Source organism: Massilia sp. (assembly GCF_031995545.1).
Classification (GTDB): Bacteria; Pseudomonadota; Gammaproteobacteria; order Burkholderiales; family Burkholderiaceae_D; genus Telluria.
The window spans coordinates 1-47,160 of the sequence record NZ_DAMAGA010000039.1 but is presented as its reverse complement, the minus strand read 5'-3'; the positions used below and the strand labels follow the sequence as shown (position 1 = coordinate 47,160).

39 protein-coding genes and 1 tRNA gene are annotated in these 47,160 nt (G+C 65.6%); 22 read left to right on the top strand and 18 right to left on the bottom strand.

Features of this window, described 5'->3' with window-relative positions; translation table 11 throughout:
* A partial coding sequence (locus RTQ83_RS20465) for a contractile injection system protein, VgrG/Pvc8 family (protein WP_312518664.1) occupies positions 1-424 on the bottom strand: 424 nt, incomplete at its 3' end.
* A gap of 148 nt (positions 425-572) precedes the next feature.
* On the opposite strand from RTQ83_RS20465, the gene RTQ83_RS20460 reads away from it, so the two are divergent.
* Positions 573-1,751 (top strand): hypothetical protein, encoded by a 1,179-nt coding sequence (locus RTQ83_RS20460; protein ID WP_312518661.1) that lies wholly within the window; start codon positions 573-575, stop codon positions 1,749-1,751.
* Positions 1,752-1,756: 5 nt separating this feature from the next.
* Here RTQ83_RS20460 and kefC read toward each other — a convergent pair whose 3' ends face one another.
* The 5 genes from kefC to tsaE all read right to left on the bottom strand — a co-directional run bounded on the left by kefC (position 1,757) and on the right by tsaE (position 6,932).
* Positions 1,757-3,556, bottom strand: a complete 1,800-nt coding sequence (gene kefC / locus RTQ83_RS20455) for a glutathione-regulated potassium-efflux system protein KefC (protein ID WP_312518658.1) — start codon at positions 3,554-3,556, stop codon at positions 1,757-1,759.
* Complete coding sequence (locus RTQ83_RS20450; RefSeq protein ID WP_312518656.1) at positions 3,546-4,112, bottom strand: NAD(P)H-dependent oxidoreductase; 567 nt, start codon at positions 4,110-4,112, stop codon at positions 3,546-3,548. The genes kefC and RTQ83_RS20450 overlap by 11 nt, the downstream gene beginning before the upstream one ends.
* A gap of 77 nt (positions 4,113-4,189) precedes the next feature.
* Entirely contained in the window at positions 4,190-4,975 is a 786-nt protein-coding gene (locus RTQ83_RS20445) for a D-hexose-6-phosphate mutarotase (RefSeq protein ID WP_312518654.1), read from the bottom strand.
* A 2-nt stretch (positions 4,976-4,977) separates the two neighbouring features.
* Positions 4,978-6,459, bottom strand: a complete 1,482-nt coding sequence (locus RTQ83_RS20440; RefSeq protein WP_312518650.1) for an N-acetylmuramoyl-L-alanine amidase — start codon at positions 6,457-6,459, stop codon at positions 4,978-4,980.
* Positions 6,426-6,932: a tRNA (adenosine(37)-N6)-threonylcarbamoyltransferase complex ATPase subunit type 1 TsaE gene (gene tsaE, locus RTQ83_RS20435; RefSeq protein WP_312518648.1), complete on the bottom strand. Its 507-nt coding sequence runs from the start codon at positions 6,930-6,932 to the stop codon at positions 6,426-6,428. The genes RTQ83_RS20440 and tsaE overlap by 34 nt, the downstream gene beginning before the upstream one ends.
* 54 nt (positions 6,933-6,986) lie before the next feature.
* Between tsaE and queG the strand changes: the two genes are divergently transcribed.
* Positions 6,987-8,084, top strand: a complete 1,098-nt coding sequence (gene queG, locus RTQ83_RS20430; protein WP_312518645.1) for a tRNA epoxyqueuosine(34) reductase QueG — start codon at positions 6,987-6,989, stop codon at positions 8,082-8,084.
* Positions 8,085-8,111: 27 nt separating this feature from the next.
* Here queG and RTQ83_RS20425 read toward each other — a convergent pair whose 3' ends face one another.
* From RTQ83_RS20425 to RTQ83_RS20415, 3 genes are all read right to left on the bottom strand, one after another.
* Positions 8,112-8,492 (bottom strand): DUF3052 family protein, encoded by a 381-nt coding sequence (locus tag RTQ83_RS20425; protein ID WP_312518643.1) that lies wholly within the window; start codon positions 8,490-8,492, stop codon positions 8,112-8,114.
* Between the two features lie 149 nt (positions 8,493-8,641).
* Positions 8,642-9,223: a response regulator gene (locus RTQ83_RS20420; RefSeq protein WP_312518641.1), complete on the bottom strand. Its 582-nt coding sequence runs from the start codon at positions 9,221-9,223 to the stop codon at positions 8,642-8,644.
* 99 nt (positions 9,224-9,322) lie between these two features.
* Positions 9,323-11,335, bottom strand: a complete 2,013-nt coding sequence (locus RTQ83_RS20415) for a two-component system sensor histidine kinase NtrB (protein ID WP_409456135.1) — start codon at positions 11,333-11,335, stop codon at positions 9,323-9,325.
* A 176-nt stretch (positions 11,336-11,511) separates the two neighbouring features.
* On the opposite strand from RTQ83_RS20415, the gene RTQ83_RS20410 reads away from it, so the two are divergent.
* From RTQ83_RS20410 to RTQ83_RS20390, 5 genes are all read left to right on the top strand, one after another.
* Entirely contained in the window at positions 11,512-12,513 is a 1,002-nt protein-coding gene (locus RTQ83_RS20410; protein WP_312518638.1) for a TRAP transporter substrate-binding protein, read from the top strand.
* Positions 12,514-12,964: 451 nt separating this feature from the next.
* Positions 12,965-13,498: a methylated-DNA--[protein]-cysteine S-methyltransferase gene (locus RTQ83_RS20405; RefSeq protein WP_312518636.1), complete on the top strand. Its 534-nt coding sequence runs from the start codon at positions 12,965-12,967 to the stop codon at positions 13,496-13,498.
* Positions 13,471-14,376, top strand: a complete 906-nt coding sequence (gene xerD / locus RTQ83_RS20400) for a site-specific tyrosine recombinase XerD (protein ID WP_312518633.1) — start codon at positions 13,471-13,473, stop codon at positions 14,374-14,376. Before RTQ83_RS20405 ends, xerD begins: the two co-directional genes overlap by 28 nt.
* 78 nt (positions 14,377-14,454) lie before the next feature.
* Positions 14,455-14,664 (top strand): hypothetical protein, encoded by a 210-nt coding sequence (locus RTQ83_RS20395; RefSeq protein ID WP_312518630.1) that lies wholly within the window; start codon positions 14,455-14,457, stop codon positions 14,662-14,664.
* Between the two features lie 229 nt (positions 14,665-14,893).
* Complete coding sequence (locus RTQ83_RS20390) at positions 14,894-16,987, top strand: EAL domain-containing protein (protein WP_312518628.1); 2,094 nt, start codon at positions 14,894-14,896, stop codon at positions 16,985-16,987.
* On the opposite strand, the gene RTQ83_RS20385 is transcribed toward RTQ83_RS20390, so the two are convergent.
* On the bottom strand, positions 16,980-17,942 hold the full coding sequence (locus RTQ83_RS20385) for an endonuclease/exonuclease/phosphatase family protein (RefSeq protein WP_312518625.1): 963 nt from the start codon (positions 17,940-17,942) through the stop codon (positions 16,980-16,982). The genes RTQ83_RS20390 and RTQ83_RS20385 overlap by 8 nt on opposite strands.
* A gap of 38 nt (positions 17,943-17,980) precedes the next feature.
* Between RTQ83_RS20385 and RTQ83_RS20380 the strand changes: the two genes are divergently transcribed.
* From RTQ83_RS20380 to RTQ83_RS20370, 3 genes are all read left to right on the top strand, one after another.
* Positions 17,981-18,472 carry an aminoacyl-tRNA deacylase gene (locus tag RTQ83_RS20380; RefSeq protein ID WP_312518622.1) on the top strand — a complete coding sequence of 164 codons (492 nt, stop codon included), beginning with the start codon at positions 17,981-17,983 and terminating at the stop codon, positions 18,470-18,472.
* Positions 18,473-18,587: 115 nt separating this feature from the next.
* Positions 18,588-19,223 (top strand): glycerol-3-phosphate 1-O-acyltransferase PlsY, encoded by a 636-nt coding sequence (plsY, locus tag RTQ83_RS20375; protein WP_312518620.1) that lies wholly within the window; start codon positions 18,588-18,590, stop codon positions 19,221-19,223.
* A 121-nt stretch (positions 19,224-19,344) separates the two neighbouring features.
* Entirely contained in the window at positions 19,345-20,007 is a 663-nt protein-coding gene (locus tag RTQ83_RS20370; RefSeq protein WP_312518617.1) for a DsbA family oxidoreductase, read from the top strand.
* A 113-nt stretch (positions 20,008-20,120) separates the two neighbouring features.
* Here RTQ83_RS20370 and RTQ83_RS20365 read toward each other — a convergent pair whose 3' ends face one another.
* The 3 genes from RTQ83_RS20365 to RTQ83_RS20355 all read right to left on the bottom strand — a co-directional run bounded on the left by RTQ83_RS20365 (position 20,121) and on the right by RTQ83_RS20355 (position 23,322).
* Positions 20,121-20,966 carry an endonuclease/exonuclease/phosphatase family protein gene (locus RTQ83_RS20365; RefSeq protein ID WP_312518613.1) on the bottom strand — a complete coding sequence of 282 codons (846 nt, stop codon included), beginning with the start codon at positions 20,964-20,966 and terminating at the stop codon, positions 20,121-20,123.
* Between the two features lie 177 nt (positions 20,967-21,143).
* Entirely contained in the window at positions 21,144-22,184 is a 1,041-nt protein-coding gene (gene tsaD, locus RTQ83_RS20360) for a tRNA (adenosine(37)-N6)-threonylcarbamoyltransferase complex transferase subunit TsaD (RefSeq protein WP_312518611.1), read from the bottom strand.
* A 76-nt stretch (positions 22,185-22,260) separates the two neighbouring features.
* The gene (locus RTQ83_RS20355) at positions 22,261-23,322 is read right to left on the bottom strand and encodes a 3-deoxy-7-phosphoheptulonate synthase (protein ID WP_312518608.1); all 1,062 of its coding nucleotides are present in this window, start codon (positions 23,320-23,322) and stop codon (positions 22,261-22,263) included.
* 159 nt (positions 23,323-23,481) lie between these two features.
* On the opposite strand from RTQ83_RS20355, the gene ybiB reads away from it, so the two are divergent.
* The 9 genes from ybiB (at position 23,482) to RTQ83_RS20310 (ending at position 36,583) form a co-directional block, all read left to right on the top strand.
* Positions 23,482-24,471, top strand: coding sequence for a DNA-binding protein YbiB (gene ybiB, locus RTQ83_RS20350; protein WP_312518605.1), 990 nt, complete (start codon positions 23,482-23,484; stop codon positions 24,469-24,471).
* Positions 24,472-24,558: 87 nt separating this feature from the next.
* A complete protein-coding gene (locus RTQ83_RS20345) occupies positions 24,559-25,791 on the top strand; it encodes an NAD(P)/FAD-dependent oxidoreductase (RefSeq protein ID WP_312518603.1) in 1,233 nt (410 codons plus the stop codon).
* Positions 25,792-25,900: 109 nt separating this feature from the next.
* A complete protein-coding gene (gene rpsU / locus RTQ83_RS20340) occupies positions 25,901-26,113 on the top strand; it encodes a 30S ribosomal protein S21 (protein WP_005665410.1) in 213 nt (70 codons plus the stop codon).
* 157 nt (positions 26,114-26,270) lie between these two features.
* A complete protein-coding gene (locus RTQ83_RS20335; protein ID WP_312518600.1) occupies positions 26,271-26,720 on the top strand; it encodes a GatB/YqeY domain-containing protein in 450 nt (149 codons plus the stop codon).
* 318 nt (positions 26,721-27,038) lie between these two features.
* Positions 27,039-28,835, top strand: a complete 1,797-nt coding sequence (gene dnaG / locus RTQ83_RS20330) for a DNA primase (protein ID WP_312518599.1) — start codon at positions 27,039-27,041, stop codon at positions 28,833-28,835.
* Positions 28,836-29,074: 239 nt separating this feature from the next.
* A complete protein-coding gene (gene rpoD / locus RTQ83_RS20325) occupies positions 29,075-31,333 on the top strand; it encodes an RNA polymerase sigma factor RpoD (protein WP_312518597.1) in 2,259 nt (752 codons plus the stop codon).
* 116 nt (positions 31,334-31,449) lie between these two features.
* Positions 31,450-31,528 (top strand) — tRNA-Ile (locus RTQ83_RS20320).
* A gap of 112 nt (positions 31,529-31,640) precedes the next feature.
* Entirely contained in the window at positions 31,641-32,243 is a 603-nt protein-coding gene (locus tag RTQ83_RS20315; RefSeq protein WP_312518595.1) for a hypothetical protein, read from the top strand.
* Between the two features lie 206 nt (positions 32,244-32,449).
* The gene (locus RTQ83_RS20310) at positions 32,450-36,583 is read left to right on the top strand and encodes a CheR family methyltransferase (RefSeq protein ID WP_312518592.1); all 4,134 of its coding nucleotides are present in this window, start codon (positions 32,450-32,452) and stop codon (positions 36,581-36,583) included.
* A gap of 88 nt (positions 36,584-36,671) precedes the next feature.
* Here RTQ83_RS20310 and RTQ83_RS20305 read toward each other — a convergent pair whose 3' ends face one another.
* The 4 genes from RTQ83_RS20305 to RTQ83_RS20290 form a co-directional block, all read right to left on the bottom strand.
* Positions 36,672-36,872 carry a hypothetical protein gene (locus RTQ83_RS20305; protein WP_312518590.1) on the bottom strand — a complete coding sequence of 67 codons (201 nt, stop codon included), beginning with the start codon at positions 36,870-36,872 and terminating at the stop codon, positions 36,672-36,674.
* On the bottom strand, positions 36,800-38,902 hold the full coding sequence (locus RTQ83_RS20300) for an ATP-binding protein (protein ID WP_312518588.1): 2,103 nt from the start codon (positions 38,900-38,902) through the stop codon (positions 36,800-36,802). The genes RTQ83_RS20305 and RTQ83_RS20300 overlap by 73 nt, the downstream gene beginning before the upstream one ends.
* 61 nt (positions 38,903-38,963) lie before the next feature.
* Positions 38,964-40,061 (bottom strand): ATP-binding protein, encoded by a 1,098-nt coding sequence (locus RTQ83_RS20295; protein ID WP_409456136.1) that lies wholly within the window; start codon positions 40,059-40,061, stop codon positions 38,964-38,966.
* 14 nt (positions 40,062-40,075) lie between these two features.
* On the bottom strand, positions 40,076-40,816 hold the full coding sequence (locus RTQ83_RS20290) for a response regulator (RefSeq protein WP_409456134.1): 741 nt from the start codon (positions 40,814-40,816) through the stop codon (positions 40,076-40,078).
* Between the two features lie 131 nt (positions 40,817-40,947).
* Between RTQ83_RS20290 and RTQ83_RS20285 the strand changes: the two genes are divergently transcribed.
* The 3 genes from RTQ83_RS20285 (at position 40,948) to RTQ83_RS20275 (ending at position 46,033) form a co-directional block, all read left to right on the top strand.
* Complete coding sequence (locus tag RTQ83_RS20285) at positions 40,948-44,112, top strand: efflux RND transporter permease subunit (RefSeq protein WP_312518583.1); 3,165 nt, start codon at positions 40,948-40,950, stop codon at positions 44,110-44,112.
* Between the two features lie 144 nt (positions 44,113-44,256).
* Positions 44,257-45,465, top strand: a complete 1,209-nt coding sequence (locus tag RTQ83_RS20280) for a cation:proton antiporter (RefSeq protein ID WP_312518580.1) — start codon at positions 44,257-44,259, stop codon at positions 45,463-45,465.
* Between the two features lie 16 nt (positions 45,466-45,481).
* On the top strand, positions 45,482-46,033 hold the full coding sequence (locus RTQ83_RS20275) for a DNA-binding protein (RefSeq protein WP_312518577.1): 552 nt from the start codon (positions 45,482-45,484) through the stop codon (positions 46,031-46,033).
* A gap of 2 nt (positions 46,034-46,035) precedes the next feature.
* Here the strand turns inward: RTQ83_RS20275 and RTQ83_RS20270 are convergent, their stop codons facing one another.
* A complete protein-coding gene (locus RTQ83_RS20270) occupies positions 46,036-47,007 on the bottom strand; it encodes a ribonuclease Z (RefSeq protein WP_312518574.1) in 972 nt (323 codons plus the stop codon).
* Positions 47,008-47,160: the final 153 nt, after the last annotated feature.

Genomic DNA, 47,160 nt, shown 5'->3' with positions numbered 1-47,160 from the left:
CTTCGGTAATCTCGAGTACGTTCTTATTGTGGAACGACCTGTTGTCCTTGCGCAGGCGGGCGAAGGCGAGCCAGGGTTCGAGCACCATCCGGTAGAAGGCGAAGCCGCCGTCGCTGCGCAGGAAGCGGAACTCGGTGATGTAGCCGTTGAAGTAGCGCTGGGATCCGTCTTCCCGCACCAGGGAGATCGTCACCATCCGGCCCATCAGTATTTTCAGCGGAATGCGCGGATCATCCGACAGAACCTCGACGTCAAAACGGAAGCTGCGCGACACCTCCTCATGAGCGACCAGCTTGTTAGGAAGAAGAATCGCAGGTGGCCCGTCCTTGAACGGAAAGTCGAGCCGCATGAGACGGTGGTGTTGAGATGCGTCGCTGAACGCTGACAGAGCGGCATCGACCGCGATTTCCAGACCTTCGCCCATTGATTGTCTCCGATGGCCCTTGGCCGTAGCGCACTTGGAAAGACCAGCGGCCAAGTTACCTTTTCGCTGCCAAGAAGAACTTGATTAGTCTCAACACGTTTCCCTGCTCCATCTCTAAAGTTTTCTGATGGTCTTCGCAGGAGGAGCAATGACGAAAAACTCGAAGGGCCTCGGCCAGGCCCGGGCCACAAGCACGACTGGCCGGGAGCAAACGCCGATGGATACGCTCGTCGACATCGGACCGGCTCTGGTTTGTAGCGCCATGGCCCGGTTTATTGGCCGGCCTTATCCGATACAGTTCCGGGCGCAGGGTGCGCTCGACGTCTGGCAGCATGCGCTTGGAAACACCAGGCTCTGGCTCCGCTGGCAGGATCCCGCCATCCTGTGCTGGCAGATCAGGCAGGAAATCCTGTGGCAGCTGGACAACATGCATCCGATGTCCGCGGTATCCGGACAGTTAAACGCAGCGGATCGTCAACGGCTCGCGTTTCAGGCCAGCACAAACCTGAAATACCATTTAAGCGAGGGAACAGTGGTCGAGGCCACGCCGGCGCTGGAAATGCTGCTGGCGAATTCGGACGTAGACTTGGGGCTGCCGATGAGCATGGTTGCGCCGCCTTATCGGGCCCAGTACCTGCGCTTTGGCGAGGTGGCCATGCGGTATCTGAAGGTGCCGGATGCGCAGTCTCCCGATCACTGCTTCGACGGGGCTTTCTGCTTCCTGACCCGGCACCATCCGAGCGGCGATGCGCAGGCCAAATGCTGGACGCTGGAACTCATCTTCATCAGCAAGCGCGAGAATGGCTACGGCGGCCATATCTCACTGCTTGGCCAAACGGACCGGGGAGACATCACGGTCGGCGAATGGCTGGCCGATGTTCTCGGTGGCGCTGCCGCAGCGGACGAAAGCGAGCTGCGTCGACCGCTGCATGCTGCGGTCAGCTACGTCGTACGCGTATTCCTGTACATGGCCTTGAAGCAGGCGCGCGTAATGCCTCATTCCGAGTACGACGAAGCGCTGCGCCGGGCCGCTGGATTAGGGGAACGCAAGCGCGCCAAGCTGTTGCAGAGATCGGCGTCGCTCTACAACGGGATACTTGTCGGTCCCGACGCATTGCCAGCTGGGGTTTCTGAAGGAGGAACGGGAGGGGGCGTGGCACCGCACTGGCGCCGTGGACATTTTCGGATGCAGCCTCACGGGACCGGCAATCATCAGCGCAAACTTATTTTCGTCGCGCCGGCGCTGATTCATGCGGAGCAGTTGAAGGGCGAGGTGCCGGCACCGAAATCATACCGGGCCGGCACTTCTGTCGTCAGTGCGATTTGATCACGCTAGGCCTCGCCATCCTCCGGCCCGCGCTTCATGGCCACGAAGTCGCGTTCGAACATGGCGTGCAATTCCTCCCGTGCACGCCGCGCCATTGACACATACTGGGCCCGGTTCTTGTAGTAGGGATACACCTCGAGCACGCTCTTGAGGTTGTGCTGCCGGAACCGCATCGAGGCCTGGCGCGCGAAGTAGGCGCCAAAGCCCAGTTCTTCCATCGCACGCCGCCCCAGCATCAGCGCCGATTCGAACGTTTCGCGTTCGATCACGGTCACCCCCAGGTCCATCAATTGATAGTAATGCGTCACGTTGCGGGCACGGGCCAGGATCGTCAGGTCCGGGAATTCGGCGCGTACCGCGGCGGCCAGCTTGATGCTGTCTTCGATGCCGTCGATCGCCAGCACCAGCGCCCGCGCGTGCTCGGCGCCGGCGGCATGCAGCAGGTCGAGGCGGGTGGCGTCGCCGTAATACACCTCGAAGCCGAAGTCGCGCAGGGTGTCGACATTGTCCGGATCGTGGTCGAGCATGGTCAGCGGCACCTGGTTGGCGTGCAGCAGGCGCGCCACGATCTGGCCGAAGCGGCCGAAGCCGGCCACGATCACGTGGTCGCGCCGGGCATCGACGGCGTCGTCGGCGCGCCGGTTCTGCCGTTGCCAGCGCGGTTCGAGCACGCGGTCGTACAGGATCAGCAGCAGCGGCGTGGCCATCATCGACAGCGCCACCACCACCACCAGGATCGAGGCGGTCTGCGGATCGAACACCTGCGCCGTGGCCGCCGCCCCGAACACGACGAAGGCGAACTCGCCGCCTTGCGACAGCAGGAAAGCGAACAGCAACTGCTGCCGTCCGCGCATGCCGAAGGCGCGCGCCAGCAGCCACAGCACGGCCAGCTTGAGCGCCAGGAAGGCCAGCGCGACCAGCACGATGCGCCAGGGCTGGGCCAGGAATACGCCGAAGTCGGCCGACATGCCGACCGCGATGAAGAACAGGCCCAGCAGAAGACCCTTGAACGGTTCCAGGTCGGTCTCGAGCGCATGGCGGTATTCGGAATCGGCCAGCAGCACGCCGGCCATGAAGGCGCCCAGCGCCATCGACATGCCGACCCATTGCATCAGCAGCGAGATCGAGATCACCAGCAGCAGGGCGAAGGCGGTGAAGATCTCGCGCATGCCGGTGCGCGCGATGAAGCGCAGCACCGGACGGATCAGGAAGCGGCCCGCCAGCACCAGGCCGCCGATCACGGCCACGGTCTTGAGCACGCCACCCCAGCCGGCGTCCGGATGCGCATCGTGCATGCCGAGCAGCGGCACCAGCGCGATCATCGGGATCGCGGCGATGTCCTGGAACAGCAGGATCGAAAAGCCGGCCTGGCCTGCCGGCGTCGGAATCAGGTTGCGTTCCTGCATGGTGGTCAGTGCGATTGCGGTGGACGACAGCGACAGCCCGAGCGACGCGATCAGCGCGATCTTCCAGTCGATGCCGGCCGCCATCGCCGCCGCCATCAGCAGCGCGGTGACGCCCGCCACCTGCGCCGTGCCCCAGCCGAAGATCGAGCGGCGCAGCGCCCACAGGCGCTTCGGCTCGAGTTCCAGGCCGATCACGAACAGCAGCAGCACGACGCCGAATTCGGCGAAGTGCAGGATGGTCTCGACTTCGCGGATCAGGCCCAGTCCCCAGGGCCCGATGGCGATGCCGGCCAGCAGGTAGCCCAGCACCGCGCCCAGGCCGAGGCGCTTGGCGACCGGCACCACGATGACTGCGGCTGCGAGGTAGACCAGGGCGTTGATCAGGACGTTATGCTCCATGGCCGGCTCCTGCGTCGTTGCCCGTCATGTAGCCGGTCAGCAGCGTGCGCAGCGCGGCGGCATGTTCGTCGGTTGCCTCGGCCGAGGCCGTGCCGGCACCGTAGAACACGTGCGGCGCCAGCCAGCGCATGCCGCAGGCGCCGACGCTCTGTTCGAGCGGCATCAGGTAATCCTCCAGCGGACGGCCGTGCCTGGCGCCTGCTTGATAATCGTCCGGCAGGTCGGCGCAGGCGACGGCGGCCAGCGCCAGCTTGCCGTGCAGGCCGCCGGGCTGCATGCGCGCCCACTCGGGCTTGAACACCGTATCGAACCACTCCTTGAGCAGGGCCGGCATCGCATACCAGCCGAGCTGGAAGACGAACACGACCAGCGGCGCCGCGTCGAGCAGCTCGCGTTCTCGGCGTACGTCGATGTAGAGGTCGGGATACAGCTGGTAGAGGTCCTGCACCTGGACGCCGGGCAAACCGGCGACGGCGTCCAGCACGCGGCGGCTGGTGCGCGAACGGTGTAGCGAGGAATCGGCAAAGATGACCAGGGCGCGCAGGTCGGGCGGCATGGAGAGTCCTTCGGCGGCAGTCAGATCGGAATGGCAATTTTACATTGCACTAACGAAATTGACGCAAGGCCGGAGGATCAGAAGATGCGGTAGCGGCCTTCCCAGGTCGTCCCTGGCGCCAGCAGGTCTTGCGCCAGCCGTGCCGGTTCGATGCAGACGAAGCGCTGGTATTCCATGTCGTCCATGTCCGCCAGCGCTGCCGTGTCGGCGGCGCCCGGATTCCAGACCACCGCGTCGGTGAAGCCTTCCTGCTCCAGTGTCAGGACCCGCGCCGGCGTCGCCAGCGTGATCGCGCCGCCGATCGCGGAATAGATCTTGTCCAGCTTGTCGTCGATCGCCAGCGTGCCCGGCTCGACGCCGTCGATGCGCACGTCGGCCAGGTGCGGCACCAGGTGATAGGTGTGCAGCGCGGCCGCGAACGGGAAGGGCGCATCGCCGCTGTTCTTTACCGTGAACGTCATGCGCAGTTCGTTGGCGCGCACCGTCACGCGCAGCGCCAGCGCGAACTGATACGGCCAGGCGGCGGCATGCGCCGGCGCCAGATCGCCTTCGCTCAATGCGAACTCGGTCCACGCAGCGCCATCCTCGACGCCGTTATCAAGCAGGCGCCAGTTGCTGACGCGCGCAAAACCATGGCGCATGCCGCTGCCCTGTTCGGCGAACTGGGGAAAGATCACCGGCACCCCGCCGCGGATCGCGCGGCTGCCGTCGAGTGCCGAACGCTCGCTCATGAACATGCGCTCGCCACCATCCGCGCCGACCCACGACACCAGGTGCGCGCCATACAGCGTGACGACGGCAACGGCACCGTCCGGCGCCGTGATCCGCACGGCAGGCAATTGTCCGAAGGTGATGTGTTCCATGTTCAAGTCTGGCGGCTCTTGGCCATCGGCGGATTGTCGGAGAAGTAGCGGCGGATGCCCTTGGTGATGGCGTCGGCCAGTTGATCCTGGTAGCCGTCGTCGTTCAGCTTGGCTTCCTCCTGCGGGTTCGAGATGAAGGCGGTCTCGACCAGGATGGACGGGATGTCCGGCGCCTTCAGCACCGCGAAGCCGGCCTGCTCGACCGAGGCCTTGTGCAGGCGGTTGATGCCGCCGATCTCGCCCAGCACGGCCTTGCCGAGCTTGAGGCTGTCGTTGATCTGGGCCGTGGTCGAGAGGTCGAACAGCACGCTGGCCAGGTGCTTGTCGGTGCTGCTGCCGAACTGGGCGCCGCCGATCAGGTCGGCCCGGTTCTGGTCGTTCGCCAGCCAGCGCGCCGCGCTCGAGCTGGCGCCTTTTTCCGACAGCACGAACACCGACGAGCCGCGCGCGTCCGGCTTGATCCAGGCGTCGGCGTGGATCGAGACGAACAGGTCGGCCTGCACCTTGCGCGCCTTCTCCACGCGCTTACCCAGCGGCACGAAATAGTCGCCGTCGCGGGTCAGCATTACGCGGGTGTTCGGCATCTGCTCCAGCTTGGCCTTCAGGCGCTTGGCCACCGACAGCACGATGTCCTTCTCGCGGCTGCCGCGCGCGCCGATCGCGCCCGGGTCTTCGCCGCCATGGCCGGGGTCGAGCGCGATGGTGACCATGCGCGCCACTTTCTGCGTCGGCACGGTCGGCTTGCCGCGCGCCGGCGGCGGCTGGATCGGCTGCGCCGGCGGCGTGCCCTGCAGGCCGGACATGGCCGATTCGAGTTTGGCGATCGCATCCGGCGCGGCGTTCGGCCGGGTCGCCGGCGCCACCGGCGGCGGGGTCGGGATCTGCACCGGCGGCGTGCCGGCCACCGGGTCGCCCAGCGTGGTGGTGCTTTCGGCCACGGCGGTGGTGGAGCCGGGGCTCCAGTCGCCTTTTTCGATCAGGGCCGCAATCGGATCGACTTCCTTGATCGGATACAGGTCGAAGATCAGGCGGTGCTGGTAGCCGGCCACCGGGGCCAGCGTGAACACCTGTGGTTTCACTTCTTCCTTCAGGTCGAACACCAGGCGCACCACGTTCGGGCGGTTCTGGCCGACCCGCACCTGCTTGATGTACGGGTCGTTCGGTTCGACCTTGGCGACCAGGCTCTTCAGCGTATTGCTCAGGCCGAGCCCCTCGATATCGACCACCAGGCGCGGCGGATCGGGAATCAGGAAGTGCTCGGTCTTGAGATCGGTGTCGTTTTCGAGCGTCACCCGTGTGTAGTCGTCGGCAGGCCACACCCGGACCCCGAGGATCTGGTTGGCGAACGCCGGCAGCGGCGCGACGACGGACAGCAGCAGGGTGCCGCCAGCTTTCAGCAGAACGCGGCGGCGCGAGGACCTGGGCTGGCCGGCGGGCTGGTCAGCGGAATTCAGGGGGGAGGAAAGGCGAGACGGTCGAGGCATAGCAGGCCTAATTCGGACAACGCCTGCAATTCTACCTCACGGCCGTGCCCGCTAACGTTGAGCAGGACGCGTACGTCGGGCGATGGCAACACCGGATCGCCTTTTTCCGGCCACTCGACGATACAGACGTTGTTGCCGTCGAAGTCTTCGCGGAATCCTGCGTCCAGGAATTCTTCCGGGCTCGACATGCGGTACAGGTCGTAGTGGATGATGTTCAGCGGCTTGCCGTCCAGCATCACCTTGTACGGCTCGGACAGGGTATAGGTCGGGCTTTTCACGGTGCCGATGTGGCCCGCGGCATGGATCATGGAACGCGTGAGCGCGGTCTTGCCGGCGCCGAGGTCGCCGTGCAGGTAGATCACCAGTCCCGGCTGCAGGGCGCGGGCCAGCGCGGCGCCAAGGGCGGCGGTGGCCGACTCGTCCGCGAGATAGTGCCGACGATGTGGCTGGGATTCGGCTTTGATAGGCTGCATCGAATAAAATAACGGGTTGTGCAGCGTCATGCGCTGCGGTGTTGTCTTCTTTCCATGTCCACTTACCCAGATCTTATTGCCGACCTTCCCGAGCTGGCGCGCGCCATCAAGACGTGGGGCGTCGAGCTCGGCTTTGCCGACGTGCGCATCGCCGACGTCGACCTGGCGCACCTGGAAGCGGGGCTGCAGGCCTGGCTCGATGCGGGGTTCCATGGCGAGATGGATTATATGGCAAGCCACGGCATGAAGCGTGCGCGCCCGGCGGAGCTGGTGCCGGGCACGGTGCGCGCGATCGTGGCGCGCATGGATTATCTGCCGGATAGCCGTGAGGGCGACTGGCGCGCCCAGGAACGCCTGCGCCACGCCGATCCGGACGCCGCCGTGGTCTCGGTGTACGCCCGCGGCCGCGATTACCACAAGGTGTTACGCAACCGCCTGCAGTCATTGGCCGAGCGCATCCAGGGCGCGATCGGACCGTTCGGCTACCGCGCCTTCACCGATTCGGCGCCGGTAATGGAATTGCCGCTGGCCGAAAAAGCCGGCCTCGGCTGGCGCGGCAAGCACACGCTGCTGCTGTCGCGCGCGGCCGGCTCGACCTTCTTTATCGGCGAAATCCTGGTCGATCTGCCCTTGCCGGTCGATCCGCCCACCGGCCGCCACTGTGGCCAATGCAGCGCCTGCATCGATATGTGCCCGACCGGCGCCATCCTCGGCCCCGGCCGGCTGGATGCGCGCCGCTGCATCTCCTACCTGACGATCGAATTGAAGGGCGCGATCCCCGAAGAGTTGCGGCCGTTGATCGGCAACCGCATCTACGGCTGCGACGATTGCCAGGTGGCCTGCCCGTGGAACAAGTTCGCGCAGCGCGCGGCGGTGCCCGATTTCGACGAGCGCAACGGCTTGGGCGAGGGCGACCTGGTGACGCTGTTCGGCTGGGAAGAAGCGGAATTCAACCGCCGCATGGAAGGCAGCCCGATCCGCCGAATCGGTCACGAGCGCTGGCTGCGCAATCTGGCGGTGGGGCTGGGCAATGCTGCTGACGCTAAACGGGGCAACGCGGCCATCGTGGCGGCCTTGCGGGCCAGGAGCGAACACCCGTCGGAGCTGGTGCGCGACCACGTGGCATGGGCGCTGGCGCGCCACGGAGAATAAGCGGGCCCGAGGGGCGCCGCTGCTGCATTACATTTCGATGCGCTTCAGGCGCAGGCCCGACCAGTCGCCGTCGATCGAGATCATCGCCACCGCGGTGATGCCGTTTTCCTTGGCATAGGCATTGATCGAGTCGCGGTTGATGTCAGTCGCCTTGGACGCGGTCTGCTTCAGGTAGGCGATCCACAGCGAACCTTTTTCGCCCAGCTTGTCCTTGGCGATTGGCAGGTATTGCTCGAGATCCTTGCGATGCATGCAGAACATCAGGATCACGTCGAACGGGCCATCGCCTTCCTTCACCAGTTCGGCTGGCATCTGTGCGGCAACGGTGGGATTGGCTTGGCCGTTCAGGATCAGCATCGACTTCGCCGTCCTCAAAAACATCTTGTCTGCAACTGTCTTTTCGTTCATTGGAGTTCCTAAAAGAGAGTGTGCATCGCGGCGCGTGGCCGCGGCGCGTTCAAGTTTATTTTACAAGGCTTCCCTGATTCAGCAGGGCACGTTGGCGCGCGGCATCATGAGCCGAATGAACGTGTGGGGACGCTTGGGAACGAACGGTTTTATTTGAGCAAGCCGGCCAGCTCGACCGCCGTCTTGACCTGCATCTTGTCGAAGATATGTGCCCGGTGTACCTCGACCGTGCGCATGCTAATACCGAGTTTATCCGCCACGACCTTGTTCATCATCCCGGCCAGGATCAGATCCAGCACTTCGCGCTCGCGCGCCGACAGCGTGGCCAGGCGCGCCTGCACGCCGGCCGAGGCGGCCGCCTTGCGCGACGCCGCCAGCGCTTCTTCGACCCGGTCCATCAGCACATTGTCATTGAACGGTTTCTCGAAGAAATCAAAAGCGCCGCGCTTGAGTGAATCGACCGCCATCGGCACGTCGCCGTGGCCGGTCAGGAAGATCACAGGCAGGCTCGGCAGCAGACCGCGGCCGATCAGCTGGTCGAACACGGCGATGCCGTTCATGCCCGGCATGCGCACGTCGAGCAGCACGCAGTCGCCGCTGTCGTCGAGGGTGCCGACCGCATCCAGGAATTCCTGACCGCCGGCATAGCCGCGCGCCGTCAGGCCGCGCGATTGCGCCAGCCAGGCGAGCGAATCCCGAATGACGTCTTCGTCGTCGACGATGTGCAGCATGCGTGTCTCCGTAGGGGCGGGATGGGCAGGGCGCGCTCCCGGTTCTGTTGTGTCGATTCAATTGGCGCGTCCCAATCCGGAGCGCGCCGCAGACGAATTTTAGCCCAGCGCCCGGCTCGCCGCTTGCGCCGGCAGCGAAAAGGTGAACACGGTGCCGCCGACTGGGTGCGGCGCATGGGTCAGCGTGCCGCCATGGAACTCGATCGCGGTGCGGCAGATCGACAGCCCCATGCCCATGCCTTCGGCCTTGGTGGAATAGAAGGGCGAGAACAGGCGCTCGGCCACCTCCGGCGAAATGCCGTGGCCGCGGTCAATCACCGACACCGCCACCTGGCCATCCTCGTGGTCGGCTTCGATGCGCAGCACGCGCTGCTCGGGGCGGGTGTCCTGCATCGCCTCGATCGCATTGCGGGTCAGGTTCAGCAGCACTTGCTCCAGCAGCAGGCGGTCGGCCAGCACCGGCGGCAAGCCGGGCGGCAAGTGTACGCGCAGGGCCACGCCGGCCTGGCGCGCCTGCAGTTCGACCAGCGCGCGCACGCCGTCGATCACGCTGCGGATCGAGACTTCCTCGCGCACCGGTTCGCGTTTCTTGACGAACTCGTGCACGCTGCGGATGATCTGGCCGGCGCGCTGCGCCTGCTGGCGCGCCTGTTCCAGCGGATGGCGCAGCATGCCCGGTTTCAATTCCTCGCCGGTATTGGCGGCACGCTCGAGCAGGTTCAGCGCACCCGCCGTATAGCTCGAGATCGCCGCCAGCGGCTGGTTCAGTTCGTGCGCCAGCATCGACGACAGCTCGCCCATGGTGGCCAGGCGCGCGCTGGTCTGCAGCTTTTCTTCCTGCTGGCGGTTCAGTTCCTCGACCCGCTTGCGGTCGGTGATGTCGAGCACCGAACTCATCCAGCCGGTATGGCGGCCGTTGCGTTCGACCAGGGGCGATTCGAACACCAGCACCGGCACCCGGGTGCCGTCCGAGCGCTGGAACACGGTCTCGAATTGCGGCGTGACCTTGCCCGACAGGATGCCCTGGAATCGCTCCTCGTACTCGGCGGTGGCTTCCGGCGCCCAGTAGGCCATCGGCGGCTTTTTACCGATCAATTCCTCAGCCGGCAAGCCGACGATCTGGCAGAAGGCCCGGTTGACATACGTGACGCGGCCCTCCAGGTCGCGCGCGCGCAGGCCGGTCAGCAGCGAGTTTTCCATCGCCGTGCGAAACGCCATCTGCTGGCGCAGCGCGCGTTCGGCGGCCAGTGTGCGTGAGATGTGGCGCCACAGCGCGGCCAGGCTGAGCAGCAGGCCGAGCGCCAGCACGATCACCGAGCCGACCAGCAGGTTCGGCAGCAGCCTGGGCGCGCCTTTTACGCTGTTGGTGGACAGCACCAGCTGGGCGCCGGGCAGGTCGAGTTCGCGCTGGTGGGTATAGACGCCGCGGCCGGGGCCGCCCGAGGCGCGGCGCGCCACCGTCAGTTCGTTGCGGTCGAGCAGGGACAAGGCATTGTCCTGGGCGAACCACCAGGGCACGGTTTCGTCGAGCAGTACCTGCAGGCTATAGGTCGCCACCAGGCTGCCCATGAATTTGCCGCCGCGGAACAAGGGCAGATACAGATCGATCAGGCCGTGGGTCGAGGGCGTGGCGCCGTACGGCTCGCTATAGCGCCCGCGCCGCATTGAGCGCGCCATTTCGCCGGCCTGCAAAGTGGTGTCGGGCAGGCCGGCAGCGGGCAGGTCGCTGCCGTGGGTGGCCATCACGGCGCCGTCGGCATCGGTCCAGACCACGCGCACCAGTTCCGGGCCGTTCTTGAACATCTGCGTGAAGCGCGCCTGCAGCTTGGCTTCGGCCATCGGCGCCACCACCAGGTCGGCGCCGAGCGCGGACAGCGCTTCTTCGCTGCGCGCCAGCTCGAAGCGCAGCGTCTGCTCGACCCACAGCGTGTCGGCGATCAATTGTTCCTGACGCTCGGTGCTTTCCATCTGGCGCGCCTGCCACGGCAGCCAGATCAGCACCGCCAGGAACAGCAGCACCAGCAGCATCGGCACCAGCCAGCGCATGAAGCGCCAGGCGCGGCGCGTGCGCTGGCGCTGTTCCGGCAGGCTTGGGTCGATGGGAATTGTCATGCTGGGTCCTGGTTTGGTTACACTGTCGAGCTGTTGTGGAAGTCCACGATGGCCGGGTGGGCGTCGGCGGCGCATAGTTGCGATCGAGTATGGCGTCCACTACCGGCCGTCCGCTACTGGCCGTCCGCTACCGGCCATCCACCATAGTAACGTCTGATTAGGAAGAACGAACCGTCATGCCGCTTTCTGCCTTGGCCGCCCGCGTCCTGTTGTCCGTCTGTGCCGCGCTGGCCGCCGTCCCTGCGTCGGCGCAAGGTCCTATCGTCATCAAGTTCAGCCACGTGACGGCGCCCGACACGCCCAAGGGCATGGCCGCCGAACGCTTCAAGGAACTGGCCGAACGCATGACCAATGGCCAGGTGCGGGTCGAAGTGTATCCGAACAGCCAGCTCTACAAGGACCGCGAGGAACTCGAAGCCCTGCAGCTCGGCGCGGTGCAGATGCTGGCGCCGTCGCTGGCCAAGTTCTCGCCGCTGGGCGTGAAGGAATTCGAAGCCTTCGACTTGCCCTATATTTTCCCGGACAAGGCAGCGCTGTACAAGGTGACCGAGGGCCGTATCGGCGCCGACCTGCTGCGCAAGCTCGAGCCGAAAGGCATCACCGGCCTGGCGTTCTGGGACAATGGCTTCAAGATCATGTCAGCCAACAAACCGCTGCTGGCGCCGCGCGACTTCCAGGGATTGCGGATGCGTATCCAGGCCTCCAAGGTGCTGGATGCGCAAATGCGGGCATTGGGCGCGCGCCCGCAGGTGCTGGCGTTTTCGGAAGCGGCGCCGGCGCTGCGCGACGGCGTGGTGGAGGGCACCGAGAACACGCCGTCGAACATGTACACCCAGCGAATGCACGAGACCCAGTCGCACCTGACCGTGTCGAACCATGGCTACCTGGGCTACGCGGTGATCGTCAACCGGAAATTCTGGAACGGCTTGCCGGGCGGGATCCGCAGCACGCTGACGCGCGCCATGCGCGAAGCGACCGCCTATGAAAAAACGATCGCCCAGCGCGCCAACGACGATGCCATGGAGCAGATCCAGCAGGCCGGCACTACCCGCATCCATACCTTGTCGCCTGCCCAGCAGGCGGAATGGCGCCGTGCCATGCTGCCAGTGTATGGACAGATGGAAAATCGTATCGGAAAAGAGTCCGTGCGCGCCATCCTGCGCGAAGTAACAAGGTAAAATTTAACTGCGGCAAGTGTTAATGCCGTTTTCTTTATAAGTAAAATAATTTTGCGCATTTGTGGTCGAAAACATACGTTTTCTCACGGCATTTGCGTTATGATGGGGACCGGTCGCACTGCTATGGTGCGAACCGAACAGAATTAGCACTAAACAAGTAAAAATAAGTAGAACAAATCAAGAACGATTGCAACGCAACGGTTTTGGGGGAGTAACACAAAAGAACGGTAATCCATACCGGAGATATTCGAGGAGACACCACGTTTTACAGAAAGCCATCCGAATGGCCGGAAACGTGAACCCGAATTGGAGCGCACCCGACGGTGCGCTTTTTTTTCGTCCTATGGTCTAACAATGGAGCGCGCCTACTAGTCCCGCCTGTTGTCAGCGGTTAAGATACTGCATGCGATGGCAGGCGCCGCCGGCGTCCCGTCCTCCGCACCCCGAGACCATGAAAACCGATCCCGCCAGCCAGATTTTCAACGCCATCGTGCCCGCCCCGTTCGGCGCGCTCGGCATCCGTACCGTCGACGACCGGGTCCGTGAACTGGTCTACCTGCCGCCCGCGTTCGAAGAAAAAGCGCCTGACAGTGCCGTTGCCGAGCTGGCCGCGCGCCAGGTCGCGCACTACCTGGGCGACCCCGACTTCGCCTTCGACCTGCCGCTGCACGAAGCCGGCACCGAGTTCCAGCGCAAGGTGTGGGCGCGCGTCAAGACCATCCCGCGCGGCAGCGTACGCACCTATGGCCAGCTGGCCAAGCTGCTGGAGTCGGCCCCGCGCGCGGTCGGCCAGGCCTGCGGCGCCAACTGGTTTCCTTTGATCATTCCCTGCCACCGGGTCACGGCGGCGGGCGGTCTGGGCGGCTTTTCGAACCACGACGACGAGAATGGTTTCCACCTCTCGGTCAAGCGCTGGCTGCTACGCCACGAAGGCGCCACCGCGCATGCAATGATCCCATGGCAGCAGCAGGCAATCTGGCCCTGATCGACGAGTTCTGCGACACGCTCTGGCTGGAGCAGGGCTTGGCGAAGAATTCCCTGGACGCCTACCGGCGCGACCTGCGCCTGTTCGCCGGCTGGCTGGAAAGCACGCGTCCCGCCCACGCCGGCCTGCTGGCGGTGGGGCCGCACGACCTGACGGCTTATTTTGCCGAACGCCACCCTGAATCGCGTCCGAGCACGGCCAACCGCCGGCTGTCGGTGTTCAAGCGCTTCTATGGGCTGGCCTTGCGCCGCGGCCAGATATCGGAAGATCCGTGCCTGAAAATGCCGTCGGCACGCCAGCCGCTGCGCCTGGTGAGCACGCTGACCGAAGGCCAGGTCGAAGCCCTGCTGGCCGCGCCCGATACCTCGACCCCGCTCGGTTTGCGCGAGCGCACCATGCTGGAACTGATGTATGCCAGCGGCCTGCGGGTATCGGAACTGGTGGACCTGAAACTGGTCGAAGTCAGCCTCAACGACGGCGTACTGCGCATCACCGGCAAGGGCAGCAAAACGCGCCTGGTGCCGTTCGGCATGGAAGCGCGGCAATGGCTGGAACGCTACCTGAAGGATGCGCGCGGCATCATCCTGAACGGCAAGATCGACGACGCCCTGTTCGTTACCGGCCGTGGCGGACCGATGACGCGCCAGATGTTCTGGATCCTGGTCAAGAAGCATGCCGCCAAAGCCGGTATCCAGGGCCCGCTGTCGCCGCACACGCTGCGCCACGCCTTTGCCACCCATTTGCTGAACCACGGCGCCGACCTGCGCGTGGTGCAACTGCTGCTCGGCCACGCCGATATTTCGACCACGCAGATCTATACCCATGTTGCGCGCGAGCGCCTGAAACACCTGCACGCCCAGCATCATCCCCGCGGTTAGGGCAAGCCACGCGCGTCGCGCTGGTCCATAATGGCCGTGCGAAGCGGCATCCTCCCGACCAACCACAGCGAGGTGACTATGGCACGGAATAATTTCCAGTACGAAAAGCGGCAGCGGGAACTCGAAAAGAAGCGCAAGGCCGAGGAAAAGGCCAAGCGCAAGCTGGACGCGAAGCAGGCGCCGGCCGACGGCGGCGACGGCCAGGCCGGCGTCACCGGCGATGGCGGCGATGCCGTGCCGGAAGACGCCCAGGCGAATTCAGAGGCGGCGCCACCGAGCATCGCCTGATTTGAACTATTGGCACCAGCGACGGTCTGAACCCACAACAAGCCGTCAATAACTCTTTGGTCGCCATGCGGTGCATCTCTATACACGATGTGCCGCGCGCGCATTCGTATGCCTGTTGCATACGCGTTTGCGTGCTCACAAGCGCTCCGGTCCGGCCCCGGAAAACAATGACGGTGTTGTCCGCCTGTTGATTGTTCTTTCCTGATCGTTGCCGATCGAAAGGCCTGTCGTGAGCGAAAACCTGGCTGATTCCTTCGCCGCGCCGAATGACGCCGGGCCCAGTCCCGATGCATTCGGCTGGCTGCGCCACTTCGTCACCGCGCTCGAACTGGCGCCGGCGGTGGCGGTGCATTCGATGGACCGTGCCGGCTCCATCCGTTTCTGGAACCATGCCAGCGAGCAGCTGTACGGCATCGCCTCGGCGGCGGCGGTCGGCCAGCCGTTCCGCCAGCTGGTGCTGCACCTCGAGCGCCAGGACGAGTTCGAAGAAGTGATTGCCCGCATCTGGACCACCGGCGAGGCGCCGCCGCCGCGCGACTGGGAAGTCGAATCCAGCGCCGGCCGGCGCCACTGGGTGTATTCCTGCCACTATCCGGTCAAGCACGACGGCGTGATGCAGGAAGTGTTCTGCATGGAAGTCGACATCACCGCGCGCAAGGAAGCCGAGAGCAATCTGCAGCAGGCGGCCCAGGTGTTCCAGAACGCGCGCGACGCCATCATCATGATGGATGCCGAATACCGGGTGCGCGCGGTCAACGCCGCCTTCACCAGCATCACCGGCCACAGCGCCGAGAGCATCGTCGGCCAGCCGCTGGCCAGCCTGGGCTGGGACGCCGACGACGGCTTTTACGAACGCATCTGGGCCGAGCTCGACGGCAAGGACCACTGGGAAGGCGAGCTGGCCGGCCTGCGCAGCAACGGCCAGCGCTATCCGGTGCGCGTGGCGCTGACCGCGATCCGCGACGCGCATGGCGACGTCAGCAGCTATATGGCGATGCTTTCCGACATCAGCGAGCGCAAGCGGGCCGAGGAGCAGGTGCGCCACCAGGCCGAGCACGACGCCCTGACCGGGCTGCCCAACCGCATCCTGTTCCTCGACCGCCTGCACCAGGCGCTGGCCACCTGGCGCCGCCAGCACGACCGTTTCGCCGTCATGTTCCTCGACCTCGACCGGTTCAAGGCGATCAACGACACCCACGGCCACCAGGCCGGCGACATCGTGCTGCGCGAAGTCGCCACCCGCCTGCGCGCCTGCGTGCGCGCGGTCGACACCATCAGCCGCCTGGGTGGTGACGAATTCGTGGTGCTGCTGGCCGATATCAAGGGCGCCGACCAGGCCGCCCACGTGGCCGGCGCGGTGACCCAGGCGGTGGCGCGCCCGATCGACATCGGCGGCCAGTCGTTGGCGCTGTCGACCTCGATCGGCGTGGCGCTGTGCCCGGACGACGGCGACGACGTCGAGACCCTGCTGCACCATGCCGACGTCGCCATGTACCACGCCAAGCAGGACGGGCGCGATACCTTCCGCTTCTTCAGCCCGGCGATGAACGCGCACGTGATCGAACGCGTCGAGCTCGAGAACCGCCTGCGCCAGGCGCTCGACAGCGGCGAATTCCTGCTCGAATACCAGCCCGAAGTCGAAGTGGCGAGCGGGCGCGTGCACACGGTGGAAGCGCTGCTGCGCTGGCGCCATCCCGAGCGCGGCCTGCTGCTGCCGCGCGACTTTTTACCGGCGGCCGAGGAATCCGGCCTGATCGTGCCGATCGGCGAATGGGTGCTGCACGAAGCCTGCCGCCAGGCGCGCGTCTGGCAGGATGTCGGCCACCCGGTGACGGTGGCGGTGAACCTGTCCGACGCCCAGCTGGCGCATACCCGCCTGCCGACCGCGATCGACGCCGCCCTGGCCGAAGCCGGCCTGGCGCCGCAGGCGCTCGAACTGGAGATCGCCGAAGATGCACTGATCCGCAACGAAGCCACTTTCGCCGCCACCGCGCAGGCGCTGCGCCAGCGCGGCGTGCAATTGAGCGTGGACCGTTTCGGTACCGGCCTGTCGAGCCTGGAAGCACTGCGGCGCTTTCCGCTCACCAAGCTCAAGATCGACCGCAGCTATGTGGGCGACGTCGGCCACGACCCGGTCGACGCCGCCATGGTGCCGGCGATCATCGCCGTGGCGCGCAGCCTGCAGTTGCGGGTGGTGGGGGAGGGTGTCGAGACGCCGGCCCAGCTCGAATTCCTGCGCCAGCATGGTTGTGACGATTACCAGGGCTTCCTGGCCAGCGCCGCCAGCGCGCAGCCGGATCTGGAACCGATCGCGATCACGTAGGGTCGCCCGCCTGCTGGAACAGCCTGATCCTCGCCAGCACCTGCCCATGGTCCGACGCTTCCGGCAAGCCAAGGTTCAGGTGATCGTTCAGGTACACCACATCCACCACTTCCCCGATCGCTTCCGGTAGCGCCGGATTGAACTCGGGCGACACCAGGATGTGGTCGATGGTCGAATGGCGCGTGTCGTGCAGGATCGAGAACCCCACGTGGCGCTGGTGGTCGAGCCGGCGCTGCACCTGCACCGCGTCATACAGGCGCTCGTTCGGCGGCGTGCCTTCGCCCAGCACGATCTCGGTGGTGACCGAGTCGGCGACGTCGTTGAAGTCGCCCAGCACGATGCGCGGACGGCGGTTGACGTGGCCCATCTCGGTCAGCAGCACGCGCAGCGCGGTGGCTTCGGTGCCGCGCCGTACCAGCGAGCGCAGGCAGGCCAGCGCGTACAGGTGCGGATCGGCGCCGCTGTCGCTGGAACGGTAGTCGGGACGGCGCGACTTGAGGTGCACCACCACCACGTCGATGGTCACGCCGGGCGCCGCGATCACGCCGGCATGCAGCGGGGCGCGGGTAAAACGGTCGGGGTCGCGGCTGCCGGGCGGCATCGAAACGTTCGACGGAAACATGCCCAGCGCCGAACCCGGCTCGGCCAGCGGCAGGCGCGACACCAGCGCCACGCTCGGGGTCAGGCGCGGGGCCAGCGGATCGGGATCGAAGCCGACGTGGTGGGCGTCGCGATAGCGCCGGGTGCGGCGCAGCACTTCGCGCAGGACGCTTTGCGAAAAGATTTCCTGGAAGCCGATCACGTCGGCATTGATCAGGTCGAGCTGGTGCGCTGTCCAGTCGAGCTTGGCCTCGTACTCTTCAGGCGTGGTGGGCGCGAGATTGTCGTACAGGCGGACGCCGGGCGGGGCCAGGTTGAAAGTGTTGAAGGTGGCAAACCGTATTTCTTCCTGCATAATAGAAACCCCTGTTATTCGTATTTAGCGTACCACGCATGGCCAAGAAAGAGCACGTGTCAGAGACACCGGCGACGCAATTCCTGCGCAAGCACGGCGTCGTCTTCTCGGAGCACCCCTACGATTACGAAGAGCACGGCGGCACCTCGGTGTCGTCGCGCGCGCTCGGCGTGCCCGAACACGACGTGGTCAAGACCCTGGTGATGCAGGACGAGGCGGCGCGCCCGCTGGTCGTGCTGATGCACGGCGACTGCAAGGTCTCGACCAAGAACCTGGCGCGCGCGATTCCCTGCAAATCGGTCGAGCCGTGCAAGCCGGACGTGGCGCAGCGTCATTCGGGCTACCTGGTCGGCGGCACCTCGCCCTTCGGCATCCGCAAGGCGATGCCGGTGTACGTGGAAGAGAGCATCCTGGCCCTTGGCAAGATCTACATCAACGGTGGCCGCCGCGGCTACCTGGTCGGCATCGATCCGTGCGTGCTGGTCGACGTGCTCAAGGCGCGGCCCGTGCAATGCGCGCTGGCCGAGTAGCTTTCGCCGCCGGCTTCCGATGGTGTATATTCACGCACCAATTTCCGGTAAGTACGCCTGATAACACCATAAGCATGCTGCATAACAGCAGGCCGGATCACACGAAAGAGACCCGATGAACACCCTGATTGCCACCATTGCCGCCTACCTGCTCGGCTCGATTTCCTTCGCGGTCGTGATGAGCCGCGCGTTCGGCCTGAACGACCCGCGCACCTACGGCTCCAAGAACCCCGGCGCTACCAACGTGCTGCGCAGCGGCAGCAAGAAGGCGGCGATCGCGACCCTGATCGGCGACGCCGCCAAGGGCTGGCTGGCGGTATGGCTGGCGGTGCGCTTCGGCGCCGACTTTGGTATCGACGACGACGGCATCGCGCTGGTCGCGATCGCGGTATTCCTGGGCCACCTGTGGCCGGTGTTCTTCCGCTTCGTCGGCGGCAAGGGCGTGGCCACGGCGCTCGGCGTGCTGCTGGGCATTAACGTCTGGCTCGGCCTGGCCACCCTGGCCACCTGGCTGATCATCGCCTACGCCTTCCGCTATTCCTCGTTGGCAGCACTGATCGCGGCGATCTTCGCGCCGCTGTACTACGGCCTGCTGTTCGGCGCCGACAGCATCCTGTTCGCCGTGATCGTGATGAGCGGCCTGCTGGTGTGGCGCCACAGCAGCAATATCGGCAACCTGATCGCCGGCAAGGAATCGAAGATCGGCAGCAAGTCGGCCGGCGCCAAGAAGGCCAAGCAAGAGTCCAAGTAAGACCGTGTCCCCGAGCCGCCTGGCCGCAATGGCCGGGCGCGCGCTGAAATTCTCCCCAGGCGTTACCATAGCTCTTGAATGCGGCGCCTTCGCGCCGCGCAAGACTGAAAGGTGGTGCCCTGTGAGCAAACAACTCAGGATCGATTTCGTGTCGGACGTCTCGTGCCCGTGGTGCGCGATCGGCTTGAAATCGCTGGAACAAGCCCTGCTGAAGGTGGGGGAAGACGTGAAGGTCGACCTGCATTTCCAGCCCTTCGAACTCAATCCCGACATGGGCCCGGACGGCCAGGACATCGTCGAGCACGTGACCCAGAAATATGGCGCCACGGCCGAGCAGCAGGCAGCCAGCCGCGAGACCATCCGCGCGCGCGGCGCCGCGGTCGGCTTCACCTTCGACATGGAGCGGCGCGGCCGCATCTATAACACTTTCGACGCGCACCGCCTGCTGTCCTGGGCCGAAGAAGAGGGCAGCCAGCGCCAGCTCAAGCAAGCCTTGCTCGAAGCCTATTTCACCCGCTGCGAAGACCCGAGCAACCACGACGTGCTGCTGCGCACGGTGGAGAGCGTCGGCCTGGACCGCGAGGTGGCCGAGCGTATTCTGAAGTCGGACGAGTACGCCGACGAAGTGCGCCAGCGCGAGCAGTTCTTCCTGCGCGCCGGCATCAAGTCGGTGCCGGCGGTGATCATCAACCAGAAGCACCTGATCTCGGGTGGCCAGCCGCCGGAAATCTTCGAGCGTGCACTGCGCGAGATCCCGGCGTACGAAGCGCCTGCCGCGGCGTAATCGTAGGGTTGGCGGCTGTGCCGCCGACGCGTTCAATTCCGGCATGCTCTGCCGTGACGCGGGCACTGTTTGAACGCGTCGGCGGCGGAGCCGCCAACCCTACAGTTCGGGTGTTACAGCAACTCCAGCACCACCGGCTGGTGGTCCGACGCCGCCGTCTCCGACTGTACGTCGATCGCTTTCAAGCGCGGCGCCAGGTCGTCGGTCACAAAGAAATAGTCATAGCACTCAGGCCGCTCCGGCCACGGGAACCCGTGCAGCCCGGTAGTCGGCGCACGCGCCATGTCCCCGTGCACCACGCGCCAGGCATCCACCAGCGGCAAGGCGCCGTTCTCCGGCGCCGCCAGCAGCGCGCGGTAATCGTCGGCATCCGGTGCCAGATTGAAATCCCCGCACAGGATCGCCGATCCCGGCCGGAAGCCCAGCTGGAACGGCGCATCCAGGCTCGGATCGGGCTGGAACAGCCGCGCCCGCGCGCACGCTTCGGCATGCAGTTCGCGGATGCGCCCGATCTGCGCCATGCGCTGTACCGGCGAATAGTATTCGAGATGCGTGGTCAGCAAGCGCAGCTTGCCGGTTGGTGCATCGACCACGGTTTCCAGCAGGCCGCGCGGCATGCCGGCCGGATGTGCCGGGTCGGCCGGCCACGGCAGCAGGTGGCGGTGCACTTGCGAAATACGGTATTTGGAGAGGATCAGGTTGCCGAACAGGCGCGGGACATTGTTCTTGTAGATTTCGCTCGGCGCATGCTCCATCGCATGGTAGCCGCCGAAGGCGCCGGCGAGCTGCTTGAACTGGTTGGCGCTGGCGCTGCCTTCGAGCTCGGGGTGGTTGGCGGCCACCTCCTGCAGGCAGATCACATCGGGATTCAGGCGGCGCAATACGTCGATGATCGCATGGATCCTTATCCGTCCGTCCTTGCCGCAACCCCAACGAATATTCCAGCTTACAACGCGCATTGTTCACCTCCGTAAATCTTGACCGTAGGATATTGCCATCGTTTGGCGAGAGACGGTCACACCGTAGGATCGGTGTCAGACTGGCAAGTTCAATGCTGAAGCGCTCCAAAAGAGCAGGCGCGACGGGCCGGAATCGGCAGCGTCGCGCCCGCTATTCAGCTGTCATGCCGATGACATTCAGGCAGCTTCGAGCTCATCCAGAGGCCAGCGCGGACGCACATTGAAAGCGTAATCGCGCTGCGCCAGATCGGGATTGCGCTCGAGGCGCATGGCGCCGGCGAACGCGATCATGGCGCCATTGTCGGTGCAGAATTCCAGCTCCGGATAATAGACCTTGAACTTGCGCTTGACGGCCGCCGCATCCAGTGCCGCGCGTAACTGGCGGTTGGCGCCGACCCCGCCCGCGATCACCAGACGTTTGAGGCCCGTATGCTTGAGTGCATTCACACACTTGGCTACCAGCACGTCCACAATCGCATCGACGAAGCCACGCGCGATATTCGCCTTGTCCTGCTCGCAAATATTCGCCACCACCTTTTCTTCGTGGTTCTTCACCACGGTCAGCACCGCGGTCTTCAGGCCCGAGAAGCTGAAATTGAAATCCTTCGAATGCAGCATCGGACGCGGCAGCGTATAGGCGGTCGGATCGCCGAACTCGGCCAGGCGCGAAATCGCCGGCCCGCCCGGATAGCCCAGGCCCAGCAGCTTGGCCGACTTGTCGAAGGCTTCGCCGGCGGCGTCGTCCAGCGTCTCGCCCAGCAGCGTGTAGCGGCCGACGCCATCGACCCGCATCAGCTGGGTATGGCCGCCCGACACCAGCAGGGCCAGGAACGGAAACTCGGGCCGCTCCGACGCCAGCAGGGGCGACAGCAGGTGCCCCTCCAGGTGGTGCACGCCCAGCACCGGCTTGTCCAGCGCCAGCCCCAGGCTGCAGGCGACCGAAGAGCCGACCAGCAGCGCCCCGGCCAGGCCCGGCCCCTGGGTATAGGCAATGGCGTCGATGTTCGATGCAGGAATCGCGGCGCGTTTCAGCACCTCGTCCAGCAGCGGAATGGCGCGCCGGATATGGTCGCGCGAAGCGAGTTCCGGCACCACGCCGCCATACTCTTCGTGCATGGCCACCTGCGAGTGCAGGGCATGGGACAGCAGGCCGCGCTCGGTGTCATACAGAGCAAAGCCGGTTTCATCGCAGGAGGATTCGACGCCGAGAACGATCATGGGGGAGGCAAAAGAAGAAAAGCGGAACCGCAGATTTTACCCCGGGAACGAGCGTCCCCGGGAGCGCACGGCATTTTTACGGGCGTTGCAGCAGTTCTTGATGCGCGCTGCGCAACATCGCCTCGGTTTCTTCCCAGCCGATGCAGCCATCGGTCACCGAGCAGCCGTATTTCAGTTGCGACAGGTCGGCGGGAATTGCCTGGTTGCCGCTGACGATATTCGATTCGATCATCACGCCCACCAGCGAACGGTTACCGTGGCGGATCTGCTGGATCACGTCCGACATCACCAGCGGCTGCAGTTCAGGCTTCTTGTAGCTGTTAGCGTGCGAGCAATCGACCACCAGATTGGCCGGCAGCTTGGCCTTTTCCAATGCCTGCTCGGCAATGGTCACCGACACCGAATCGTAGTTCGGGCGACCGCCGCCACCGCGCAGCACCACATGGCCGTAGGCGTTGCCGCTGGTGCGCACGATCGCCACCGAGCCCTGGTCGTTGATGCCGAGGAAGGCGTGCGGGCTGGACGAGGACAGCACGGCATTCACCGCGATGCTGACGTCGCCGTCGGTGCCGTTCTTGAAGCCGACCGGAGTCGACAGGCCGGATGACATTTCGCGGTGGGTCTGCGATTCGGTGGTGCGCGCGCCGATCGCGGTCCAGGCGATCAGGTCGCCCAGGTATTGCGGCGAGATCGGGTCCAGCGCCTCGGTCGCGGTCGGCAAGCCCAGCTCGCACACATCGAGCAGGAAGCGGCGCGCACGTTCCATGCCGACATCGACGCGGAACGAATCGTCCATGAACGGATCGTTGATATAGCCCTTCCAGCCGGTGGTGGTGCGCGGCTTCTCGAAATACACGCGCATCACCAGCACCATGGTGTCCTTGACCTCTTCCTGCAGCGCCTTGAGGCGGCGCGCATAGTCGAGGCCGGCTTCCGGATCGTGGATCGAGCAGGGGCCGACCACGACGAACAGGCGCTTGTCCTTGCGGTCGAGGATATTGCGGAGCAGGGCGCGGCCCTGCATCACGGTGGCGAAGGCGGCGTCGCTCAGCGGCAGGGTGGCGTGCAGCTCGACCGGCGTGGGCATGCGGGCGAACGAGCTGACGTTGGTGTTTTCGATATCGGGCGTACTGATCATGATGCTGTATGGGAGTCTCTTGGGGGATTGACCAGTGTAGACGGAAATTGCTGCACGTGCACATGGTTCGGCGCAAAACCATTGCTCGCAGGATATAGATGACAGCGTTGGCATGGCACGAGCTGCATCAGGGCCACGATTCCCGTGTATCCTTTTGCCATGACAACCGAACACCAACCAGACCAGGCGCGCTTTGCCGCCGCCCCCTTTATCAAGGAAATCGGCCGCGGCGTCAAAGGCGCGCGCAGCATGTCGCGCATTGATGCCCGCAACCTTTACGGCGCCATGCTGCAGGGAAGGGTGTCGGACCTGGAACTGGGCGCGGTCCTGCTCGCCATGCGCATCAAGGGCGAGGCGGTGGATGAGCTGGCCGGCTTCATGGACGCCGCCGAAGCCTCGTTCGCGCCACTGCCGAGCCCGCCGGGCGAATTCGCTCCGATCCTGATCCCGACCTACAACGGCGCGCGCAAGCTGGCCAACCTGACCCCGCTGCTGGCCTTGCTGCTGGCGCGCGAAGGCGTGCCGGTGCTGGTACACGGCGTCAAGAACGATCCGGGCCGCGTGACCACCGCCGAGATCCTGGCCGAGCTCGGCCTGGCCGAGGCCGGCTCCACCGCCGATCTGATGGACGCCTTCGCCGCCCGCCGCCCGGCCTTCATGCCGATCGAACGGCTGGCGCCGCAGCTGGCCCACATGCTGTCGCTACGCCGCGTACTGGGCGTACGCAACTCGACCCATACCCTGGTCAAGATCCTGCAGCCATTCGACGGCCCGGCACTGCGCCTGGTGTCGTACACCCACCCCGAGTACCTGGAAACGCTGGGCAGCTATTTCCTGCAAGCCGCAAATGACACCCGCGGCGACGCCTTCCTGATGCGCGGCACCGAGGGCGAAACCGTGGCCCACCCGCACCGCGCCCAGCGCATCGACTGGTTCCATGAGGGACAGCAGGCGCTGCTGGTGGAGCGCGACGCGCCGACCGACCTGCAATCCGACGTGCCGGACGGACGCGACGCGGCCACCACCGCGGCCTGGATCGGGGCCGCCCTGCGCGGCGAGGTGCCGGTGCCGGCCTCGATCGCGACCCAGGTAGCGCACTGCGTGCAAGTGTCGCGCGCCATCCGCCAACGCCAGCCCGTGTCGGCCTGAGTTGCAGCCAGGCTACTGACTGCGAACGCTCCGCCGGATTACAATGGCAGGTTTGGGCAAGCGCGCGAGCGCCAGGAAGACGGCAGCATGGCAAAACAATATGATGTGGCGGTAATCGGCGCGGGCGCGGCCGGCATGATGTGCGCGGCCGTGGCGGCGCAGGGCGGCAAGCGCGTGGTGCTGCTCGACCATGCGACCAAACTGGCCGAGAAGATCCGCATCTCGGGCGGCGGCCGCTGCAATTTCACCAACGTCAATGCCGCGCCGCAGAACTTCCTGTCGCAGAACCCGCACTTCTGCAAGAGCGCGCTGTCACGCTACACGGCGCAAGACTTCCTTGCCCTGGTCAAGAAGCACCGCATCGCGTATCACGAGAAGCACAAGGGCCAGCTGTTCTGCGACGACTCGAGCGAGCAGATCATCGGCATGCTGCGCGCCGAATGCGAACTCGGCGGCGTGCAATGGTGGATGCCGTGCAAGGTCGGCGGCGTGCGCAAGAGCGACACCGGCTTCACGGTCGAGACCGATCAGGGCGAGCTGCAGGTAGCCAATGTCGTGGTCGCCACTGGCGGCCTGTCGATCCCGAAGATCGGCGCGACCGACCTCGGCTATCGCATCGCCAGCGGCTTCGATCTGAAGATCATCGAGACCCGTCCCGGCCTGGTGCCGCTGACTTTTGATGGCCCCAGCTGGCAGCCGTTCGTGCCGCTGGCCGGCATCGCGCTCGAAGTGGAAGTCAGCACCGGCAGCGGCAAAGGCAAGGGCGCACGGGGTGGATCTCAAACCAATGGTCACTTCCGCGAAGACCTGCTGTTCACCCACCGCGGCCTCTCGGGCCCGGCAATTCTGCAGATTTCCAGCTACTGGCAGCCGGGCACGCCGATCGTGCTGAACCTGCTGCCCGAGATGGACGTCGCCGAGACCCTGATCGGACTGAAGAAAACCGAGAAAAAGCAGTTGGGCAATGTGCTGGCCCAATGGCTGCCGGCGCGCCTGGCCGAAGGCCTGTTGCTCGGCAATGATTTCGATCCAACTGCACGCCTGGCCGACATGGCCGACGCCAAATTGCGCAAGCTGGGCGACGCCATCAACCGCTGGGCCATCGTCCCGACCGGCTCGGAAGGCTACAAGAAGGCCGAGGTGACGCTGGGCGGGGTCGACACGCGCGAGCTGTCGCAGCAGACCATGATGGCGAATAAAGTGCCGGGTTTATATTTCGTCGGCGAGACGGTCGACGTCACCGGCTGGCTGGGTGGCTACAACTTCCAATGGGCCTGGGCCTCGGGCGTGGCGGCCGGTCTGGCGCTGGCTGCAACGTGAGAAATTGACGATGTGGCAAATGCATCACATCTTGATAAAAGCTTCCACTGGGCTTGAAATGCTGCTAGAATTTCGTTCTTCCCTAAATCCAACGGTTTGAATTTTTTACATGACCACTATCCGCCTTAAAGAAAACGAGCCGTTTGAAGTCGCAATGCGTCGCTTCAAGCGCACCATCGAAAAGACCGGTCTGCTGACGGAACTGCGCGCACGCGAGTTCTACGAAAAGCCAACCGCTGAGCGCAAGCGCAAGCTGGCCGCTGCAGTGAAGCGCCACTACAAGCGCATCCGCAGCCAGCAACTGCCGAAGAAACTGTACTAAGACAGTCCAGCCGGCCAAGACCCGGTGACGGCATTGCCTGTCCCGGCGAGTCGCTGATGTCCGCAAGCCCGCTCCGGTTTCGCCGCAGCGGGTTTTGTCGTTTGGCTGCGGGTTATTGATGAGCTCGCAGCCCCATTTCATCTAACACGGAGATCCCATGAGCTTGAAAGAACAACTGACCGACGACATGAAAGCCGCGATGCGCGCCAAGGAAAGCGGCCGCCTGGCGGCAGTGCGCCTGATCATCGCCGAAGTCAAGCGCAAGGAACTCGACGAACAGACCGAGCTGAACGACACCCAGGTGCTGGCCGTGATCGAAAAGATGATCAAGCAGCGCAAGGATTCGATCACCCAGTTCGAAGCCGGCGGCCGTGCCGACCTGGCGGATATCGAAAAGGCCGAACTGGCCATTCTGTCGACCTATATGCCGGCCGGCCTGTCGGACGAAGAGATTGCTGCTGAAGTCGCGGCGGCCGTGGCTGCTACCGGCGCTGCCGGTCCGGGCGATATGGGCAAGCTGATGGGCGTGCTCAAGCCGAAGCTGGCTGGTCGTGCTGACATGACCGTGGTGTCGGCGCTGGTAAAGAAGGCGCTGGCTGGCGCGTAAGCCATTCTGTTGTTAGCTTAAAAACCGTCATCCCCGCGAAGGCGGGGATCCAAGTTTCTTCGCGTACCACTCCGTTTGCTTTCAGTTGTGCGCGTAAAACTTAGGTTCCCGCCTTTGCGGGAATGACGTTGGATAAGATGGTTGCGAATCGCGAGCTGGCGATATCTGTTGCGCCAACTTAACAACACCAACTAAACAACACCAACAAACCACCACCATTCCCAGCGGACCCATCCTCGTTCGCAACTTGTTGCACATCAACTTGCACCGAGCCCTGCGGTATAGTCTGAACCCGGACAAACACTGAGTAACGCCAAAGTGATCCCGCAAACATTCATCACCGATTTGCTTAACCGTGTCGACATCGTCGACATCGTCGGCCGCTACGTCCAGCTGAAAAAGGGCGGGGCCAACTTCATGGGCCTGTGCCCGTTCCACAACGAAAAGTCCCCCAGCTTCACGGTCAGTCCGACCAAGCAGTTCTATCACTGCTTCGGCTGCGGCGCCCACGGTACCGCGATCGGCTTCCTGATCGAGTACTCGGGCATGGGCTTCGTCGACGCGGTCAAGGACCTGGCCCAGAACGTCGGCATGATCGTCCCCGAAGCGGACGACAAGATCCCGCCGGCCCAGCGCGCCGCCCAGCAGGCGCAATCATTGGCGCTGACTGAAGCCCTGACGCAAGCCTGTAACTTCTACCGCGCCCAGCTGCGCGACGCCCCGAATGCCATTGGCTACCTCAAGAAACGCGGCCTGACCGGCGAAGTGGCCGCTCGCTTCGCCATGGGCTACGCGCCGTCGGGCTGGGACAGCCTGCGCAGCGTGTTCCCTGACTACGACGTCCACGTGCTGGTCGAGTCCGGCCTGGTGATCGACAAAGTCGACGAAGAAGGCAACCGCCACAAGCGCTATGACCGTTTCCGCGAACGGGTGATGTTCCCAATCCGCAACACCAAGGGCCAAGTGATCGGCTTCGGCGGCCGGGTGATGGACGGCGGCGAACCGAAGTACCTGAACTCGCCCGAAACGCCGCTGTTCCAGAAAGGCCTGGAACTGTACGGCTTGTTCGAAGCGCGCCAGGCGATCCGCGACGCCGGCTACGTGCTGGTGACCGAAGGCTATATGGACGTGGTCGCGCTGGCCCAGCTCGGCTTCCCGCAAGCGGTCGCCACGCTCGGCACTGCCTGCACCAGTACCCACGTGCAAAAGCTGCTGCGCCAGACCGACACCGTGATCTTCAGCTTCGACGGCGACCGTGCCGGACGCAAGGCTGCGCGGCGCGCGCTCGAAGCCTGCCTGCCGCAGGTGGGCGACGACAAGACCATCAAGTTCCTGTTCCTGCCGCAAGAGCACGATCCGGACAGCTTCGTGCGCGAACGCGGCGCCGAAGCCTTCGAGCAGGAAATTGCCGACGCAATGCCGCTGTCGCAATTCCTGCTGCGCGAAGTGACGCAGGAACATGACCTCGATTCACCGGAAGGCCGCGCCCACGCCCAGTTCGAAGCCCGGCCGTTGCTGCAGGCGATGTCGCCGACCAGCCTGCGCCTGCAGATCGTGCGCGGCCTGGCCAGCATGACCCAATCGACGCCGGCGGAGATCGAAAGCCTGTTCGAGTTGTCCAAGCCGGTGGCTGCCGTGAAACGCGCGCCGCCGCGCCAGGGCCGGCCACAGCCGGTCGGTCTGGAACTGAAGATGCTGCGCATCCTGGTCGCTCACCCGCACCTGGCGCTGGCGCTCGACGAGAACGCGCTGGCGGCATTCAACCATTTTGGCGAGGAGTCGAGCGACCGCCTACGTCACCTGGTCGAAACCGCGCAGGCGCTGGGCGAAGCCGGCACCTTTGCAGCGTTGTCGCAACAGTTGCGAGAAGTGACCACCGAGTATGACGACATGATCGCCGAGATCGCCGCCGAACCCGAAAACGATGCCGATTCCGACCGCATCGTGCTGCTCAGTGCGATACGTCAAATCAAAATGGACTCGTTAAAACAAGAACTTAACCAGTTGTTTTCTTCGGGACTGACCCCAGATCAGGTAAGCACTCGCTACCGCGAGATCGTCGCTCAGCAGGACCTCCTGGCCCGCGAGGCTGCAGCAGAGATGACACCCCGATGATCGCCTTCAAAACCGCTCTCATCCGCTATGGATGGGCAGGCGTCCGCAACTGGAAAAAAAAGGGGTGCGTGCTATAATAAAACGCTAACTATTGCAACTGTTGAAACCCTTTTTGGTTCAATTGCATGCGTGGAGTTTCAGTTAGCGGGGCCATAGATTTGTGCCTGCAGGAGATGTAAGGTAACAAAACTTTATCTTTAACCATCGTAAAGTTCGTCGTTGTGACATCGAAAGCGCCTGTGCCAACCAAGAAACCCGAAACCAAAGTGGCTGCCAAAACCACGAGAGCGTCCGCTGCGAAGGTGGACAAATCGCAAGACAAGGCCGAGGTTCGTACGGCGAACCCAGCGCCTGTCAGCCAGACGACCGATGCAGCCGCACTGGCTGCGATCGACACGTCCGGCTATGTCCTGCCGACCGTCAAGGTACCGGGACGCCGTGGCCGCAAGCCCAAAGAATTCACCCCCGAGAACGATGAGATCGCCGCACTGAACGCGGTCGAGCGTGCCGAACTGAAGGCCGCGGACAAGGCCAAGGCCAAGGACCGCAAGGCCAAGGAAAAGGCGCTGCTGAAGGACGCGTTCTCGTCCGATACCGAGGCCAGCGAAGAAGAGCTCGAGCTGCGCCGCAACAAGCTCAAGGCCCTGATCAAGTCGGGCAAGGAGCGCGGCTTCCTCACGTACTCCGAGATCAACGACCACCTGCCCGAGAACATTGTCGATCCGGAAGCGATCGAAGGCATCATCGGCACCTTCAACGATATGGGCATCGCCGTGTACGAACACGCGCCCGATGCCGAGACGCTACTGTTGTCCGACAATGTCCCGAACGCGACCAGCGACGATGAAGCCGAGGCCGCCGCCGAAGCGGCGCTGTCGACGGTCGATTCCGACTTCGGCCGCACCACCGACCCGGTGCGCATGTACATGCGCGAAATGGGTTCGGTCGAGCTGCTGACGCGCGAAGGCGAGATCGAGATCGCCAAGCGCATCGAAGACGGCCTGCGCGACATGATCCAGGCGATTTCCGCCTGCCCGGTGACCATCGCCGAGATCATCGACGCCGCCGCCAAAATCGAGCGCGACGAGATCAAGATCGACGAGATCGTCGACGGCCTGGTCGAAGAAGAAAGCGACGAGCAGACTTCGCCGACCGCGGTCGCCACGACCTCGACCGATTCCGACGACGAAGAGGATGACGAGGCCGAGGAAGAAGAGGAAGAAGAGGAAGAGGAAGCCGCCAGCAGCTCCGGCGCCGCCGGCTATTCGGCCGAGCAGCTCGAAGCGCTGAAGCAATCCGCGCTCGGCAAGTTCGGCGAAATCTCCCAGCAGTTCGAGAAGATGCGCAAGGCGTTCGAAAAGGACGGCTACAACTCCAAGGCCTACGTCAAGGCGCAGGAATCGATCTCGAACGAACTCCTCGGCATCCGCTTCACGGCGAAAGTGGTCGAGAAGCTGTGCGACACGCTGCGCGGCCAGGTCGACGAAGTGCGCCACATCGAGAAGCAGATCCTGGACGTCGCGGTGAACCGCTGCGGCATGCCGCGCGCTCACTTCATCAAGGTCTTCCCGGGCAACGAAACCAACCTGGAATGGGTCGACGGCGAAGTCAACGCCGGCCACGCCTACAGCGCCATCCTGGGCCGCAACATCCCGACGATCAAGGAACTGCAGCAACGTCTGATCGACCTGCAAGCGCGCGTCGTGCTGCCGCTGCCGGACCTGCGCAACATCAACCGCCAGATGGCGGCCGGTGAAATGAAGGCGCGCAAGGCCAAGCGCGAGATGACCGAGGCCAACCTGCGTCTGGTGATCTCGATCGCCAAGAAGTACACCAACCGCGGCCTGCAGTTCCTGGACCTGATTCAGGAAGGCAATATCGGCCTGATGAAGGCGGTGGACAAGTTCGAATACCGTCGCGGCTATAAATTCTCGACGTATGCGACGTGGTGGATCCGCCAGGCGATCACGCGTTCGATCGCGGACCAGGCACGTACGATCCGTATTCCGGTGCACATGATCGAAACGATCAACAAGATGAACCGGATCTCGCGCCAGATCCTGCAAGAGACCGGCGCCGAACCGGATCCGGCGACCCTCGCCATCAAGATGGAAATGCCGGAAGATAAGATTCGCAAGATCATGAAAATCGCCAAAGAGCCGATTTCCATGGAAACGCCGATCGGTGACGATGACGATTCGCATCTGGGCGATTTTATCGAGGACAACAATACGCTGGCACCGTCGGACGCCGCGCTGCACGCCTCGATGCGCGGTGTGGTGAAGGACGTGCTCGACTCGCTGACCCCGCGCGAAGCCAAGGTGCTGCGCATGCGCTTCGGCATCGAGATGTCGACCGACCACACGCTGGAAGAGGTCGGCAAGCAGTTCGACGTCACCCGTGAGCGGATTCGCCAGATCGAAGCGAAGGCGCTGCGCAAGTTGCGGCACCCGTCGCGCTCTGACAAGCTGAAGAGCTTCCTCGAGGGCAGCAGCTGATTGTTGGTCCACGCTTGACGGACCTGTAGTAAAAGCAATATGCTCTCGCCACTTCGCTCGTCCGGCAACATGCCGGTGAGCCGGTGGCGAGTTCATTTTCCACCGTTCCAGTTTCTGGGCCTCTAGCTCATGCTTGGTTAGAGCAGCGGACTCATAATCCGTTGGTGCCGTGTTCGACTCACGGGAGGCCTACCAATGCGCTTGGCAGATCATGGGGTTACGGCATGCCGTAACCCCTTTTGCCATCCTGGAGGGGCGGCAGCCAGGCACGCTACAATCGTCGCCGTGACTTCTTGACCAACCGCCCATGACCAGCGCCGCCGCAGCAGACCCCGGTTTTACCCTCAACGACATCGAGATCGGCCTGCGCATCCACGAAGCGCTGGCACACCACGCACGCGCCATGCGCGGCGCCCTGATCAGCTACACCGATCTGCTGACGCTGGCGCGCAGCCTGCACCCCAGGGATGCAGCGCTTGGCCGCGCGGTCCCGGTCGGGATCGGCATGAAATTGCAGTTCGTTACCGGCTTCTGCATCGCCCATGGCTATCCCGACCTGGCCTGTCTCGCCGTCAACCCGGCCAGCATGCGGCCTTACCCGGGCTACCGGGGCGAATGGGAAGCCGAACGCCGCGCCGTTGCCGGCATCGACTGGGCCGCCGCCGCGCCCGCGCTCGACGCCCATGCCGCCATGGCGCGGGCCGCCGTGCCTGCGCGCCTGAAACCACGCAAGGAGCGTCCGGCCGATGTCGCCTGGTATGCCTACTTCTGCTCCCACCGCAGCGCCTGCGAAAAAGTGGCGCCGCAGGACAAGCAGGAAATCATCAACCTGATCATGGCGGGACTGGATCCGGACACCGCACTGCGCCGGGTCCTGGCGGCAAAGACCGACTTCAGCGAAACGGACTGAGGAACGGTTGGCCGCCGCATCACGATCGGCCCGGTAATCCGGCCACTCCGCGCGCCGTCACCGAGCGGCAGGCTGGGCGAACAAAGTCCGCTAGGCTTCATTTTTTCGTCTTTTCGTGCATTTTTCGTGTCAAATCGTCTAGACTTACTGCAAATTCCATAGGGCTGACCATGACCACATCCGCTTCCGCATCCCCGGCAGAGGACATGCCTGTCGAAGCCGGCATCGTCCTCAGCACATTGCAATATCCCGTGGTCGGCATCGGCGCTTCCGCCGGCGGCCTGCCTGCGCTGCAGCGCCTGTTCGAGAACATGCCGCGCGGGCACGAGCTGGCCTTCGTCATCATCCTGCATCTGTCGCCCAAGCACCCGAGCTCGGCCGCAGCGATCCTGCAGCGCGTCACGAACATGCCGGTGGTGCAGGTCACCTCGCGGGTCCAGATCGAGCCCGGCCACGTGTACGTGATCGCGCCCAACGTGCATCTGTCGATGGTGGACGGCCTGCTGCTGGTCGAAGAACTGAAACGTCCGCGCGGCCAGCACGTGGCGATCGACCTGTTCTTCCGTACCCTGGCCCAGGTGCACCGCGAACGTGCGATCGCGATCGTGCTGTCCGGTACCGGTTCGGATGGCGCGGTGGGGCTGAGCCGGGTCAAGGAGCAGGGCGGGCTGACCATCGTGCAAAGTCCGCATGATGCCGAGCACGAGGGCATGCCGAACGCGGCGATCCGCACCGGCGCGGTCGATTTCGTCATGCCGGCGATCGAGATGCCGCAAAAGCTGATCGACCTGTGGGACAACGCCAAGCGCATCCAGCTGCCTCCGACGGGCGACGACGAGGCGCCGATCGATCGCGTCACCATCGATCCCGATGCCGGCGCCGAAGACGCCCTGCACGACATCATTGCCTCGCTGCTGGCGCGCACCGGTCATGACTTCCGCCATTACAAGCGCGCCACCGTGCTGCGCCGCATCGAGCGGCGCATGCAGGTGCGCCAGACCAATACCCTGCCCGAATACCGCGACCTGCTCGAAAACGACGTCGCCGAAAACAAGGCCCTGCTCGACGACATGCTGATCGGCGTCACCAACTTCTTCCGCGACCGCGAAGCCTTCGAATCGCTCGAGCGCGACATCATTCCCGAGCTGTTCAAGGAGCGCGCGCCCAACGACGAGGTGCGCGCCTGGGTCGCCGCCTGCGCCAGCGGCGAAGAGGCGTACTCGCTGGCGATGCTGCTGGCCGACCAGGCCGCGCTGAGCGATCAGCCGCCGCAGTTCCAGGTATTCGCTTCGGACATCGACGACCATTCGATCGACATCGCGCGCTCCGGCAACTACCCGGCCTCGATCATCACCGACGTCGCGCCGACCCGCCTGCGCCAGTATTTCAAGCGCGAGGACAACCGCTACCGCATCCGCAAGACGCTGCGCGACCGCATCCTGTTCGCCTCGCACAACCTGCTGCGCGACCCGCCGTTCTCGCGGCTCGACCTGATTTCATGCCGCAATCTGCTGATTTACCTCAACCGCGACGTTCAGCTGCGGGTGCTGCAGACTTTCCACTTCGCCCTCAAGCCCGGTGGCTACCTGTTCCTCGGCTCGTCCGAATCGGCCGAATCGGTGTCGGAGTTCTTTATCCCTATCGACAAGAAGAACCGCATTTACCGCGCCCGCAGCACCGGGCGCCACATGCATTACCAAAGCCCGTCGTCGGCGTTGTACGGCGTGCGCCTGCCCGAGATCAGCCGTCCCAAGCAGCCCGGCAAGCGCGTCTCGACCTATTCCGAGCTGCACCAGCGCGCACTGGCGCAGGCCGCGCCGCCGTCGGTGGTGATCGACCGCGAAGGCAACCTGATCCACGTGTCGGAACAGGCCGGCCAGTACCTGCGCATGGGCGGCGGCGAGCCGTCGCGCAGCCTGCTGGCGCTGGTGCTGCCCGAGCTGCGCATCGAACTGCGCTCCGCCATGTACCAGGTGACCCAGAATGGCGGGCGCGTCGACTGCCGCCCGATCGAGCTGGCGGACAGCCAGGAGCCGGTGACGCTGGCGCTGTCGGTCAGCGCATTCCATGACGATGAATCCGATGGCGATTTCCTGCTGGTGCTGTTCCAGCGCGCCGAGCCCGAGCCGGGCGCGCCCGTGACGCGGCCGAACGGCGGCCATGACGTGGTGCTGTCCCAGCTCGAGGCCGAGCTGCAGCGCAAGCGCGAGCAGCTGCAGGAAACCATCGAATATTCCGAGATCTCCACCGAAGAACTGCGCGCTTCGAACGAAGAACTGCAGGCGATCAACGAAGAACTGCGCTCGGCCACCGAAGAACTCGAGACCAGCAAGGAAGAACTGCAGTCGGTCAACGAAGAACTGGTCACGGTCAACTACGAGCTCAAGGTCAAGGTCGAGGAAACCGGCAAGGCCAACGACGACCTCAACAACCTGATCGCCTCGACCGACATCGCCACCATCTTTGTCGACAGCGGCCTGCGCATCAAGCGTTTCACGCCGCGCGCGGCCGACCTGTTCTCGATCATCGCGTCCGACGTCGGCCGTTCGCTGCTCGACCTGACCCACAAGCTCGACTACGACCAGCTGGCCGAGGACGTCAGTGCCAGCTTCGAGACGCTGCGCCTGGTCGAACGCGAAGTGCGCAGCAACGACGGCCGCTACTACATCGTGCGCCTGCTGCCTTACCGCACCAACGAGGACCGCATCGAAGGCGCGGTGATGACCTTCTTCGACATCACCGACCGCCGCCACGCCGAAGAGCAGGCGCGCGCCAGCGAGGCGCGCATGCGCATGGTGGCCGAGAGCGCCAACGACTACGCCATCATCACGATGGATGAACAGGGGCGCGTGACCAGCTGGAACAAGGGCGCCGAAACCCTGTTCGGCTACAGTGCCGGCGAGATGCAGGGCGTGGGCCTGGCGCGCCTGTTCATGCCCGACGATATCGCCGCCGGCGTACCGCAGGATGAACTGAGACGCGCGCGCGAGGACGGCCGCGCCGAGGACGAGCGCTGGCATGTGCGCAAGGACGGCAGCCGATTCTTCTGCAGCGGCGTCACCACGCCGCTGCGCAACGGCGACTTCTACGGCTACGCGAAAATAGCGCGCGACGAGACCGCGCGCGAGCGCCAGGGCAAGGAGCGCGAGCAGGCCTTCAATCGCGAGCAGGCCGAGCGTTCCGATGCCCAGAGCGCGATGGCACTGAAGGACGAATTCCTGGCGGTGATGTCGCACGAGCTGCGCCATCCGCTGAACATGATCCACATCAACGTCGAACTGCTGGCGCGCATGCCCGAGCTGCGCCACTCGACCGGCTTCATGCGCGCCGCCGCGGCCATCCGCAGCGCGGTAATGAGCCAGGCCAAGATCATCGACGACCTGATGGACATGTCGCGCGTACACACCGGCAAGCTGTCGCTCACCATGGCGCCGGTCGTGCTCGACGACGTCCTGCAGCGCATGGTCGAGGCGACGCGCAACGACCCGGCCGCGCACGACATGACGATCGAATTCAGCGGCGGCGCCGACAACCTGCCGGTACTGGCCGACGTCGTGCGCATCGAGCAGGTGGTGATGAACCTGCTGAGCAACGCGATCAAGTTCACGCCGAAGGGCGGGCGCATCGAGGTACGCCTGGCGCGCGAGCCGGACGCGCTGCGCATCGACGTGATCGACAATGGCCAGGGCATCTCGCCCTCGTTCCTGCCGCACGTGTTCGACATGTACGGCCAGAGCATGGCGGTGACCACCCGCAGCAAGGGCGGCCTCGGGATCGGGCTGGCGCTGGTGAAGGAACTGGTCGCGCTGCATGGCGGCCGCATCGAGGCGGCATCGGACGGCATCGGCAAGGGTGCGCGCATCAGCGTCTGGCTGCCGCTGTTCGCCAACAATGCGGCGCCGGGCGCGACCGGCGCCGGCAAGGGCGACGACGACCTGGCCGGCCTGCGCATCCTGGTGGTGGACGACATGGAAGAGATGCTGATGGTGTTCAAGTCGCTGCTCGAGACCGGCGGCGCCACCGTGTTCGAGGCCGCCAGCGCGCTCGAGGGCCTGGCCGTGCTCGAGCGCCAGGAAGTCGACCTGGTGATCTCGGACGTGTCGATGCCCGAGATCGACGGCTACGAATTCCTGCGCCGCGTGCGCGCCATGCCGAAGCATGCCCGGCTGCCGGCGATCGCCCTGAGCGGCATGCGGCGCGACGCCGACATCCAGCGCGCACGCGAGGCCGGCTTCTCGGCCCACCTGGGCAAGCCGGTATCGGTCGAGCGCCTGCACGAGATCGTGCACGACCTGCTGCCGCGCGGTGGGGAATCGTCGGCTCCGCCACCGGCGCGTTGATCGTTATCGGCTTCGCTTTCGCACCGGATGATCTTGCTGCAAACTATCACCGCGCCGGCGGCGCAGCGCGGGGCCGCCTGGGCCAACCCTACGGTGCGCTGGTGCGCAATTCCTCCAGCACCTCTTCCAGCTGCTCCGGCCTGAGCGGCTTGACGTAGTGGCGCTCGAAGCCGGCCGCCAGCGCCCTCGCGCGGTCGGCCGGCTGGCCGTAGCCGGTCAGCGCCAGCAGCCGCATGGCGGCCAGCGCCGGCTCGGCGCGCAGGGCGGCGGCGATCTGGTAGCCGTCCATCCCGGGCAGGCCGATGTCGACGATCGCCAGTCCCGGATGCCCTGGCGCGCCAGTGCGATGCCGTCCGGGCCGTTAGCGGCTTCCAGTACCCGGCAGCCGGCCGCCGCCAGCTGCGCCGCCAGCATCGTGCGCGCGTCGTCGTTGTCCTCGATCAGCAGCACCGTGGAGTTGCCGTCATCGGCCCTGGCCTCGGCCCCGGACCTGGCCGCCGCGACGGGCGCCGGCGCCGGCGCGGTACGGTTCGCATCGGCTGGCGGTTCGGCCAGCAGCGGCAGGCGCAGCGTGAACGTGCTGCCCTTGCCGGGCCCGTCGCTGGCCGCCTCGATCGACCCGCCGTGCAGCTCCACCAGGCTGCGCACCACCGACAGCCCGATCCCCAGCCCGCCCTGCGTGCGGTCGAGCGTCACTTTGCCCTGCACGAAGATGTCGAACAGTCGCGGCAGCAGCTCGGGCGCGATGCCGATGCCATCGTCGCGCACCGTGAGCCGGGCCTGGCCCTCGTCCACGGTCAGCACGATCTCGACCGTGCCGCCGGCCGGCGTGTATTTCAGCGCATTGCCCACCAGGTTGCCGACCACCTGTTCGATGCGCGTCGGGTCGCCCCTGATCCACGCCGGCGCCAGATCGCAGCGCAGCGTGTGCGCGACCCGGCCGCCGACGCGCAGCGCATCCACGACGGCGCCGGTCACGGCGGCCAGGTCGAGCGGCCGCATGTCGAGTTCGACCTTGCCGCGCGCCAGCCGTGCCAGGTCCAGCAGGTCGTCGACGATGCGGGTCAGGTGCTTGCTCTGGCGTAGCAGGATGTCGTGGGCGCGCTCCTTCAGTGCCGGGCTGGCCGGCCCGCCGCGCAGCAGCTGGGTGGCGCCGACGATGCCGCTGAGCGGGTTGCGCAGTTCATGGCTGAGCATGGCCAGGAAGTCGTCGCGCGTCTCGACCTGCTGCTCGGCCAGCACCCGTGCTTCCTGTTCGCGTTGCAGCAAGGCGGCACGCTCGGCCGCGGCATGGGACAGCTTGGCGCCGGCGTCGTGCAGCGCATGCTGCAGGCGGTCGACTTCGGCGATCCCGCTGGCGCCGCTGGACGGCACTTCGCCGCGGCTGAGCATGGCGGCCGAGCCGCCCGCATCCTGGATCGCGCGCAGCAGGCGGCGCCCGAACAGGGCGGCGGCGGCGGCCGCGCACAGAAGCGCCAGCAGCATGCCGGCCGCGGCCAGCGTCACCGCGCGCTGCGCCACGCCCTCGATGTCGCGCGCCGGCACCGACACCGTCACCAGCCAGCCCGACATCGGCGAGCGGAAGAAGGCGTGGTAGGCGTCGACCCCGGCGCGCGTGTCGTAGCGCGCCAGGCCTTCGACATGCCCGGCCGCCGCGCGCATCAGGGCCGGGTTGGCGAACTGGCCGAAGCGCGCGGCTTCGCCAGTGCGCGCGATGACGTGGCCTTCGGTGTCGACCACCGACAGCTTCCAGCCCGGCGCCAGCGTCCGGCGCGCGATCACTTTCGAAAAATAATCGGGCGAGAACACCGAGGCCAGCACGTAGCGCCGGCCGCCATCCAGCGGCACCGGGACGTTGATGGTGGTGACGGGAATCTTCTGCACGGCGCCGCTGATCAGGCCCGAGACCACCGTCTTTTGCGTCTCGATCACCCGCCGCGTGCGCACACGCACATAGTCGGGCGGCGGCGGCAGCGGCGCGCCCAGCGGCTGCACGGTATTGATGATCTGCTGGCCGCTGGGCGCGAACAGGATGGTGCGGCCGCCGTCGCCGCGGTCGGCGCTGGTGGCGTGGCGGTAAAAGCCCTGCATGTCGCCAGTGGCCAGGTGCGGCGAGCGCGCCAGCACGCGCAGCGCCGCTTCGGCGCTGCCCAGTTCGCGGTCGACCAGCAGGGCGGTGGCGCTGGCGGTTTCGCTCAGCGTGTGCAGCGCGGCTTCGCGCTCGGCCTGCAGCAGGGTGCGCAGCGCGATCGCGGCCAGTAAAAATACCGGAACGATGATCGCGCCGATCATCAGCAGCAGGTAGGTACGGATCTTCATGCGGTGAACGTGGCCGGCCCGCAGCGCCGGAATCGACCCGGATGCGCGTCAGTTATCGAACTCAGTGACCAGCATTATATGCGCCGGCTGCCGAGCCCGGCACACGCTGCGCCAGCGGCCAGCGCAGTTCGAAGGTGGTGCCGCCGCCCGGCGCCGCCAGGCAGCGCGCCTGGCCGCCATGGGCCATGGCGATGGCGCGCACCACGGCCAGTCCCAGGCCGCTGCCGGTGCTGCTGCCGGCGCCGCGCTGGAAAGCGTCGAACACGGTGGCCGCCAATGCCGGGTCGACGCCGGGACCCTGGTCGCTGACGGTCAGCAGCGCGTGCCCGTCAGCGCGGCGCAGGCCGATCTCCAGGCGTCCGGGCAGGGCGTGGCACCTGGCGTTGTCCAGCAATGCCAGCAGCGCCTGGCGGATGCGCGCCGCGTCGCACGGCAGCTCGCCTTGTTCCAGTGCGGTCGCAAGCACCAGGCCGCGTGCGCGCAGGTCCGGTTCCAGCAGGGCGAGCACGTCGCGGATCTCGGTCGCCAGGTCGCATTGCGCCAGGTGCAGCGTCAGGTGGCCGCTGTCGGCCAGTCCCACCACCCGCAAGTCCTCGACCAGCCGGCCCAGGTTCTCGACCTGCGCCAGCAGGTTGGCGAACAGGCGCTGCTCGGGCGCGAACACGCCCTCGGCCAGACCCTGCAGACGGCCGCGCAGCACCGTCAGCGGCGTGCGCAGCTCGTGCGCGATGGCGGCGTTCCAGAACACCTGTTCCTTGGCCATGCGCTCGAGCCGCTCGGCCATGGTATTGAAGTCCTCCACCAGCAGCGAGGCTTCGCCCAGCGAACGGTCGTCGCCGCTGGCGCGCGCCGTCAGGTCGCCCAGCGACACGCGGCGCAGGCTGTCCGCCACCGAATTCAATGGCGCCAGGATGCGCCGCGCCAGCCGGATCGCGACCACGATCGCCAGTACCACGCCGCCCAGGATGGTGAGCATGATCCAGGCCAGTTCCAGGCTCGACGGCACCCACGAGCCGGCATCGGCCAGGTGGTCGGGCGCGAACGAGAACATCAGGCCATAGAAGGCGTACGAGCCGATCGTGATGCCGACCACCACAGTCAGCACCAGCAGGCCGACCGACAGCACGATCTGGCGGCTCAGCCCCGTGAGTCCGCCCAGGCTGCCCAGGAACTTCACGCGCGCCCGCCGAACTTGTAGCCGACGCCGCGGATGCCGAGCGGGACCTCGAGCACGCCGGCTTCTTCCAGTTTGCGCCGCAGCTTGCTGACGTGGCTGTCGACGGTGCGCTCGAGCGTATCGCCTTCCGGCAGGCAGTGCAGCAGCAGCTCGCTGCGCCCGAACACCTGGCGCGGTGCGCGCGCCAGGTGCGCCAGCAGCTTGAATTCGGTCAGGGTCAGCGCCAGCTGCACCGGCGCGGCGCCGGGCGAGGTCACGGTCACTTCGTGCTTGTCGAGGTCGATCGCCAGGTCGTCGACCCGGATCACGGCCGCACCCGCCTGCATGCCGGCGCCATGCAGGCGGGTGCGGCGCAGCACCGCCTGGGCGCGCGCCACCACTTCGGCCGGGTTGAACGGCTTGACCACGTAATCGTCGGCGCCGGTGCGCAGGCCCATCAGCTTGTCGATATCGCCGTCCATCGCGGTGACCATGATCACCGGCGTGGCGCCGCGGCGGCGGATCTCGGCCAGCACCATCCAGCCGTCCAGCTGCGGCATCTGCACGTCGAGCAGTACCAGGTCGGGCCGCGCCGACAGGTGCAGCTCGAGCGCCTGGCGTCCATCCAGCGCGCACAGGGTGCGAAAGCCGCCGCGCGAAAAATAGGCGGTCAGGATGTCGGCGATCTCGTCGTCGTCTTCGGCGATCAGCACCAGCGCGGGCGCCTGGCCGACGCCGGCCTGCGGCAGCATCTCCATCGAATCTCCATCAAAGTGCAACTCAACCACAACCGGGCAACCGCACAATCGCGGTCTTGCCCGCCGCCGCTACTGTACCGAAAGCGCGCGAGTAACAACAGTTGAATCGTTCCGACTACCGAAAGACTTTCATGCCGCAGTTCTTCATCGACCGACCCGTGTTCGCCTGGGTGATCGCCCTGTTCATCGTGCTGCTGGGCGCGATCGCCATCCCGCAGCTGCCGGTGGAGCGCTATCCGACGGTGGCGCCGCCCACGGTCACCATCACCGCGGTCTATCCGGGCGCCACGCCGCAGACCATGAACGACGCCGTGATCGGCCTGATCGAGCGCGAACTCTCGAGCGTCAAGCACCTCCTGTATTTCGAATCGTCGAGCGACACCAGCGGCACCGCGCAGATCACTGCCACCTTCCGCCCCGGCGTCGATCCCGACCTGGCCCAGGTGGACGTGCAGAACCGGATCAAGGCGGTCGAGCCGCGCCTGCCGCAGACGGTGCGCCAGAACGGCCTGATCGTGGAGTCGGCGACCTCCAACTTCCTGATGTTCATCGCGCTGACCTCGAACGACGGCCGCTTCGACGAGACCGACCTGGGCGACTATATGGCGCGCAACGTGGTGGAAGAGCTGCGCCGGGTGGAAGGGGTGGGCAAGGTGCAGCTGTTCGGCGCCGAAAAGGCGATGCGGGTGTGGGTCGATCCGGCCAGGCTGATTGCGTTTAACTTGTCGATGACCGACGTCACCGGCGCCATCGCGCGCCAGAACACCCAGATCGCGCCGGGCCGCGTGGGCGACGCGCCGGCGCCGGCCGGCCAGCAGATCACGGTGCCACTGACAGTCGAAGGCCAGCTGTCCACGCCCGAAGCCTTCCGCGCCATCGTGCTGCGGGCGAATCCGGACGGCTCGGCGGTGCTGCTGCAGGACGTGGCGCGGGTCGAACTGGGCTCGCAGAGCTACGGCTTCAGCACGCGCGAGAACGGCCACGTGGCCACCGCCGCCGGCATCCAGATGGCGCCCGGCGCGAATGCCGTGGCCACCGCCGCCGGCGTGCGCGCGCGGCTGGACGAACTGGCCGAGTCGATGCCGCAGGGGATGCAGCACAGCGTGCCGTTCGACACCGCGCCGTTCGTGCAGATCTCGATCGAGAAGGTGGTGATGACGCTGATCGAGGCGATGGTGCTGGTGTTCCTGGTGATGTACCTGTTCCTGCAGAACGTGCGCTGCACCCTGATCCCGGCGCTGGTGGCGCCGATCGCGCTGCTCGGCACCTTCACCGTGATGCTGATGGCCGGCTTCTCGGTGAACGTGCTGACCATGTTCGGCATGGTGCTGGCGATCGGCATCATCGTCGACGACGCCATCGTGGTGGTCGAGAACGTCGAGCGCCTGATGGCGACCGAAGGCCTGTCGCCAAAGGAGGCGACCAAGAAGGCGATGCGCGAGATCACCGGCGCGGTGGTCGGCATCACGCTGGTGCTGACCGCCGTGTTCATCCCGATGGCCTTCGCCAGCGGCTCCGTAGGCGTGATCTATCGCCAGTTCTCGCTGTCGATGGCGGTCTCAATCCTGTTCTCGGCCTTCCTGGCGCTGTCGTTCACGCCGGCGCTGTGCGCCACGCTGCTCAAACCGGTCGAGGGCGGGCACCACGAGAAGAAGGGCTTCTTCGGCTGGTTCAACCGCGGGTTCGACCGCCTCACCGAGCGCTACACCGCCGGCACCACCGTGCTGGCGCGCCGCGCCGGGCGCATGATGCTGGCCTGGCTGGCGCTCGCCGTGGTGCTGGCGTTCGCCTTCCGCGGCCTGCCGTCCGCCTTCCTGCCCGAGGAAGACCAAGGCTACTTCATCACCTCGTTCCAGTTGCCGGGTGAAGCCACCGTCGAGCGCACGCTGAACGTGGTCAAGGCGTATGAGGCGCACGTCGCGTCGCGCCCGGGCCTGGGCGACAACGAAGCGATCCTGGGCTTCGGCTTCTCCGGTTCGGGGCCGAACGCGGCGCTGGCCTTCACCATGCTCAAGGACTGGGATCAGCGTGAAGGGGCGACCGCGCAGGGTGAAGTCGCCGCCGCCGCGGAGGCGATGGGCGCCAGCCGCGAAGGCATGATCATGAGCCTGATGCCGCCGGCGATCGATGGCCTGGGCAATTCGTCCGGCTTCGCGCTGCGCCTGCAGGACCGCGCCAACCAGGGCCAGGCCGCGCTGCAGGCGGCGCAGGACAAGCTGCTGGCGCTGGCCGCGCAAAGTTCGATCGTGGCCGGCGTGTATCCGGAAGGCCTGCCGCCGGGCGTCAGCGTGCGGCTCGACATCGACCGCGCCAAGGCGCAGGCGCTGGGGGTGTCGTTTACCGACATCAGCGAGACGCTGTCGGCGGCCATGGGTTCCAGCTACGTCAACGACTTCCCGAATGCCGGACGGATGCAGCAGGTGATCGTCCAGGCCGAGGCAAGGGCGCGCATGCAGGTCGACGACGTGCTGGCGCTGAACGTGCGCAACGCCAACGGCGGCATGGTGCCGCTGGCGGAACTGGTCAAGCCGGTATGGACCGAGGCACCGCCGCAGCTGATCCGCTACCTGGGCTACCCGAGCATGCGCATCGCCGGCAACGCCGCGCCGGGCGCGTCCAGCGGTGAGGCGATGGAAGAGATGGAGCGCCTGGCCGCGCAGCTGGGGCCGGGCTTCGCGGTCGAGTGGACCGGCCAGTCGCTGCAGGAACGCGAGTCGGCGGCCCAGGCGCCGCTCTTGATGGCGCTGTCGATGCTGGTGGTGTTCCTGGTGCTGGCGGCGCTGTACGAGAGCTGGTCGATTCCGTTCTCGGTGATGCTGGTGGTGCCGCTGGGGTTGATCGGCGCAGTGGCGGCGGTGCTGCTGCGCGGGCTGCCGAACGACGTGTTCTTCAAGGTCGGCATGATCACCGTGATCGGGCTGTCGGCCAAGAACGCGATCCTGATCGTGGAATTCGCCAAGCAGTTCCGGGAAGAGGGTAAGGGATTGCTGGAGTCGGCGGTCGAGGCGGCGCGCCTGCGTCTGCGCGCGATTTTGATGACGTCGCTCGCGTTCGGGCTGGGCGTGGTGCCGCTGATGATCGCGTCCGGCGCCAGTGCCGAGACCCAGCATGCGATCGGGACCGGGGTGTTCGGCGGCATGGTGGCGGCGACGGTGCTGGCGGTGCTGTTTGTGCCGGCGTTCTTCGTGTTCGTGATGGGGTTGCAGGAGAAGGTCGCGCACTTCCGGAAACGTGGTTCGACAGCGAAAGCGGCGAAAAAGGCAGAGGATCGGCAAGAACCGACTTCGGCCACGTAAGCAGGCAGGTGCTGGCGGTACACCCCGACCGCCAGCCAAGAAACAACGTCCTCTGGAATCGTTCCCAAGTTGTCTGAAACACGTTACTATTCGTCAAGTTACGTAATTACGTAATCCAAAAACGATAACGATAACGGAGACAACTTGAATACGACCGAGATCTTCCTGATCGCGATGCTGCTCATCTTCGTGGCGCCCTACATGCTATGGCGCCTCGGACGCACCGATTATTTCGCCCCGCTGGTGGTAGTCCAGATCATCATGGGCATCCTGCTCGGCCCAGGCGTGCTGGGCGCTGCCTTTCCGCAGTACCACGCCTTCGTCTTCAATCCCGACGTGGTCAAGACCCTGAACGGCATCGCCTGGTGGGGCGTGATGCTGTTCGTGATGCTGGCCGGGATCGAGCTGGACCTGAAAAAAGTCTGGCAGTACCGGCGCGAGAGCGTGACCACGGCCGGCCTGTCGCTTGGCATGCCGCTCTTGTTCGGCTGCGGCGCGGCCTTGCTGCTGGTCGGCTATCAGGGCTGGATGGGGCCGCAGGCCGCCACCTGGCAGTTCATGCTCGGCATCGGCATGGCGTGCGCCGTGACCGCGCTGCCGGTGCTGGTGCTGCTGATGGAAAAGCTCGGCATCCTGCGCCAGCCGATGGGCCAGCGCATCATGCGCTACGCCAGCCTGGACGACGTCGCGATCTGGGGCGTGCTGGCGCTGATCATGCTCGACTGGGAGCGGGTGGGGCGCCAGGCCGGCTTCCTGGTCGGGTTCACGCTGCTCACCTTGCTGTACCGGCGCCTGATGACGCGCCTGCCGCAGGGCGACCGCTGGTACGTGGCGCTGATCTGGCTGATCGCCTGCGCCTTCGGGGCCGACTGGGCCGGCCTGCACTACATGGTCGGCGCCTTCCTGGCCGGCGTGGTGATGGACGCCGACTGGTTCGACCAGGAGCAGCTCGACAGCCTGTTCAAGAACGTGCTGCTGGTGATGATGCCGGTGTTCTTCCTCAGCACCGGGCTGCGCACCAAGTGGGATCTGGGCGGCTACTCGGTGTTCTTTGTCGCCGGGCTGCTGCTGTTCGCGTCCTGCGGCGGCAAGCTGGCCGGCGCCCACATCGCCGGCCGCACGCTGGGCTGGAAGCGCGGCGAAGCCTCGATCATCGGCTGGCTGCTGCAATCGAAAGGGCTGATCGAGATCATCTTCGCCAACATCCTGCTCGACAAGGGCATCATCACCAGCGAGATGTTCACCGCGCTGCTGCTGATGGCGGTGGCCAGCACGATGCTGACCATCCCGATCGTGCATCCGAAGCTGAACCGCAGCCAGAACCAGGGCCTGGTCAACCAGGCCAGCTCATGACCGACAGGAGGCGCACATGGCACGCACCGGATTGACCAAGGCCCAGGTCAGGGCCTGCCGCGACGAACTGCTGGCGCAGGGCCGCCACCCATCGGCCGACGCCGTGCGCCTGCTGCTCGGCACGGGATCGAAGTCGACCATCCACCGTTTGCTGAAGGAACTGGCGGCGGAGGCACCGGGTAGCGGCGACGAGCGACGGCAGACCGCGCGCACGCTGCAGGCGCTGGTGGAAGAGCTGGCCGAGCGCCTGCATCTGGATGCCGAGCGCGACATGCAGGATTTGCGTGCGCTGTGTGCCGATTACGAGGCCGCGCTGCAGGAGAAGGATCGCCAGCTGGCGGCCCTGCGCGGCACGGTGGCGACCTTGAATGCACGGCTCGAAGTGCTGGCGCAAGATGGCGCGCAAGAAGTTGCGCCCGCACCGGGCCATGGCGACTTCGGCGGCCTGCTGTCGAATCCGCACATCGGCGCACGCGGCGCGTCGCCGTTCAGCATCATGCTCAGCAGCGGGCGCTCCGACGTGTTCGACACCGGGCGCCTCGGCCCGGCCGGCCTCGAGTTCCAGTAGCGCTACACCGCCAGCCGCAACTCCCCGGTGCGGTCCAGCACGAAATGATCGAGGTCGCGCGCCAGCACCAGGTGGCCGTCGAACCCGGCGCGCGCCTCGTCTTCCAGCAGCGACAGCGGCAATGGCCCGCCATCCTGGTAGCGCGGGCTGAAGTGGGTCAGCACCAGGTTGCGCACGCCGGCCCCCTGCGCGAAGCGCGCCACCCGTAGCGCCGAGCTGTGCTGCGGGCCGGGACCGACTTTCAGCAGGATCTCTTCGGTATACGTGGCTTCGTGCACCAGCACGTCGACGCCGCGCGCAGCCTCGGCCAGCAGCTCCGGACTGTCGTTGTCGCCAGCGACCACGATGCGGCGTGCGCGCCGCGGCGGCAGCAGGTAGTCGTGGGCGGCGATGCGGCGGCCGTCTTCCAGCGTGATGTCGCGCCCGCGCTGCAGTTCGCCCCATAGCGCCGACGAGGGGACGGCGTCGGCACGCAGCTTGTCGGTATCCAGCCGGCGCTCGAGCGCGCTTTCGGTGAAGCCGTAGGCCCAGGAGGGGATGCGGTGCGACAGCGCCGTGGCCTCGACCGCCAGGTCGGGCAGCGCTTCCTGCAGCAGCGATGCATCTTCCAGGTCGTGCGGCGTCAGGAAAGTCACCGGATAGGGCAGGGTCAGTTCGCTGGCCGCCATGATGGCCTCGATCATGCCGCGCAGCGGCGGCGGGCCGACGATCGTCAGCGGTTCGCTGCGATTGAGCAGGCCGGCGCTGGCCAGCAGGCCCGGCAGGCCGTAGCAATGGTCGCCGTGCATGTGGGTGATGAACACCGCGCGCAGGCTCATCAAGGACAGCGGCGTGCGCAGGATGCGGTGCTGGGTGCCTTCGGCGCAATCGACCAGTACCCACTGGCGCGCGCCGCGCAGACGCAGCGCGACGCCGGACATATTGCGTTGCCGGGTCGGGGTGCCCGACGAGGTGCCGAGGAACAGGATTTCCATGTGAGCGCATTCTTCGTTGACGTCGCCCCATTATGCGCGAGCGGACGCGATGACGGCGCCAGCCGGAGCATCCTGTTGGCCCTGCAGCGCGCGGGGATACCGTGAATTCATTTGAGCTTCCTCAATAGGCTCGCAGGCATCGCTTCCGGCCGC

Excerpts from the sequence above, each read along its gene's own strand:
- RTQ83_RS20335 (WP_312518600.1), top strand. The coding sequence starts at position 26,271 with ATGAGCTTGAAAGAACAACTGACCGACGACATGAAAGCCGCGATGCGC.
- RTQ83_RS20410 (WP_312518638.1), top strand. The coding sequence starts at position 11,512 with ATGCCGCTTTCTGCCTTGGCCGCCCGCGTCCTGTTGTCCGTCTGTGCC.
- ybiB (WP_312518605.1), top strand. The coding sequence starts at position 23,482 with ATGACAACCGAACACCAACCAGACCAGGCGCGCTTTGCCGCCGCCCCC.
- RTQ83_RS20300 (WP_312518588.1), bottom strand. The coding sequence starts at position 38,902 with ATGAAGATCCGTACCTACCTGCTGCTGATGATCGGCGCGATCATCGTT.
- RTQ83_RS20270 (WP_312518574.1), bottom strand. The coding sequence starts at position 47,007 with ATGGAAATCCTGTTCCTCGGCACCTCGTCGGGCACCCCGACCCGGCAA.
- rpsU (WP_005665410.1), top strand. The coding sequence starts at position 25,901 with ATGACCACTATCCGCCTTAAAGAAAACGAGCCGTTTGAAGTCGCAATG.
- RTQ83_RS20425 (WP_312518643.1), bottom strand. The coding sequence starts at position 8,492 with ATGAACGAAAAGACAGTTGCAGACAAGATGTTTTTGAGGACGGCGAAG.
- RTQ83_RS20420 (WP_312518641.1), bottom strand. The coding sequence starts at position 9,223 with ATGCTGCACATCGTCGACGACGAAGACGTCATTCGGGATTCGCTCGCC.
- queG (WP_312518645.1), top strand. The coding sequence starts at position 6,987 with ATGTCCACTTACCCAGATCTTATTGCCGACCTTCCCGAGCTGGCGCGC.
- RTQ83_RS20385 (WP_312518625.1), bottom strand. The coding sequence starts at position 17,942 with ATGCAGGAAGAAATACGGTTTGCCACCTTCAACACTTTCAACCTGGCC.
- RTQ83_RS20365 (WP_312518613.1), bottom strand. The coding sequence starts at position 20,966 with ATGCGCGTTGTAAGCTGGAATATTCGTTGGGGTTGCGGCAAGGACGGA.
- kefC (WP_312518658.1), bottom strand. The coding sequence starts at position 3,556 with ATGGAGCATAACGTCCTGATCAACGCCCTGGTCTACCTCGCAGCCGCA.
- RTQ83_RS20315 (WP_312518595.1), top strand. The coding sequence starts at position 31,641 with ATGACCAGCGCCGCCGCAGCAGACCCCGGTTTTACCCTCAACGACATC.
- xerD (WP_312518633.1), top strand. The coding sequence starts at position 13,471 with ATGGCAGCAGCAGGCAATCTGGCCCTGATCGACGAGTTCTGCGACACG.
- tsaE (WP_312518648.1), bottom strand. The coding sequence starts at position 6,932 with ATGCAGCCTATCAAAGCCGAATCCCAGCCACATCGTCGGCACTATCTC.
- RTQ83_RS20310 (WP_312518592.1), top strand. The coding sequence starts at position 32,450 with ATGCCTGTCGAAGCCGGCATCGTCCTCAGCACATTGCAATATCCCGTG.
- RTQ83_RS20440 (WP_312518650.1), bottom strand. The coding sequence starts at position 6,459 with ATGCCTCGACCGTCTCGCCTTTCCTCCCCCCTGAATTCCGCTGACCAG.
- plsY (WP_312518620.1), top strand. The coding sequence starts at position 18,588 with ATGAACACCCTGATTGCCACCATTGCCGCCTACCTGCTCGGCTCGATT.
- RTQ83_RS20450 (WP_312518656.1), bottom strand. The coding sequence starts at position 4,112 with ATGCCGCCCGACCTGCGCGCCCTGGTCATCTTTGCCGATTCCTCGCTA.
- RTQ83_RS20460 (WP_312518661.1), top strand. The coding sequence starts at position 573 with ATGACGAAAAACTCGAAGGGCCTCGGCCAGGCCCGGGCCACAAGCACG.
- RTQ83_RS20405 (WP_312518636.1), top strand. The coding sequence starts at position 12,965 with ATGAAAACCGATCCCGCCAGCCAGATTTTCAACGCCATCGTGCCCGCC.
- RTQ83_RS20415 (WP_409456135.1), bottom strand. The coding sequence starts at position 11,335 with ATGACAATTCCCATCGACCCAAGCCTGCCGGAACAGCGCCAGCGCACG.
- RTQ83_RS20285 (WP_312518583.1), top strand. The coding sequence starts at position 40,948 with ATGCCGCAGTTCTTCATCGACCGACCCGTGTTCGCCTGGGTGATCGCC.
- RTQ83_RS20275 (WP_312518577.1), top strand. The coding sequence starts at position 45,482 with ATGGCACGCACCGGATTGACCAAGGCCCAGGTCAGGGCCTGCCGCGAC.
- RTQ83_RS20290 (WP_409456134.1), bottom strand. The coding sequence starts at position 40,816 with ATGGAGATGCTGCCGCAGGCCGGCGTCGGCCAGGCGCCCGCGCTGGTG.
- RTQ83_RS20305 (WP_312518590.1), bottom strand. The coding sequence starts at position 36,872 with ATGGACGGCTACCAGATCGCCGCCGCCCTGCGCGCCGAGCCGGCGCTG.
- RTQ83_RS20445 (WP_312518654.1), bottom strand. The coding sequence starts at position 4,975 with ATGGAACACATCACCTTCGGACAATTGCCTGCCGTGCGGATCACGGCG.
- RTQ83_RS20355 (WP_312518608.1), bottom strand. The coding sequence starts at position 23,322 with ATGATCAGTACGCCCGATATCGAAAACACCAACGTCAGCTCGTTCGCC.
- RTQ83_RS20345 (WP_312518603.1), top strand. The coding sequence starts at position 24,559 with ATGGCAAAACAATATGATGTGGCGGTAATCGGCGCGGGCGCGGCCGGC.
- RTQ83_RS20395 (WP_312518630.1), top strand. The coding sequence starts at position 14,455 with ATGGCACGGAATAATTTCCAGTACGAAAAGCGGCAGCGGGAACTCGAA.
- tsaD (WP_312518611.1), bottom strand. The coding sequence starts at position 22,184 with ATGATCGTTCTCGGCGTCGAATCCTCCTGCGATGAAACCGGCTTTGCT.
- RTQ83_RS20380 (WP_312518622.1), top strand. The coding sequence starts at position 17,981 with ATGGCCAAGAAAGAGCACGTGTCAGAGACACCGGCGACGCAATTCCTG.